This is a genomic window from Candidatus Thiodiazotropha sp. AKAK3 (assembly GCF_058244645.1).
Genome location: NZ_JBSYOQ010000020.1, coordinates 1 through 43,862, shown reverse-complemented (window position 1 = coordinate 43,862; position 43,862 = coordinate 1). Strand labels below are relative to the sequence as shown.

Here is a 43,862-nt window from a genome sequence, read left to right as displayed (position 1 = left end):
GGTTAAAAGAAGTACAATTCGGTGATTCTGTAGATCTCAATGCCAACTCCTAAACAATTAGTGTTTCACTGCAGTTTAATAAGACATGCGATGTAGGGTGCGGCCCTGCCGCACCATAAGGGTGTCGATTCCACATAAACCCTCTTTACACTGCTTGATCTCACATTAGTCTGAATAGAATGAACTCTGTTAACCCGATCGCCAGCTGTTTTCGTTAAAGTTTGGCATGGTGCGGCAGGGCCGCACCCTACAACAGATGAATTAGTTGCGGAGAGTAGTGGGCGTATGCCGCAACAGCCGGGCCATAATATTTCAGCCTGTCTGGTAGTTAAATAATTTAGTGTAGATAGAGCCTGTCTTTTAACGGGTATCGCTTATCAACTATATTGAATATCTATTTCTAAGGGGGCTCGGTATCTGTTGTTCAAAGATACCAAGAAATTATTCTTGCGAGCTTTTATTATAGTCGTGGTTGAGGCGCTCATTTAATGCAATGATCTCTTTTGCGAGCATTTTGTGTCCAGCGAATAGAAGGCCTCGGTGATTCATGAAAGTGCTGTCCACTCTGTTGAGATCCATAGGGTTGCCAAATATATCGCTGGCCACAGCGCCTGCTTCTTGGCAGATAGATGCAGTTGCAGCATAGTCCCATAAACTGCCACCACTTGCGTCGGGACGAGGGTATTTAAAGTAGCAGGTATTTGGCTCTTCAAGAACAGAGCAGGCGTTTGATACTGCGCCTATGTGAAACTCAATTTCAGCGCCTTCAACACCGATTCTATCAGCTATTGTCTCCAGCCCTGATTGGGTCTGCTGTAAGCGGGTGTCTGATTGAAAGCTATAGTCTGTGCGTAGTGTGAGTGGCCGGTTCGTGTCGAGTTGGGGAGGCGTGATGGGGTGATTGTTCTTGAAAGCGCCTTGGTTATGCAGAGCATGGTAGGTTGTTTTCTCTACAGGGTCATATACAACACCGATCAGTGGTGAGCCATTTCGAGCCACCAATGAGATCGAGACAGAAAAGCCTGGTTTGTTGTTGGCAAAAGCCAAAGTGCCATCCATCGGGTCAATGCACCAGAAAGCGGGCTTGTTATGCCTTCTTCCATCATCAGGAGCTTCCTCGGTAAGCAAGGCAAGATCATACTCTTTCAGGCTGGGGAGAAGGCGCTCAAGAATAACCGCTTGTGCTTTATGATCTACATCGGTGATGATCTGTGAAGCCTGACTGGTACCTATTGCTTTTTGGCCAATAGTTATAGCCTGATTGCGATGCTCTGCGATCAATTCACCTGCTGTTCGCGCTGCATCTATTGCCTGTTTGGTAAGATTTTGAAGTTGTTCTCTGCTGAAACTCATTGGCTGATTTGTAGTTGTTTGATCACTTCGTGGGCAAGGCGTTCGCTGTAGCTATGGATTTTCCAGTGTCCAGGACTCCAGCCCTTCAGGAAACGATAGAAATCAGTCCAGGCAACACTGTAGAGAGGACGCCAGGCCTCTTCAACCTCTGAGCCGTCGATTTCAGGCTGGTGAATTGCCAGGGCTTGTTTTAATGCGTTGAAGTAGCTGTCGAGCAGTGTTGATTCCAATTCTTCACATGTCGTTTCATCAAGGCAACTACTGATAAAGTAGGCGATATCTTTCATGCCGCAACCACCACCGACATATTGAAAGTCCACTGCAGCAATTTTGCTTCCTGTATCAGAAAAACAGAAGTTGGCTAACTTGGCATCGCCATGTACAAGGGTTTGGAATGGTGCCTTATTTAATGTTGCATCAAGCATTGAGGCGGCCAGTTTCAGTTCATTATCTTCCATCGCCGCCAACTCATCCGGTCGGGTATCTAAATGCCAATAGCTACCAATCTTCCACAGTCCTTGCGGTTTGCGCCCCATAAAAGTGGCATGGAAATGGGCCAGCCAGTTCAGACAAGTCAGCATCTCTTGTTTACTGACACTGTCTTTTCTCAATGGGAAACCGCTGCTGTCCAGATCCTCCAGTACCATCAGCACCTCATCATCATGGTGTTCTATAGCCAGGCAGTGGGGGATGCGGCAATGGTCGTCACACTCTGTTGCCCAATGTTCATACCAATTGGTCTCAACTTCATAGGAGTGTTGCTTACGTTTATGAGAAAGGTCAGTATTCCAACCGCGCGGATGGTTACTCTGATCAGGCATACGAACATGCTTCACTACTACGCTATTGAGTTCTGAGCCGATCAGTCCATAGCGATCAAGGCTGCCATATCCACTCCATAGAGATTGAATTGTTCCTCCAGGAAAAAGATCGCTGGCGCCAGTGGTACTAAGGATAATATCTCGTATATGTGAATCCATTGATTAGGTCAAACATCTTCGCTACTGGGGAGAGAGGGGTATGGTGTAATTACTCATAATCTAGCAGGATTTGTCTGTGGTAGGAAATTCTATTCGATTACAGCAACAGAAAACTGTCTATCAACATGAACCTGTTCAGTAGCAGGCCCTACTGGCTATAGGATAAAATTATTGCATGTGATGACTCTGAATTATATTTCCCGTAGGCTAATTGTCGTAATCTGTAAACTCTATGGAGAATCACTCTTTGTTTAAGCGAATTGACTATTCCTGCCATGTAAAGTCTTCACACCAGTTCTGTTTAGTGATTGCTCTGCTCTTTGCAGCGCTCTTTGACATGGTTTTACTCTCAGGCCTTCTTGATGCAGCGGGGATCAAAAACGATGACAGAGTGATTCATGTATGGGTGTTTCTGACGCTATTCATAATTACCTACGGTGTGATCTATCTGAGTTATGGTTATCGGATATGGATTGAAACAGATCGACATCATGCTACCAACGCTACGCTGTGGGTAAGGGGAACCCACGGAACAGCTGCTACAGCGATACCAACGGATAGTATCGATAAAGTGATTTCCTCAGCCTACCGGGATTTACCAGAAGATATGTATGCAATGCGCCAGTATGGCCATAGTGGTGAAGGTGTTGTTGTCTACTATACATTAACAGCGATACATGGTGATGGCAGTGGCCAGCAGCGTCGTATCTGGTTTCCTTTGAGCGATAAGGAAAAGCTCAAACATTGGTTCGATATTCTGTGATTGAGAGATTGATGGTGTACGATCTATTAGAGAGTTTTTTCTCAAAGTAACTTACAGCTATGCCATTAACTTAGATCACTATCTTGTTAACGAATTAATTTTGTTTAATTCTCAATATCGAGTGAGGTTTGAGATAAAAAGCATTAGCCGCACAGGATGAGGGGCTGCAACTACTTCCATAGAAAAAAGAGTTAATAGGTTCTCGCGCTTTTAAAGCGATGTTTATTTCCCTCGTATTAAGTATTGAAACGTAACAGGTAAAATCCATCAATCCTTATTGTTCCGATATTTGATGCGGATGATGGTGTTGATGAACGTCCCCCCCTTCCTCAAGCCATTCTCCCGCAACTAGGAGAGAGGAGTGTATCCTTCGCGCTCAACTTTACTTTTCTGTCAATACCTAACTGCAATAGATCTACTCCCTATGAGTGCAAGTCTCTTATGCTCCAGTCAGGTAGTTATATTACAAACAATATAACACTGATAAATAGGAAAAAAGTGATGGATAGTTGATCTTGGTCAGTCGGCTGTAACCTTAATTGGACATTGGTGTCATGAATATTAGCCATACTTAAAGTTACTAAAGTATCTGTTTAGTGATCAGCCGAAGAGAAGAATTGGAACAAGTATCAGAATATCTGATGATTGATATAGATTTTAGTAATAAAGCAATGGGGGTATGCGAAAGCCATTATTTATTTGCATAAGGTTTTATCGAAAATATCTATGAATAAAACAAAATCAATCCACTAGGGTCTAGATAGAATGACCATAACGATCGCCAGGAGCAAACAGTGGAACATCGCTACTATCCACGCATGAAAGTGTCCCTGGATGTTGATGTCTTCAAAAAAGACAATCATATTGGAAGAATGACAACTAAAGATATCAGTCTTGGAGGGATGAAGCTTCAAAGCGATAGCCTATCTTTGGGACTGAATGGAGTAGTTTTACTGAGAATACTGATTCAAGGTGAGAAATATCTAATAAGTGGTTTTGTAGTTCACAACTCCAAAGAAACAACTGGAATCATGTTTTATGGTATGAGCAGGGATACAACCCGAGCCTATTTCAAACTCCTCAGTGAGTTGGATATACCCCTGCAAAGGGCACTCGTAGAATCAGATATTAGATCTGATTAATTTGAGGTTTGTTCAAGCAAACACTGAGTATTCTGCTTCAAGCCTATTTCTGTGGAATGGACAGCATGGTTTTCAATAACATCACTGAAGTCTGGATAACCAAGCTTCCGCAGTAACCTTTGTTACTTCCAATACCTGCCCTGGAAATAATCCAAAGATCAACACCAGGAGTGAAAACACCATCATGGTAATAAGCTCACGGGGTCGCAGGTCTTGGGCTGTGCGAACCTGGTTGTCGGTGAGTGGCCCATAAAAACATTTTCGATAGCTGTTCAGCAGATAGCCTGCACCGATAATCATTCCGAAGAGTGCTGCCAGTCCGGCGCCTGTGTGGGTGTTCAGTGCGCTGATCAGTATCAGCAACTCTGCAGGGAATCCACTGGTGCCCGGTATGCCGAGTGAGGCGAGTCCAAGGAACATGAAGAAGGCGGCAAGCAGGGGCATGGATTGAGCTGCGCCCCCCAGGTGGATCAGATCGGTTGATCCTAATCGATGATGTAGATAGCCGGTCAACAGAAAGAGTCCGCCGGCGATAATTACAAAATTGTAGAGTTGGAAAACTGCCCCTTGCAGGCCTTGTTGATTAAAAGCGGCTAAGCCCAGTACCACTAAACCGACATGGCTCATGGAGGAGTAGGCGAGCATGCGTCGCAGGTTGGTTTGATTCAGTGCCGCCAAGGCACCATAAAGAATTCCGATTACACCGAGTCCGGCGAGTAACCAGTGGAGTTCCTGTGCCGCTGTCGGTGCCAGGGGGATTGCAAAGCGAATCAATCCGTAAGCGCCAAGTTTTAAACCCACCAGCAGTGCTGCGATAGGAACCGGCCCTTCGAGTGCAACAATCGGTAGCCAGGTGTGGAGTGGGAAGAGGGGTGTTTTGACTGCAAAACCGAACAATAGAAAGAGAAATACAACAGTTTCCAAACCCATGGGTAGTGGGGTGTCGATCAGGGTCAGGTAGTCAAATGAGAGCCCGGCGGGTGGTGTTGCCCCCATGATCTCTGCGTGATTGATCGCCAATACAGTGAATGCCAACAGCAGTGGTATGCCACCAGCCAACATGAACAGGGTGTATTTGGTAGCTGCATAGCGGCGATGGGGACCAATGCCCCACAAGCTGATAAGAAAGTAGAGCGGCGCGAGGGTGAGTTCCCAAAAGAGAAAAAAAGCCAGGGTGTCGATACTCATAAAGACACCGAGTGTGGCCGTGGCAAATAGCAGCAGCAGGCTGAAGTAGACCGGCGTCAGGTTTTGAATGCGATTCCAGGATGCCAGGGTTACAGCAATAAACAGAATAATCGTCAGTGGCAGAAAGGGTGCTGAGATGCCATCGATGCCAAATCTGAAATGGGCATCCACAGCTGGTATCCAGGGGTATTGCTCAACGAACTGAAAATTGCTGCTTTGTGTATCCAGAAGTAGTAGCGCCGAGAGTGCGGGTATCAGAGCCAGGCTCAAAGTTACCAGTGCCGTTACTCTTGGTTTTACCCAAGGCAATAACCATATGGCTATGACACCGACCAGGGGTAATAGCAGTAGCGTGGAGAGCAGCGGCAGGTTCATGAGTGTTTCAATTCGGCCCATAGTGGATGCATCTCAATGGGATGAGTAGAGGGCACTGAGTGCCGACAATGGTTGGTCAATGAGCTTCAGCCATGGCTCGATATAGAATCCTGCACTTAGCAGTACAAGCACCAATGCGCTGACCACAAAGACTTCAGACTTGGACACCGATATTATCTGAAAGGGGCGCACGCCACTGGGGCGTGGGGCAAGAAATGCCCTTTGAAAGGCCCACAACAAAAAGCCGGCAGCGACAACATTTCCCAGTGCTGAAGCGATTGTTACCAGGGCGCCAAATTCATGAATTGCAGATTCGAGAATCAGATGCACTGCATCGAAGCCGGGGGTGCCTGGCATGCCGATGATGGCCAGACCGCCAATGAGAAATGTGATACCTAAAAAGGGCAGGGTATCGAACAGACCGCCCAGGTTTTTCAGCAGTGTGGTTTGGGTTCGGCGATAGAGCAGTCCGGTGGTGAAGACCAGGGCCGCAAGAGCCAGTCCAAAGGTCACTGAGAGGATAACGCTCCCCATAAATGCAGCGTGCTCAAGACTGAACACCCCAAGGATCAGGATGCCGGTGTGTGAGATTACGGCATAGGCCAGCAGACGGCGCAGATTATCCTGCATCATGGCGAGAAAAGCCGCATAGAAAATACCGCAGAGGGCGAATGCAACCACATAGCTGTGCCATTCGATGACTGCTGTTGGCAGTAGTGGCAGCACAAACCGCAATAGTCCATAGATGCCGATTTTTAGACCAAGCAGCAGGGTTGGAGCTACTGCGACATTGCCATGCTCGGCCACCAGGGGTAGCCAGCCATGCAGAGGAAACAGGGGGGTGCGGATGGCAAGACCATAGAACAAAAGGAAAAAGGCGACTGATCTGAAGGTCTCTGAAACCGGTGCCTGGGCCAGTTGAATCAGATCGAAGGCCCAAACCCCCTGATGACTGTCTGCGTAGTTCCATCCCAACAGCAGGGTGCCCGTCACCAGAAGCAGGATACTGATCGACATGAATTGGAAAAAACGCCGCATCGCCATGTCTTTGTCCGGGGAGTTGCCCCAGCGCCAGAGCAGAAAACCGACGACACCGATCTGTATGGCAGAGAGCAGTACGAACATCAGCAGATTGAGGGTGACGAACATGCCCATCAGACAGGCCTGTACGGCAAAGATGCTCATGTAGAGATGGCTGAATGGTTTGAGTTCTCGAACTGTACCGTAGAGGATCACCAACAGGGTCAACAACCCGGTTAGAAGAATAAAGACGACGGATAGTCCATCCACTCCTGAGAGATAGGTCAGTGAGGAGAAGATCTGGGCTGTTTCACTGAACTGCATGCTGCTGATACTGCTGTCATAGTGGCGCCATAGGTCTATCCCCAACAGCAGTTCCAACGAGGCTGCCAGGAGTCCTATTGGGACCAGCAGATTATGCCGACGCAATCCCCACATCACTACAACCGCCACCAGTGGCAGCAATTGCAGCAGGGTAAGAATTGGATAGCCGATTTGGTTCGACCAGTGGATGGTATCTATAGTCACCCCAGGCCCCCTTAGAGTATTACCGCAAAGGTCGCCATGACCAGAAGAAACAGATAGCGAGGTTCAGCCAGCAGTTGCTCAACTCGTTCCAACTGGGTTCCTATGCGACGCAAGGTTCCCCATAGACTTGCCCCACCTTCACGCAGCACCAGATGAGACTCGAACCAATAGAGTATATCTGCCAACCAGGCCATGATACGCCCGGCAACACCCGTGGCTTGATTTACGCCCTCTGTACCGTTTGTCTCATCACGTTGCATCGCTTGCCATTGACTCAGCGAAGAGACGCTGCGGGAGTAGACAGGGAGTCCAACCAGTCGGGTTACCACCTGCTCATCGAAAAACTGAACATCCCGTGCCAGGGAGTTTGTTGGCCTGACCAGTAGTACATCTGCCAGGGGATCGAGCCAGAATCGCTGTAATGATGCTCGATGCAGCCAGCTGTGATGTGCCAGCCATGAAGGGACGGGCGGGGTTGCCTGATCTATCTGATTCACCAATCCAGGGGAGGCAAGAAACTGGAATGCGCGCCATATGGCATGCAGTGCCAGGTGCCAGGCAGCCAGGGTAAACCAACCCATGCCACACCAGAAGAACATCCAGCCGACCTGAGTGGTTGTGGCGAACATCAGAGAGCTTTTGATATCGGTCTGACTCAGCCCGGAGAGCCAGCCGTAGGCGACCGTAAGTAATCCAAGCAGAGCCAGCAGGATCATGATTACTGGCGCCTGTTCAAGTAGCGGTGCGAGACGAATCATCAGTATCACACCGGCGTGTACCATCAGTGAGCCGTAGAAAATAGCGGATGTTGGGGTTGGGCCTTCGAGGGCTCTGGAGATCCAGGGAGAGAAGGGCAACTGGGCCGACTTGGCCAGGGCTGCGATGCTGAAGCCTGCCACCACTGCACCGGCCGCCAGGGTATCCAGTTCACTGCCGTGGTGCGCAATCTCAGGCCATTCAACACTGCCAAGCCAGTAGAGGGAGAGGGCGATTCCGAGGATGAAACCTGCATCGCCAATGCGATTGGTGACAAATACGCGCACCGCATTCTTGGTGGCAGTGGTTCGGTCGATGGCATAGCCGATCAGCAGATATGAAGTGACTCCGGCAATCTCCCAGCCGACGAAAGCCAGTACTGCATTACCAGCAATAACAATTAGTGACATGGCACCGGAGAAGAGGCTGAGGAGTATAAACAGACGCTGGAAGCCCGGTTCACGGTGTAGATAGTTGACTGAAAATTTCAGCGTCAAGAGAGCAATCAGGGTTACAACAGGAAGCAGTGAAAGACCCAGTGTATCGAGGCTGAAACTGATCGACAGCTTGACTTCGCCACTCTGGAACCACTCTCCAAAGGTGATCTGTCCAGGCGCGCCTTGCCAGAGGGCGAAGGCGGCTAATAACAGGCTGGCCAGGAATGAGATTGTTGCCCCAGCCAAGGCAACATGAGCAGTCTGATGTTCTCCCTGTTCACCACGATTACTATTCAGGATATAACCCAGACTGATCAGGCCGGCGGCCAACCAGTAGGCGAGAGGTACTATCAAAACAGCTTGTTCAACCATGGGCGCCCCCCTCTGCATGGGGTTCAATCAGAGCGGGAGAGATGGCTCCTGAATGACCGAGATACCACGCATCGGACCGTGCTACTTTGGCAACAGCTCTCTCATCCTCTGGTTGCCAGGGCACCCATCCCTGCTGAGGATTAAAGATATTCATTTCACCGTTCTCTGGATGCAGAGATACCAACTGCACCCAGGCATTCCCCACCAACTCCTGCACTGGGGGTTGTCGTTTGTAGATCATTGTCAGAATATCTGTTGTGGCTTCGACCACGACCAACAATCGCATGGCTTCATGTATCTCGATCATTTGACGGGGAAGACCCGTTCTAAGATCAGAGCTGGCACCCTCCATAACACCCAGAAAACCGGTTACGTTGTGGGTTACCTTGGAGCCTGATCCATACAGCTCATTGTCAACGGTAGAGAAGTAGTATTCGAGGCTGATGCCGGCGCCAACGGCACCATTGATAAGTAGGTGGCGCTCCAGTATTTCACCCTCCGGATCCTGGGAGGCATCATAGGAGATGAGAAATGAGCGTCGGTCGAAAAATGCGCCACGACTGATACTGCGTCGACCGAAAAATGCACAGGCATTGGTTGCATGGCCCAACTCCGGACGAGCTTGGGAGAAGTCGTTTGCACGGGCGTTAACATGCTTCAAGGCCTGTTGTGGGCTTAGCTTATCTGAAGCAGAGGCAAAACGGCGGCAGCGCTCCTGGGCGTGTCGTTGGCAGGCCAGTTGTATTGCCTGGTCAAGCTTTTCGAGTTCCGGCTGCAGATTATCTGGAACCAGATCAAGGTCATACCAGAGGATGTGGTCACTGCAGGTATCGTGTTCGGCTCCGATGAACCAGCATCCCTCTGGAATATGAATGTCTCGCTCGGTGAGCAGCGTACGAACCTCGGGTCGGTTGGCCATGGCAGCGACCAGGCGGGCATTGGGACCGCTGAATCGACCAGAGCAGGCACCGCAGTTGTAGGCCGAAGTATGGGGGTTGTTCTGATTCAGAGAGCCATGTCCGAGGATGGTGACAATCGAGGAGAAGTCACCTGTAAGGCCTGTGGCGCGTAGTAGTGTTTCTACCCGATCAGCCTGTTCCACATCGGTAAAACCCTGGCGAGGGTTTTCGATGGTTGCTTCTGCGCTGTCATTAGGTGCGACAAAATCGATACGGGTGGTTGGCTCTTTTTCATACCCTTTTCTCAACCGTTGTTGCAACTCGCCGAACAGACCTGGGGCGACAATTTTACCAATTAATACAGGGATGGTTATTGGTGCTGCGAGGGCTGAGATTAAACCCGGCAGGAATAGACCCCGACGGGTCATCTGCAGTAACCGTTGATGACCCTGCTTGCGAAAGTTGTGACGCTGCCGATGTTCTGTTCCCAGGTCTGCCATCTCTTTTGCCGGCTCTTCACAAACCTGGTGAACAGGTATCACTGGTGCAGGAATGACTGGAGAGAGCGGGCTGCTCTTCTTATCATCCAGCCCTTTCCAGTTATGCGGGACATTGAAATGGGCCGCGGCCCCAAGGGTTTCTACTTCCGGATAGATCTCCTCTAGATGTCGGCGGATACCTTCCTCCCGGTCATCCATACAGAAGATCAGTTGCGCAGCAGGTATCTGTTTACGATCCGGCCAGGCGCCACGCCCATGATTTTGTGCCAGGGCTGTGAGTATTTTATCCCGATACTGTTTTTCATAGGCGCGTAACCATAGATAGCCCTGGCGATCCTCATCCAGGCGCTGCAGAGTGTCAAAAATTGTTTGCACCTGTTCGAATGAGAGTTGGCGCACTTCGGCACCACATAAACCCAGGTGCTGGGCAAGCTGAAATAGTGGCCAGGCACCATCACAGAGGGTTGGGTGATGGCTTGTCTCGGACTGTCCGCTACTCAAACGCCAGGTCCAGATCAGCTGGGCAAGGTGTTTCCAGCGGGTTGAGCTGGCCAATGCTTCTTCCTGTTCCGGAGCATGTAGAGCCCGTTGAGCGCGACTGGCAATATACTCTGGCAAGCGGCTGTTGAAGAGCGCATCCCTGACGGTGAATTCATCGGTTTGATGCCTGAAATACCAGCGCAGCATGTCGAGGCTGGATTCAATTTGGAAATGCTGGGCACAGAGGTTATGGGCAAAAACTCTCTCCAGTACCAGGCGAACCGCGAGGTAGTCGATGATATCGATTTTCGCAGTGAGGTCTTCATAATCCGGGTGGTTGTGTCGCCATAGCACCATTCCTGACCAGCCTGGCAGCTCCAGTGCCAGACTCTCCAGGTAGCCCACCCAATACTTTCGATCAAGACCCATGCGATAGAGTTCGCTGATGATAGTTTCCAGGGGATCACTATCAAGCAGTTCGAAATGTTGTTCCCAGGCTTCGATGCCCATGAGATGCCAGCTGGGATCAGTTGCAGCCTGTTTTAGCCAGAAGTGGTAGAAACCACCGGCCTCAAAATCGGGCTGCCAGCTGGATACGCCCTGATCGAGAAAATTGGACAATCCTCTGATCAGCTGAGGTCGGATCTGTTCCAGCAGATCCTGACCCGTCAGGGAGAGCAGCAGATCGCGCATTGTTTTACCCTGACCAAGTTGATCCATCTGCTCAGCCAATCTTTCATGGGCTACGTTTTGCATCAATTGAGAGACGCTATCGGGGGATTCCTGGCTACTGCTTGCACCCTCAAGCAGATCATTCAGCAGGCTCTCTGCCAGTTCAGGGGCCAAGTCGAATAGCTCTTCAGGATGAGTAGGATCATAAGTGATATTCAGCACAGAGAGACAGGCGGCCCATAGGTCTTCAACACTCGCTGATTCGTCCGTTAAGCCCTCAGTGGTTGCATCATTGAGAAGTTGCTTACGGGCAGTTTCAGGTAGCTCTGGGTTGAGCTTGTGTAGTGCATCTGTCTCTTCGATCTGCCAGTTGAGCTGACAGCTTGAAACACTCAGCGGAGGCATGGTCAATGCCGCGAGATAGAGATCACTGCATTTCAACTCATAGCGGCCGGTCTTTGCCAGAATCTGGTTTGGCTGTAACTCGGTCTCTTCTTCAATACACGCTTTCAAGTCATTGAGATTTATTCGCCCCTGACGGAGTAGCTTCTGATACTGCTGCAGTGGGAGGTAGCCCCTTGCGCCGGTGAGTCGACGGGCTGTCGCTAAGGCTTCCGGAAAGGGGAGGTGTTGATATCCGTGTAGTGTATTGTGGTGGACGAAATCCCGTATTGGCGCCTGACTTGGCAGGCTGTGATCCAGATGCTCAACGGCTTCTCTGATTTGCTGACGGATATCTTGGCTTTGTGCTTGTTGCATACCGTCCCTCACAATTTGAATAATTCAGAGAGCTGGGTTGCTGAGGCATTAACCAGATTCAACACAGGAGTCGGCAGGAAACCGAACAGCAGGGTAAAGGCTGCCAGGGTACCTGCTGCGAGCAGTTCGGATGGTCTTAGATCCTGGACATCCTGCATGTCTGGACGTACTGGACCGGTAAACAGGTAACTGATAGTGCGTACAGCGTAGGCTGCACTAAGCAGTACCCCAAGGGTCAGTAGTGCTGCCCCCCAGCCCCAACGGGAAAAAGCGCCTATTAAGGTATTCAATTCTGCTACAAACCCCGCTGTTCCCGGTAGGGAGACTGCGGCGATGAATGCGAGTGTGGTAAAAAAGGCAAACCTGGGCATTACCCTGACCAGAGAGCTGTAGTCCATGACATTTCTGGTATGGGTTCTTTCGTAGAGCAGTCCGATTAACAGAAACAGTGATCCTGCGACGAGGCCGTGGGCCACCATCTGCATCAATGCACCATGCAGTCCGGCAAGATTCAGGGCTGCAATGCCAAGAAGAACAACCCCCATGTGACTGATTGATGAGTAAGCGATCATAGCTTTGAGGTCACTGTGTCGCCAGGCGAGCAGGCCACCATAAATCAGACTGATAAATGCGAGCATGGCGAGAACTTCCTGAAGTGCCATCACCGCTTCAGGCAGCATACCTGCTGCACGGATCAACCCATAGGAACCCATCTTGAGTAAGATGCCTGAAAGTAGAATCGATACCGGGCTGGGGGCCTCCACATGAGCCAGCGGTAACCAGCCGTGGAGTGGGAAGATCGGCATTTTGACGCCAAAACCGATTAACAACCCCAGAAAAATCAGTATCTGGGTTTGTTGGGGAAGCAGGCGGCTGCTTTCGCTCATGTCTGCCATGGCAAAACTGTGGCCAGGTGCAGAATCGAACAAAACCAGCAGACTGATCAGCATGAACACCGATCCACCCATCGTATAGAGCACGAAGTTCAAGGCGGCACCATGACGGTTCTGACCACCCCATCGGTCGATCAGGAAAAACAGCGGAATCAGGGTCAGTTCCCAGAAGACATAGAACAGTGACCAGTCCTGAGCCAGAAATACACCGAGCATTGCTGATTCCAGAAGCAGGATCAGAATATAGTAGCCTTTGACACTCTGGCGGATAGAGCTGGAAGCGAGCAGAGCAACAAAACTCAGTAGCGTGGCGAGCAGCACCATGGGGTATGAAAAACCGTCCAGCCCCAGGGTGAAGGTCGTACCAAGCCTGGTATTCCACTCAGTTTGATGGATAAATTGAATACCGGCCTGGTTGTGGTCGAAGGCAGATAAGTAGGACCAGGCCAGCGCCATCGTGGCACCTGAGGCTATCAATGCTGTTATGCGAATCAGTCGCGATTGCTCTCGCGGCATTACCAGCAGGGTAACCACACCAATAAATGGTATCAGCATCAGATAGATGAGGTTAGGCATGAGCACCTGCCAGCTGACTCAGCGTCAGATATCTGCGCCAGTCATGGGACGAACTCAAGCTCATCAACTTCTATCAGCAGCGACCGGAGACCTCAGTGGACAGGTGGTGCGGTCGTAACTGTCACCCAGTTCATCCCAGACATGGTTGAGCGCCAGGCCAATACGGGAGTGGAAAGTGGTGTCGCCCATTTTGTCTTTCAGGCCGGTACGGCGGATAGTGTCCATGAACTGCTTCTTCATCCTGGCCACAATCAGGGTGATACCCTGAGCCTGCAGTCGCTCCCAAAGATGGTGCAGCACTTCCTCGCCGGTGGCATCGATCTGGTTGATGCCTTCTCCATCGAGAATAATGTATTTGAGCTTTGGATTTTCAGCCACTACGCCGAGAATTTTGGTTTCAAAATAGCCGGCACTGGCAAAGTAGAGGGAGCCATCGAATCTCACAATGGAAATCAGCGGACTGGTTTGAAGCTTGCGTACTCGGATATCCCGCATGGTGCCATCTTTGTAACGGGATAACTGAGCAAAACGGGGACGCATGGTACGCCACAAAAAGAGTCCAAGTGAGAGTAACACTCCGACCATGATGCCTTTGTCGAGATGGGGGGCAAACAGCAGTGTCAGAACAAAGGTCACCACCGCCACGACAGCGTCGTGGGGTTGGGCTTTCCAGGCATGGATGATCGGGCCGACTTTGATCAGGTTAACAACCGCCATGATGATCACCGCCGCCAGAGTGGCCTGTGGCAGATGAAACAGCAGCGGGGTCAAAAAGATCAAGGTGATTGCTACCACCGCCCCGGTGACAATTGAGGAAAACCCGGTGATTGCACCGGCGTTGATATTAACCGCTGAGCGTGAAAAGGAACCTGATACCGGGTATCCCGAGAACATACCGGAGAAGACATTGGAAAGACCCTGGCCAATCAGTTCCTGATTGGCATTGAGACGCTGCCGGGTTTGTGCGGCCATCGCCTTGGCAATAGAGATCGCTTCCATGAAACCGATCAGCGAAATGGTGATGGCTGTCGGGATCAGGGTCCAGATGGTGGTCAGTTCCATGGTTGGAATGGCCAGGCTTGGGAGGCCATCGGGGATGGTTCCTACCACCTTGCCACTCGATTCAGAGAAGTTGGTCAACCAGGCTAATACGGTGGTGACGACCACCGCGATCAACACCCCGGGCAGTGTAGGATAGAAGCGCTTTATGCCCCACATGATGCCAAATGCAATCAACGCGATCAGCAGGGTAGGGTAGTGAGTGCCTTCAAAGGCAGCTAGCATGGTATTCCAGACAGTTTCATAGTGGTGTTCAGATCGATCAGCATGAACCCCAAAAACTTTGCCCAGTTGTGAGGTGGCGATGATCAATGCACCGGCATTGGTAAATCCAACCACTACTGGATGGGAGAGAAAATCGACCAGAACCCCGAGTTTAAACAGGCCCAGAAACATCTGAAATATGCCAACCATCAGCGCCAGGAGCATGGCGTAAGCCAGATAGGTATCAGCTGAAGTGGCGAGGGGTTCGAGTGCAGCAGCGGTCATCAGTGACACTACCGCCACAGGGCCGGTAGCCAGCTGTCTTGAGGAACCGAACAGAGCCGCAACCATTGGTGGTAGAAACGAGGCGTAGAGCCCATAGTAGACAGGTAGTCCGGCCAGTTGGGCATAGGCCATGGATTGAGGCACCAGCACCAGGGCGACAGTGATACCTGCAATAATATCGGCTCGTACCGTGTCTTTGTTTCTAAGTTCGCCGATCCATTGCAGATAAGGTACAAACGCGTGCTTCCAGCCCGCCATCAGACTCAGTACATGATCCCACATTGTTGTTTTCACCCACCTAAATTGCCGCTTACATCTTCATCTGGCGTGATGAGCAGCACCGCGGGTCAATCGATCAAGCCAAGTCGTACCTGGCTTCACTAAATTGCCTTGCTTTTTAGTTATTCACGGATGCGCGATCGTACTGCATTGTAAGCTGTTGTTATACCTTTTCAGTCTAGAAATACTACTACTAGAGCTGATCAAGGTTAATGGAATCACGCTAAAAATGAAAGTGATATTACGATTATCGGTCTCTGCTATTTTAATGAATAGAGGGTATTTTGGTCGGTTATTCCAGGTTTCTTTTTCTTCTCGACAAGGTTGTCTGCTCAATTGGTGACATGAAGGAATGAGTGCTGATGGCCGTGGTGTGAAACCCATTTATATTGAATTCGAGGCGACAACAGGGTTTTTTTGCACCTCCCTGATTGTAAATTTTCTCTCAATTCAGCTCAGAGTTGTAACGTTTTGATGATCTTAATCTTTTCTTAAGAAAACTACCCCATTGCCGTTAAATCGCATACAACATAACAATGATAAATGATTATTAAAGAACTCGGAGAAGTAATGCGATGATCGGCGCTGATTTTTCTATACGTGCGAAGTTGATGACAGTTACGGCTATCGCCTCGGCACTTTTTATTTTCGCGCTCTACTATACCCTTGTTGGCACTGATCGGGTCAGCCAGCATTTCACCAATTTTATCGAGCAGGATCAGAAACGGATTGAGTTACTGAGAACCATGCAGGCTGAGGGTTCACAGGTGGTTATTGCGGCAGCAAAAAAACTTATGGTGCCGGAGCTGGCTCCCCCTGCCAAGGTCGCCGCCAAGGCAGCAGAGCAGTTTAATCGGGCTTTGAAAGGGGCGGAAGTGCTCTATGCCGGAGATTCTGCAGGTCTTGAAAAAGTACGCATGATATCTGAACTCTGGGCCCAATGTGTGCCGAGTGCACTGGCTGTTATCAAACAGGTAGAGGCGGGCAATCTGCAAGATGCCAAGACTCAATTTACCAGCAAGGTACAGAAGAGCTGGGGGAGTATCCGCAAGCAGTTACAACCTCTGATTATTGCAGAGACTGAACGTGTCATTGAGACTCAGCAGGCGGTTAAAGAGGAGGTAGACAATACTTTTATGACCGGTACTGGTCTGGGTATTGTGGCACTCATCTGTGGTCTGTTACTCAATTTTCTGAACAGTCGCAATATTGTACTCAGTATTCACCGAGTTGCAGACAGATTGGAAGAGATTGGCGCAGGAGATGGGGATCTGACAAAACGTCTACCTTTGGAAGGTGGTGTCGAGTTGGAAAGACTTTCAGCTGGCTTTAATCAATTTGCATCGGAGACACAAAGTCTGGTGCGGAAAGTTGCCGAATCCTCCCATCAGATGAATAGTTTTTCATCAGAACTGGCAACTGTTGCGAAAACTTCCAAAGCTACCGCTGACTATCAGGATGATGCGATGAGGCAGGTGGCAACAGCAATGACTGAGATGACGGCCACTGTAAAAAATGTAGCAGAGAGTGCTGCCAGTGCGGCAGCTGCAGCTGAAAATGCTGATCGGCAAGCGGCGGATGGCAGTCATGTGGTTGAGAAGACGCTGCAATCGATTGAAGGTCTCTCCCAAGGGGTTGACCGGGCGAGTGCCGAAATGAAGGCCCTTGAAGAAGAGACAGCCCAGGTCGGTGTTGTGGTGTCGGTGATTAAAGGCATTGCAGAACAGACCAATCTGTTAGCCTTGAACGCAGCTATCGAGGCTGCCAGAGCTGGAGAAATGGGACGCGGTTTTGCAGTGGTTGCAGATGAGGTGAGAACGTTAGCCAGTCGTACCCAGACCTCCACTCGTGAGATCAATGAGATCATCGAGCGATTGCAAGAGGGGGCACGTAAAACTGCCTCAAAGATGGAGGAGCGACGCGATGATGCAATGGAAACACTCAATCAGGCATCTCAGGCAGGCATTGCTTTGAAAGAGATAACAGAGGTTGTGCACAATATCAGGGATATGAATGTTGAGATTGCCAGCGCTGCGGAAGAGCAAGAGGCGGTCTCTTTAGAGATAGAAAAAAATACAGCCAGTGTTGGTGAGTTATCCCAACAGAACAAAACTTCAACTGCACAGACGGAAGCAACAGGATTGGAACTTCATGGGATTTCCACACAGATATCTCAGTTGGTTGGGCGGTTTAAAGTGGACTGATATCAGTTTTGAATCACTGTTGTCCCACAAAATTGATTTGGCCTGTTCAATTCAGATAGTGGTGGTTGGTAATTATCCGAAACTAGTGAATTTCTAATGCCTTATGGTTGGGCCGGGCCCCACTCTGCACAGGGTTAATAGTATTGCGCTCTGATCATCAGAGCAGACTCTACCTCTAACCATCTGCAGGCATATTACGGCTAATCTGCATAGCTGGTGAAGTTCAGTAGTCAATTTTAAAGAGATGAGTGTGCTGTTAGAAGAATTAAAAAGTGTGCCCTCAACTTTTTATGAAGCAATTAACACTCTGAGGGCGTAATAGATCTGTAATTATCACTAAACAATGTTAAGTTTCTGTTAGTTGTAACGCTATATGTTTTGAACTTTTCTGGACGAATATGTTTAGGGGTATTCAGTGAATCTTACATCCTGGGATAAAATTATATCCAATTTCACCATGGTCTTGTTACTTCTTGTTTCCAGCTATGCACATGCTGGCAAGCCCCTTCTGGAGGGTGGCAGGACAGTTGGTGTTGCTGTACTTGCATCAGATGGTACCGTCTGGAGTTGGGGTGAGAATAGTCGTGGGGAGTTGGGTAACAATTTAGCCACTGACAGTGTTATACCAGTTCAGGCTCTCGATATTGCAAATATTGTCGATCTGTCTGTTGGTGATTTCTACTCCTGGACAGCTGCGGCATTAGCGGATGGTACTGTGTGGATTTGGGGTAACGTACTCGGACGAATGACTCAGTATATGCCCTATCAGGTTAGTGGTTTCACTGACATTGTGGATGTGGCTGCCGGGCCATGGCCTATGGCCGCGGTACGTTCTGATGGTACCCTGTGGGAATATGCGCTAAACAGTATATACAATGATGATGAGCCGAGACAGATCGAGGGTGTTACCAATGCGGTTGCTGTCGCTGCATCTCTAAACAATCCTTATGTGTTGTTGAATGATGGTACGGTCTGGACCTGGGAAGAGGTTTCGGTATTTGATGATAGTTTGGGACGTTCTGTAATGGTCGATGAACTGACTCAAATTGAAGGCCTGGTCGACATCGTGCAGATTGATGGTGGATACAATCATGCACTAGCTCTGCGCGCTGACGGCACTTTGTGGGCCTGGGGTGACAACGATTATGGTCAACTGGGTGACGGCACCTTTGAAGATAGTGTAAGTGCCAGACAGGTATTGGAGCTGACCGGCGTATACGATATTTCAGCCGGTAACCGACAGAGTGCAGCGGTGCTTTCTGATGGCACTGTGTGGACATGGGGCCGCTGGAAAGACTATTTGAAAGATTATGCATCCACTCCTGAGCAGGTTTTAGGGTTCACCACTGCTGTACAGGTCTCGACAGGCGATGAATTAGGTGGCCTGGTGATGGATAGTGATGGTGATGTGTTGCAGTATGATGGCTCAACAGTATCAGCAATTCCGGATTCTGATGATATCGGTCTGCTGAATGTTGGGCCTGTAATGGAGTCACAAATTCCCAGCGCATGCAGACCCACTTATTTCATGAATGGAAAATTACGCCTGCCATGCGTTTCACTTGGTGGGGAAAATATCCTCGATGTGGAACTCTCCCTGCAACCGAATAGTGGCCTTCAGTTCTCAGTAGATTCAGTCATTACGAATCCTGTGGCAACACAATCGATGCGGGATTGTACGGTTAACTATGCCAATGGCGATGCAGACATATCTTGCCTGGTTGCCATTGATGTCACGTTAGGGTTGGACAGTCTACTGAATGTTATTTTGACTGTAGTGCCTGATTCAAATCTATTGTTGGATGTTACTCATTTAACTTCCTACTGATCGTTAACTCCGCAGCTATGCTGCGGAGTTAACTCATCTCTTTCTAGCTTATTCCATCGATCATGATGTAAGAGAAAAGATCAACTTCTGTATCAAACCGTGAGGATGGTCGAACCGGTTGTCTCTCTCGCTTCCAATGCCCGATGTGCCTGGGCCGCTTCTGCCAGCGGGTAGCGCTGATTGACTTCAATACGGATTGCTCCGGACTGCACTAATCCAAACAGGGCCGATGCGCTGTCGCGTAAATCCTGGGTATCGGCAGTATAATTCATCAGCGTTGGGCGGGTCAGATAGAGCGAGCCATGTGCAGTGAGTGAACCAAGCTCCACAGGCGGAACCTTACCCGAGGCGTTACCAAAGCTGACCATCATGCCTCTCATGGAGAGGGAGTTCAGGGAGGTCTCCCAGGTATCTTTACCGATGCCATCGTATACCACCGGCACACCACGACCGTCTGTAATCTCCTTGACCCTTGAAGCTACATCTTCATGACGATAGAGGATTGTGTGATCACAGCCATGAGCACGTGCGAGTTCGGCTTTCTCCTCGTTACCCACAGTGCCAATGACTGTTGCCCCCAGGTGTTTCGCCCACTGACAAAAGATCAGGCCAACGCCACCTGCAGCAGCATGAAAGAGTAGAGTTTCACCGGCCTGAACTGGATAGGTACGCTGCAACAGGTATTCGGCAGTCATGCCTTGCAGCATCATCGCAGCTGCCTGTTCAAAGTCTATCTCATCAGGCAACCTGACTAATCGTCCGGCTGGGATGTTACGCACTTCGGCATAAGCACCGAGGGGTGGTGAGGCGTAAGCTACTCGATCACCAGGTTTAAGGTCACTGACATCCTCAGCGACGGCCTCGACAACCCCTGCACCCTCCATTCCCAGGGTGCAGGGTAGTTCAGGCGTGGGATAGATCCCGGTGCGGTGATAGACATCGATGTAGTTCAGGCCCACCGAATGTTGACAAATTTGAACTTCACCCGGCCCAGGAAGGGCAAGTTCAATCTGTTCCCAGCGCATCTGCTCCGGGCCACCATATTTATGGATGCGTATTGCTTTGTGCTTCATCTGCTATCTCGTGCAATTTCAGGTTAAGAAATGGCCAGAAAGGGTCTGACTGAAGGAGAGTGAATCCCAGTACCGATGTTAGTGAGTCTGGATGAAATCGATGACTTGTTGAGAGACTCCCTAGGATAATTGCTCAGGCTTATGAAGGGCAAATCCTTGGGCGTAGTCTACGCCAACTTCCTCAAGGATTTCTGAGATCGCCATGTTATGAACAAACTCTGCGATGGTCTGCATGCCATGCACCTTTGCAACTTCCATGATTGATCTCACCACAGCAAGGTCGCGTTCATCGCTGTCCAGGTTACGCACGAACAGGGCATCAATTTTGAGGAAATCCACTTCCAGTTCACGTAGATAGGCAAAGGAGGATAGACCGGTACCAAAATCATCCAGTGCCACTTTTACACCTAAGTTACGCATCATGCGAATGAAGTACTTAGCTTTGTCAAGACGGTCCATTGTCGCTGTTTCAGTGATTTCGAAGCTAATGCATTTTGGATCAATCTGATATTTATCGAATTGACTGATGACAAATTCGGCCAGATCATCGCTTGAGAGACTCAAGCCTGAGAGATTGATGGCGAAACAGGTATCCTGGAATTGCCCACCCTTAATTTCCTTGAGGTGCCGGCAGGTGTTGCTAATCACCCATCGGTCGATTTCAGGCATCAGATTGAAGCGCTCTGCTGCTGGAATAAACCGATCAGGGGTTAGTATTTGCCCTTGATTATCTCGCATACGCAGCAGAATCTCAGCATGTTCAGGTAACCCTTTTTGCAACGGAACAATACGTTGGTAATAGAGCACAAATCGCTGCTCTCTTAAGGCGTTATTGATCTCTTCGACAGATAGGAATTGTGCACGTTGGGCGCGAAAATATTCGTCGTTGTCCCGATAAATTTCAATGCGGTTTCGGCCGCGATCCTTGGCCGCGTAGCAGGCTTGATCCGCTGCTATCAGTAATTCATCTATGTTCCGCTGGGCATCAGTAATATTGACCATGCCCACAGAAGCGCCAAGCTGAAAGTGATGTCCCTCGTAGCTGTATTGGTGGGCATGAATCGCATCGATCAGTTTGGTTGCCTGGCGATAGGCCTGCTCCTCATCACCCTCCAATATCAGTCCAAACTCATCGCCACCCAGTCGTGCCAGAAAGCCGTTGCTCATGGATTGCCGCATAATTGCGGTGATCTCCTGCAGCAGTTTATCCCCGGCACTATGACCACAGGTGTCATTGACCAGTTTGAATTGATCAAGATCGATGTAGAGAAGGCATTTTGCCTGACCTCCGGTACGCAAGTCGTCGAGGATCTTTTGCAAGCCCACCTCGAAGGCGCGGCGATTGAACAGTCCGGTCAAGTCATCGTGATTGGCCTGATACTCCAAGGCTTCGCGGGCATGATGTTCAAGTGAGATATCCCGAATACTGGAGCGATACCCCAGCGAGTTGCCTTTTTTATCAGCAATCGGTTGCCAGGACATTGCCACCCAAACGACTCGCCCATCCTTTCGCTTGATACGAAACTCCTGATCTTGCCCGGTCTTGCCTTGCATACCCAACCGATGACAACGTTCCACCAGACTGAGATCATCACTAAATATGATTGGTAATGGAAAGTCGGGCATAGTGTAGCACTCCAGCTGGGTATAGCCGGTGACCCGATTTACTGCCGGGTTGACCCATCGCAGATGACCGTCTGCAGCCAACCAATTCTCCCAGCCATAGGTGTAGTCGGCGATGGTGCGGGAACGAAGGTCGCTCTCACGCAGTGCTAGAATTCGGTTCTGAATGGCGTCAGCCATGAGATTAAAGCTCTTACCAAGCTGGGCGATCTCATCCTTTCCCTCTAACTTCAGGCGTATTTCGTAATCCCCGTTAGCGACGCGACCACTCGCATCCATCAACGCAGCCATATGACGGGTGAGCCAATAACCTATAATAGAGAGCAAAATGACTGTGAGAGTTATTCCCGCTAGTGCGATAAGCATTCCCTGAGTGAATAAGGCTTGTTTTGCCTGATGGATATATTCTATTGAGAGTCCGTACTGAACTTGGCCATAATTCTGATCAAATAAATCTACATTAAATCGAACATGGGTGATTTTTCTGCCTTGCGGGTCACGACCGGGTGGAGGTAGTGATATTTCCTGATCCCAGCCACTGGTGGCAAGAAAGCGTCCATTGATATCGGTCACCACCAGATAGAGGACATCATCAGCCTTTCGCCATCCATCCAGAATATCGCGCAGTGTGGCGTAATCCCTTGATGCCAGTGGTACAGCGACCGAGGTCTTATAGGCCAATTCAATCGCCTTGATGCGCGACTCTGTAAGCCGCTCCATCGATGTCTCAATCAAGCGTACGCTGTTGCCCACTAACAGGGCCAGCATAATGATCTCCACCAGAATACTGGTCAGCAGCATCTTGCTTCGAAGAGATAGTCGCCATTGCAAAAACGACTTCATGCTAACAGAGAGCTTTCCGGAAAGAGGGTCGAACCTCTATTGCGCATGTTGAAGAGATTGTTTCTGTAGCCTGTAAATATTTGGTGCCCTTTAGTCATTTTTGCATCAACTCTTTCACGATTGGCACATAGGGGTATAGTTTCTCGATGCCCTCATTGTCTACAGCAATATATCCATGATATCCAGTATTTTTGAAGAAAGCCTCACCCTCTGGTGTGGCGGGAAAGCTGTTTAACGCCTCTAAGATCTGTTGAATCTTCCCCTTGCCCAGACGCTCATGGGTCAGGGTCATCAGATGCGGCATCATTACCTCTGTTGGCATAAACTCGATATGGTCACGAATATCGTTCGGAATCTGCTTTAAAGGCGTGTAGGTGGTTAGCGCTGCATCAAGATCACCTACTGTCACTGCGGCGATTGCTGCACCATGGGTTGGCTTCTCAACCACCGTGAAATCCCTGCCTGCGAGCAGTCCTTGTTCGCGTAACCAGCTCAGTCCACCAATCGCTGAGACCGATAGCTGGTTTGGTAAGCCGATATGTTTACCTTTGAAATCTTCTACTGTTCGAATCTTCGAGCTTTTACGCACCACAAAGATGGGTTGCAGTGTAGTGTTATAGCGCACCAGGGGTATGTATCCAGCTTCAAGACTCATTACCCCGAAGTGGGGGCCTGTGATCAGGAGATCGAACGCCCCGGCCATTGAATCCTGTTGGAAGGCAACATAGTTGGCTGAAGTATAGATATCGATTGACTGGCCCAACTCCTTTTGCAAATGCTGACGCAAAGGCTGATGGGTCTTGATTAAAGCCAAGGTACTGTTAAAAGGCATGATTCCCAAGCGTAGCGGTTGCGACGTTTCTGCAGCCAGATGGGTGCTCCAAGTCGACAATATGAGCAGTAGCAGAGAAAAACGATAAGCCAGGTCAAGCATGGGTGATCTCTGTGACTGATATAAAGAAGAGTTCAACATGGCAGTGTTATCGGCAAGGTTTTGCATTAATTGAGCGGTGTATCTCTCGAATGAGAGCTTACATTAGGCCTGTAACAGGGTTTTTTGCTTCTCTCATAATCTATCTCTATGCAGTCGCTGATCACTTCCTGCGATCTTTTGGCTTAAGCACTATGCTGTAATTGACTGAGTATTCTACGCTTCCACGCAGAACGTGCTCATACTATTAGCACTTGGTGTCGTGCTCGTGTTGTCGCTTAGCTTGAGAGGTTCTCTGTAGCCTCAGGTTTATCCAAACCAATCAGCTCTTCATCTGTCTCATTATGGAGTTTTCCAAGTAGATCGAAATCATCAAGGATACAATAGACTGCGGGAACCAGAAACAGTGCCACCAGGGTCGCTGCAGTCAGTCCAAAGGCTATGCTGGCTGCAAGAGGAATCAGGATCTGAGCCTGTAGACTCTTTTCCAGAAGCAGAGGTGTCAATCCTGCAATGGTACTGATCGAGGTTAATAGAATAGGGCGGAATCGGGCGCGGGCTGCACGCTTTGCTGCTTCGATAACAACAACCCCTCTGGCTGATTGATCACGGATAAATACAACCAATAGAATCGAATCATTGACCACAACACCAAACAGAGATGCCATGCCGACCATGCTGGGCATGGTCAGATCCAAGCCTAAAGCCATGTGTCCGAACATTACCCCGATCAGGGCTGCCGGGATCACAAGCATTACAGTCAGTGGTGCCACATAACCCTTGAACTGTAACGCCAGAAGCATATAGACACCAATCAGACCCAGCAGTACATTGCGCCCAATGGATTGTCCTGTTTTTGCAGACTCTTTGCTCTCTCCCTGAATGTCGAAATGAATGTCAGGGTAACGTTCGAGGAGTCCGGGAATGAATTCTGCCTGGGCTACAGCAAGCAGTTCTTGAGCATTGGCCTGGGTTCGGTCTACGTCACCCTGGATAGTTACGGTACGTTGTCGGTCTACCCGATTGATTCTTGCCCAGCCTCGAACCTCTTCAATGTCGACAACAGTGGAAAGAGGGATCAGACGCCCCCCACTACCAGCTATGCTTAAGTTATACAGATCTTCAGCGTCTACCCGATCACTTGCTATTAATCTCAGATTAACTTCGTAGGTTTCCGCTCCAACCTGAAACTCATCAATCTTCATGCCTTGGTAAGCGGTTCTTACCTGTTCTGAAACCAATTGGGCATCAAGTCCTAATACCCCGGCGCTTGGTTTGAGATGTAGCCGAAATTCCCGTTTGCCTGGGCGAAGGTCATCACTCAGGTCATTCACACCCTGAAAATTATTGAGCCATGCCTGTAGTTCATTTGAGGCTTGTTTCAATCGCTCCAGGTCATAACCCAAAAGGCGCAGGTCGATGGGGCGACCCCCTGGGCCAAATGTGGGTTCGGTGTATTTGACAGAAATGACATCACTGAGTTGGCCTGTCTCCTGCCGCCAAAGGTTAACAACATCATCCAGTCGAGCATCACGGATCTCAGCGCTGAGTAGATCTACAACCACGCGGGCCACATGGGGGCCTGTTTCATAAGCGTCTGGATTCTGGCCGTAGATGACTGTGATATTTTCAACCAGGGATTGACCCTCTGGTTGATTGGGTGTGAAGGCTTGATTGGTTCGTTCCAAGGCTTGAGTGATATGTTCTATGACCCCCTCAGTGCGCGATAGCGGCGTCCCTTGAGGCAGCAGTACCCTGGCTTCCAGCACATCACCATCCAGATCAGGAAAGCCGACAAACTTCAAATGGCCACTTGCTGGCATCGCTATGGATAGAATCAACATCATGAAAACAATGCCGAGCGTCAAATAGCGGTAATTCACTGCCCGATCTACCAGTGGACCAAACCAGTTATCGCGGAATCCGGCAAAGCGCTTTTCGAACCCTTGACGGAAACGTGATGCCGGTTTGTTGCTCATATGTGCCAGTGAGTGACTCAAGTGGTGGGGTAGAATCAGAAATGCCTCCAACAGGCTGACACTGATCACAATAATCAAAACGATGGGCATTATTCTGAGAATCTGTCCGATATCTCCCGAGATAAAAGCCAGGGAGCCAAATACCATCAGCGTGGTAGCAAAAGAGGAGGCAATGCCTGGTAGTACCTGCTGTACTCCGACTATGGCAGCATGTAGTGGTTTATCTCCTTTACTCATGCGTGAAGCGATGTTTTCTGCGATCACAATGGCATCATCCATTAGCAATCCTATGCCAATTAGCAGGCCTACCATGGAGATCATGTTTATGGTGACATCGAACAATGGTAGAACAAATAGAGCACCTAAAAATGAGACAGGCAGTCCCATAGTGACCCAGAAGCTATAGCGCAAACTAAAGAAGAGCCAGAGAACCAGGAATACGGCAATCAGTCCCTGGATTCCATTAACAATCAGCATATCGAGACGGTCTTGTACCACCGATGCTCGGTCTTGGGTGAGGCTCAGCTGAATGCCTTGAGGGGCTTGCTGGTTCTCTTGTTCCACAAAGTGCTCAACAGTGGCAAGCACTTCAAGAATATCCTGGGAACGGGTTTTTGCAATATCCAAAACCGCTGCTCGTTTACCGTTAAACAGAATTTTCTCTTCATTCCGGTCAAATCGGTCGGTTATCTTTGCAATATCACCTAGACGAATCGTCGCACCAGTGCTGCTTGAGATAACAGGAAGATCATAAAACTCATCAGCCTGTTTTCGCTGGTCATCAAAACGCAGCAGAATATCCTCCTGATCACCCTCAAGACGACCAGCTGGTGTGCTGATGCTGTAGCGACTGACGGCATTGGCTATATCCTTCGCGGATAGACCGAACTGACGTAAACGCAAATCGGAAATCTCGATACGTATATGGTGATCAGAGAATCCATTGATTGTGACTTCAGCCAAATCGGCTTGGGTTAACAGTGTTGCCTTGAGATGCTCTGCGTAGGCTTTCAGTGCTACAGGGTCTTTAGGGCCTGTTACTGCAATTGAGATAACCGGTTCAGTACGCCCAAGCTCTTTGATTACTGGTAGTTCTGTCTGTTCCGGCAGATCATCGAGTGCGTCGATCTCAGCTTTTACATCATCAAGAAAACGGCTCATTTCGGCGCCTTCGTTCATCGATGCGGTCGCAACACCAACGCCCTCACTTGCTTCACAGCGCATCTCGTTAAGGTCGCTGATTCCTTCAAGAGCATCTTCCAGGCGACGGCAGACTGCATCTTCAACATCCTCAGCAGTTGCGCCTTTATAGATTACCCGGATCTCCACTTCGTCATTCTCTATCTCCGGGAGTGTCTCTTTTTGCAGGCCGGGCAGGGCAGACAAACCCAGTAGCATAATTGCCACCATAAGTAGATTGGCGGCATTGGGGTGACGGGCGAACCAGTTGATCATAACTGGCCTCGTGCACTTTTCTGTAGTCTATCGGATATCTCTTGATCCGGTATGGTTTGTAGCAGCATACCGGTGACTGCAGGCACCAGATCTGAAACCACAACCTTTTGACCCGGTTTGATACCATTGGCAATCACACTGATATCGCCCTGGTTGAATAGAACCTCCACTGGTTGCCGCTGCAGCCGGCTCTCTTCATCTACCGTGTAGACAACACCATTCTTGATTGCTGAACGGGGGAGTACGATTCGGTCAGCTTGTGACTTGCCTTGTAGAAGTACCTGCACGAACATACCCTTTGATAGCGGAGGACGGAGGCCTGGTATGACTTTGTCGAATGGTCTGTCTACTGCGACTACGACACCCATGGTGCGGGTCTCAGGATCAACACTGTCGCTAAAGCGCACAAACTCCGCTTCCCATTCAGCAATAGCGGTTCCCATATCAAGTTTTAGAAGTGGCTTCAAGGCAACTGCTTGAGCAAGGTTTTCACCGAGCATTTCAAATTCTGAAAGCTCGCGACCAATGAAAAGACGGCGAATTGAAGAGAGAGGAAAGCGAGCAATAACTTCAACACGATCTACTTCATCCCCTACCAGTAGAGTTCCACCTTTACTGACATATTGATCTATTTCAATCGCCATATCAGCAACACGCATATTGAAAGGCGCGACTATGCTGGTATTTCCCAAATCTCTTTCAGCCTGAATCTTTTTCGCTTCAAGCACTTTGCGTTTGGTGGGTAACAGGGCCAGATTGTTTTTTACATTTTGTACTGCGTTTCGGCTATTCAGCAGATTTCTTTCTGCGTTATCCAGGTCACTTTTGGAAGCGGTGCCTTTTGCTGTAAGCTTGGTTACTCTCTCCAATTCACGTTGCGCTATTTTCAGGCCGCGTTCTTCAATGGAGAGAGAGGCCTTGGTATTATTCTGCTCTACCTGAAGCTCGGCAAGTTCAGCTGTTACCTGCGCCAGATTGAGTTCGTAATCGACAGGATCTATTTTCAACAATAGTGTGTCTTTGGTAATTATCTCCCCATTACGCAGTCGGGGATGAAGTTCAACGATACGCCCGGATACCTGGGCAACACCTGACCAGATGCGGGCCGGCTGTATGGTGCCGTAGCCTTCTGCGACAGGGGTTAATTCCAATTGAGGTGTTTCAATCACCCGTACCAGCTTGGTGGGCTCGCCAACTTCTTTGGTCTCTGGGGGCTGTTTTTGGCCGACCATCAATACCAGTATCCCGACCCCAATAACAATCGGGGGTATGAAGAGCAGTTTTCGCCAATTAGAATTTTTGTCGGACATATTATTTCCGTATTCAGGGTTTATATGGTCACAAATTGTTATAGATTGCTCTACTCTCAAGCAACACTCTGTAGTTGTTTGTTAAATGATTTTTTATCGCTTCGATTATGGCTCTGCTGTAGTTTTTCTTTTTCAATAGTCTAAGCAGTGTTGTCTTGCCAATATGGAACATAACTGTCTGTCCAATCAGGGCATGTACCAGAAATAGCACTTCCGCTTCCCTCGGTTGAGAACCAAGGTACTTCGCCACCAGCTTTGCAAGGGTGTGATTCATCGGTTGCAGAAAGTTGTCAAAGAGGATTTGGTAGGCTTCCGAGGGTTGGCTTTGCTCACGAAAAATGATTCCTGGTGCGTGTTTGCCAATCTCACCCAGGAGAGTATGTTCGAAGAAGTTGAGGAGCAATTGACAAGTCTGATCTGCACAATCTTCTGCTGAGTAGTGCTCAAGGTTCTGGTTGATGGACTCAAGCTGTTCAGATATACCGGCATGAAGTGTTTCTGACAGATAGCTGACAGTTGCGTTATAGAGTCCTCTCTTGTTCTCAAAATGGTAGGAGATAGCAGAGATATTTGCTTCCGCCATTTCAACTATTTCTCTCGTGCTCACACCTTCATAATCTTTGCTACCAAAGCTTTTTAAGGCTGCATTCAATAGACGTTTTCTGGTGTCAATCTGGTTTGGACTCAACTGAGTGGGCATAGGACTATAGCAATTAGATATCAGATCGATATATTAGCTTTGATAAAAATTTAAATCAAACGATTGATTTATATTTTAAAGGTTAAGAGAGATCTGATACGGCTGGTTTGTCATTATCTGGTGGGGAAGGTGCCCATATGTCAGAACCATGACTAATCCATTGTGTGGCCTGCCAGTTGCATTACATCTGGTATATGTGAGATCAAAACGCCGATGACCACCAGCACTACTAGCAAGGTTATTCCCCCGACGAAATTTACCAGCATATTTTTACCGGAGCTATGATCTGCAAGGGCATGGGCGACATCAGAAATGTTGACCAAACCCTGAAGCTTGTCATTTTTATAGATTAGAAGACGACGGCACTTATTGGTTCTCATGAGTTTGATGGCATTGGCACATGAGCTGTCATAATGGACAGATATAAGGTTTTTTGTACAAACATCGCTCAAGTTTAGTGCGTTTGGGTCTTGGCCTGCACCAATCACGCGCACCAGCAGGTCTCTCTCAGTAAACAGACCAGAGACCTGGTCATTGTCCATAACCACTAATGAGCCAATATTTTTTGCCGCCATGAAGCTTGTTGCGGCCTGAACATCTGTATTGCTGTCCAGAGAGGAGACAGGTTCTGATATGAGCTTACCAACGCAACATGCCATGTGATTGTCCTTTTATTTGGTATATAAAATATGATCTTAATTTTTTTATGCTTATTTTTTGATTTGGCAGCAATACCCATGCCAAAGTTTATGTCGCGAACAACATGAGAATTTGGATTTCGCTGGGCTAGCTCTGTAATGGTGGGGGCTCCATGATTTGTTCTGAGGTTCCCTGGTTATCGTGATCCTGCCTCAGGCTTAACCATAGACGGCAATTCCAGTCCTGGCTATACGGGTTGAATCAGAAACTATCACAGACACATTTCCCTCATCTTGTGCTATGTAATGCTTTTTCTTGTCTAAATCCTCACTCAACATCAGGGATCAGGCAAGACTAATCGTTTAACACGATAATGAGCGAATTTCATGGCATCCAGTGGTCTCTCTCTGTGCAACAGGGCCGATTCGATTAGTGTTAACAGGCCCTAGTGTTGCTGGGTTAATAAAACAAATATACTGTCTGATCAAGATGCCTCTGATCAATTAATGTGTCGGTGTTTGTCTGTCGAGACTTTCCGGCTTAACGCTGTAATAGAGAATAATTCATAGAACCTATAGTGAGACAAATCATGAAGGCTTCCGATCTAATCGTAAAATGCCTGGAAGAAGAGGGGGTAGAGTATATTTTCGGTGTTCCCGGTGAGGAAAATGCCGATTTCATGCTCTCTCTTGAGCAATCAACCAAGATTAAATTTATCCTTACCCGACATGAGCAGGGCGCAGCTTTTATGGCTGAGATCTATGGTCGACTCACAGGTAATCCCGCTGTATGTCTGGGTACATTGGGGCCTGGGGCAACCAATCTGATCACAGGCGTTGCTGATGCGAATATGGATCGTGCCCCAATGCTGGTATTAACCGGTCAAGGTTCAACAGAAAGATTGCATAAAGAGTCGCACCAGATCATGGATGTTGTGGATATGTTCACACCTGTTACCAAATGGGCAACCAGTATCTACAATGCCGTTACGATTCCCGAAGTTATTCGTAAAGCAGTGCGTATCGCACGTACCGAAAAGCCTGGTGCTGTATTAATCGAGTTGCCAGAAGATATCGCCAAACATCAAGTTGATTCAGAACCTCTTGAGCCTCGCCGCTTTCGACGCTCGGTGGCTGACGATAAAATCGTTGATCAGGCTTTTGAACTGCTCAAAAAAGCCAAAAGGCCGGTGATTATTGCAGGTAACGGTGCAATTCGACGTCGAGCTGCAAAGCAGTTACGTCTCTTGTGCGAAAAAACGGGCATAGGCGTACTCACTACCTTTATGGCAAAAGGCGCTGTGGACTGTGCCGCAGACTACTGTCTGTACACCATTGGGCTTGGCAGCAAGGACTATCCAACATTAGCGATTGATGAAGCTGATCTGGTGATAACCCTGGGATTCGATATGGTCGAATATCATCCAAGGTTGTGGAATCCGCATAAGAACAAAACTATTATCCATGCTGATTTTCTGCCATCGGAGGTAGATGAATACTACCACCCTCAGGTCGAACTGGTCGGAGATCTGGCCCACACACTATGGATGATCAATGAGCGCATAGAGCAGCGGGGTGTTGCCGATTTTGATCTGCAGCGACAGACAGAGCTTCGCTATCTGATGCAGAAAGAACTGGCGGTACACTCTGATGATGATACAGAGGGTTTGCTACGCCCTCAAAAGATGTTGTGGGATCTTCGTCAGCTTCTTGGGCCAGATGATATCCTGCTGTCCGATGTTGGCGCGCATAAAATGTGGATTGCACGCCACTATCATTGCCATCAACCAAACACCTGCTTGATTCCCAATGGCTTCTGCTCGATGGGATCTGCCTTGCCAGGTGCGATTGCAGCCAGTCTTGTAGCACCAGATAAGCGCATTATCGGAATTGCCGGTGACGGAGGATTCCTGATGAATGTTCAGGAGATGGAGACAGCGAAACGTTTGAACTGCAATCTGGTTATGCTTATTTGGGAAGATTGCGCGTACGGCCTGATTGCGTGGAAGCAGGAGAGTCAGTTTGGTCGGCATACAGAGTTGGCATTTGGCAACCCAGACTGGCTTCAGTTAGCCGACTCTTTCGGTTGGAGTGGGTATCAGGTTGAAAACAGCAGCTCCTTCGCTGGCATACTTGAAGCTGCTTTTACTCAGCCAGGTCCAAGCTTGGTTGTTGCGCCGGTTGACTACCGTGAAAATATGAAGCTCACGCAAAGGTTGGGTGAAATTACCCAGCCTTGCCCTTTATCAAGTTGAGGAAGTTGAATATGACCACCTGTCTGAAGGTTACTTCACCCTATGATGGAGAAGTTCTGCAGGAGTTGCCCTGTGATGACAGTGCTGCCATTGAAACAGCATTAGATCGAGCCTACTCCTGTTATCGAAACCGTAAGGGATGGATTCCTCTGCATGAGCGTGTAAGGATTCTTGAAGCTGTTGCAGAATTGATGTCAGATCGTTGTGATGAATTGGCACTTCAGGCGGCTCGAGAGGGTGGAAAGCCGCTGATGGATTCTCAGGTGGAGGCGAAACGCGCCATCGATGGTATTAAGCTGGCCATTGAAACCATTCGTACAGAGTCTGGAGAGGTTGTGCCTGTGAATGCAACCCAAGCGGGTAGCCAGCGGCTTGCTTTTACCCAAAAAGAGCCGATTGGAGTAGTGGTTGCTGTCAGTGCCTTTAACCATCCGTTGAACCTGATCGTACACCAGGTGGCTGCGGCAGTTGCAGCAGGGTGTCCAGTGATCGTCAAGCCAGCTGAAGATACCCCGGTTTCATGCAAGACATTTGTGGATTTACTACACGAAGCAGGACTTCCAAAGGCGTGGTGCCAGTTTGTATTACCTGAAAATCTTGAATTGGCTGAACGCTTGGTTACAGATCCACGAGTGGGCTTTTTCAGTTTTATTGGCAGTGCAAAGGTAGGCTGGATGCTACGCTCCAAACTCGCCCCAGGGACACGATGTGCGTTGGAGCATGGTGGTGCTGCTCCGTTGATACTGGCGTCAGATGCTGATCTGGATAAAGCTTTGTCTGCGGTTCTCAAAGCGGGCTTCTATCATGCAGGGCAGGTCTGTGTCTCAGTACAACGGGTATTTGCAGAAGCAGAAGTTGCTGAAGTGTTCAGCGAAAGATTGGCCGAGCTTGCAAGAGCTTTAAAAGTTGGTGACCCAGCTTTGATAGAGACAGAAGTCGGGCCACTGATTCGTCCCAGTGAGGTCAGCCGGGTTGCCAAGTGGGTTGAGGAGGCTAAATCAGAAGGCGGAAAGTTGTTAAACAGTGGTGGTATATTGGATAACAACTGCTACAGCCCGACAGTAATATACAATCCTTCCTATGAGTCCAAGGTATCTCAGCAGGAGATATTTGGCCCAGTTGTTTGTGTCTACAAGAGTGATTCAATAGAGGCATCACTACAACATGCCAACGCACTTCCTTACGCCTTTCAGGCAGCAGTGTTTACCAGCAATATTGATACAGCCATGCTGGTCTACCGTAATATCGATGCCTCTGCTGTGATGGTTAATGAGCACACCGCATTTCGTGTGGACGGTATGCCATTTGCGGGATTACGCCAATCTGGACTTGGTGTTGGGGGTATCCCGCATACGATCCGAGATATGCAGGTTGAAAAAATGATGGTGTTGAATTCTGTAAACCTTTAAACCAAAAAGCACTAAATATTCCCTTCCTTGCCAGGGGCGACCCACACTAGTGTGGTATTTTATAAATCAAGAAGGTAAAAGTCATGACAATCCACGACTATTTTTCCAAGCGGCCTATATTGACTCTGCTGCTATTGATGATATCTGCATTGGCGTTCGGTTTAATGACGGTAAATATCTTTCGATTGTTCGCGGCGAATTGGAACTTCATTACTACCTACGGGGTGGTTGCATTGAGTGAAGGCGCTTTATGGCAGACGATGGAACTACTTTTGACTGGGTTCCTGTCGATCATATTCTTCCTCTTGTTCCGGTTTTCTGAGGAGATTCTGATTGGTTGGGTTAGTACTCGAAAGATGCCAGGCCATATTAAGTCTTAGTGTCATCGAGCATGCAGAGCAGTTAAACAGAGACGATAGCGGGATCAAGGGGAGTAAACAGGACTTCTGAGAAATTCATACCATATGGTGCGGCAAGGCCGCACCATACATTACACTTCTATTAACCCTGTAATCCAATACTGATCATTCAGGAACTGGTACTGGAAATCTACAGGGTTTACTCACCTTAGAGATTCTCTTCGATGATCATAGGTTGAAACTTAAATACATTTTTAGATTTTGGGTTAACAGTGATTTTGACCCAATGTACACGGCTGGATCCAAAGTTTTCAACTCGAGTGAAGTTACCAATAAAACCATTTTCAACCAGACCAGGTTTGTCGACTCGGAAATAGTGAGAATCACCGTGAGCAAGAACAACAGGTTTGCCATATTCTAGGGTACGTTGCTCAAGTGTAGTCAGTATTTCTGTGAAACCAAGTCTGGCAGCTGTCAGTGCATCACCTGAAGGTAAGGCGTAGCTGACTTCCAGGATCGGGTTGGCCTGCATCATAAACAGTACACCTGGTGCCTTCTCCTCAATTGCTTTATCGAATGTACTGTTGATCCACTCGACAGCCGCATCGATACGACGAATTGCTTCAGCATCGTCCTCATCTGTTCTTGTAGCAGAGGAGGCTGGGTCAAAGGCTTTCAAGCCATTATTACTGCCAACAACATGCAGGGCAGCAAACATCACGCCATTCTTACTCCAGCGAACATTCTCAGGAAACTCTTCATAGCCATCAGTCCAGGCCTGAGTTTCTACAGACATGGTTTTTCCACCGATGGTTTTACCTGGGTTGAAAAAGAAAACCTCTCTAAGCATAGCCAGGCGTTCTAAAGGTTGATATTCGCCAGCATTGACACGATGACAGTCAGTCCACTCATTGTCACCAGGTGTGTAGATAAAGGGCTTATTGAATGCGTTGTAACGCTCCAGACGATCATAGAAGAGGTCATTCGAGCATTCAGTGCCACCACTCTTAATGTCACCGGTATGAATGACCCATTTTAGTTTCTTTTGACGGTTGATTTTTTTTACAAGATTGTCGAAGGGTGGATATTCAGTGTATGGCGCTACACCATAGGGGACATCACCAATCATGGCGAATGAGAATGCATTTGAGTCCTCTCTGTCCCTATCGTCTTCATATTCTCCACCAGCTACAACAGAGAAGGATATCAGTGCTGCTGCAAGGCTAGAGGTTATTTTAGTAAATGATGATTTCACGTTAATATCTCCAAGAAAAATTTATTCCAATTGATTACTATATTATCGGATCTAGTGTCAGCTATTTGTCACCAGAAACTCAGGTATCGCTATATCAACTGGTGGTAGGGTGCTCTTGATCAACTTTTAAACATGGAGGGGAGAGTGTAGATAGGAACCCTTTCAGGAAGATTTCATTTGTGCATTCGATATATGACAATTCTATTTCACAAAATGTCAATAAATCCCACAAAAAACTATGTTCTTGGATCCACACATATTTTGTATTTAAATTATCAAGCTAAATTCATAATTTATTCATGTTGCGCAAATATAATTATCATATAAATTTCATAAATGTATTGCCCAAAGTGACATAAATTATCTTCAGAATGCGCTTACTTACGGAGGAGCAGGTCGTGAGTCATGGAGTGGCATAGTTATTTACTCGGCACCTTAATGTGCCGGGTTAATAAGAGTTTTAAAAAAATACTAATCCGAGGATGATTGTCCATGTTCAAACATAAATTACTCTCTATCGCCATTGCTGCCACAATTGCAATCAGCGGTTCAGTGGTTGCCGGTGGTATTAAAAGCCACAATTTCAAGCCACTGGATGAGTCAGCAAACTCAGCTGACTGGGATCCAGCCTCACCATGGAAGCTGCCAAAGGGGTTCAATCAATGGGTTGTGTCTGATGAGACCAACCTGAATATCTACGACAATGGTCGTGATGACTGGCATGACATGAACACTGTCAATGAAACAGGCCCTGAAAAAGGTCGTTTCATGTACCGTACTCATGAGCTGCGTCTCCCAGACAGCCTGCCAGAGGGTGGTACAGTAAGTGTTGTAGACCTGAAGACTGGCGAAACAAAGATTCTTGCGCAAGACCCCAGCTACAATGCTCTCGACGGTATCCGTTGGACCCCTTGGGGAACCATCCTCTTTGCAGAAGAGGTTGAAGGTGGACGTCTGCTAGAGATTTTCCTCGAAGATGACTTGATGACAGCTAAATCTGTAGTTGATCGTCCAGCTGTTGGTCGTCTTGCACACGAAGGTATTGATCTCGATAAAGAGGGTAACTTGTATATAGTCGATGAGCATCGTGGACGCACATCAGGCTGCAACGGCGTTGTACCTTGTGGCGGCGGCGTATACAAGTTCGTACCTGATCAGGCTGGTGATCTCTCTACTGGCTCACTCTACGTTCTTAAAGTCAATGGTGCTGATGGCGTTGGTATGGGTGAATGGGCTGGTCCTATCGATCCATTAACTGCACGTCAATCCGGTACTGATGCTGGTGGTCAAAGCTATCAGCGTCCTGAGGATGTGGAAGTGATCGGTGAGACGCTTTATGTGGCTATTACTGAAGGACCACGAGATACCGAAACTGATGATGCTGGGCAACTGGTATTTAATAGTGAGCTGTATGAAGGCCGTGTCATTGCAGTTGACCTCAATACCATGAAAGTTACCAATTTTGTAAAGCCTGGTATGAATGTACCTGTTGAAATTGGTAAGCCTGGTGAAGAAGGGCATCAATCAGGTTTTGACAGTGTTGACAACCTGGCTGAAGCACCAAATGGTGACCTGGTAATGATTGAGGATAACAAGCCTTCTGATATATGGTTTGCCAGTCAAGTTACCAATAAGTATGGAGCATCACGTTATGTTTCTCTGTTTGCTTCGTTGACTGATCCTGGTGCTGAGGGAACCGGTATATATTTCAGCCCAGAAGATAATAAAACCCTTTACGTTAATGTTCAGCACTCAGCTGCTGATGATGGTGATGCAACATGGGCGATCAGTCGTAAAGGACCAAAGTCAGAAAAAGACGATGATGATCGTGAGGATGACGATAACAGAAAATAAAAAGTAGTGACTGGCAGGGAAGCCGGTTCAAAAGAGAAGGGAGTTTACAACTCAGGTGGCCTATGGCCACCTTTTTTTATCTTTTCAAAAAATGTTGTTCCTCAAACCTGGCAAAAATCTTCCTGATTACCCTCCATATTCAGCAAAAGAGTATCAACCTGTATATAGGTAATTTGCAGGTAGTGCCTGGTAGAGAACCACTTAAATTTATTTGAAGCATCACTTTTCTTTTCGAGTGCAGTTGGTGGGGCATGGCCCCACCCTACCTGTCTATATTAAAGTGTAGGGCGGGGCCATGCCCCACCAAGTCGCGCTGGAAATTCACAAAAACCATCTGGAACCTTCCGCAGATCCTTAACTATCACCGTAACTCTGAGTGATACCGAATTTACAGCATGGCCCACTAGTATGACGTACCACACTAGAGTACGGAATAATGAAGTTTGCCTGTAAGTAATCTGATAAATCCAAAAAGTATAAACAAAACGTCATCAAAACCACAAATTTTCGAAATCTAATCTGTATAGGGTTTTGTTCTTCTGCATAAGATGCAATTGATCAACCTAAGGATGACACAGATGTCTATACAAAAGCGCCTTCTGGCTGCCCTTATCGCGGCGTCATGCCAATCGGTCTATGCCGATACAACGGTTTTTATTAATGAAATACACTACGATAACGCAGGAGCTGATAGTGGTGAATTTGTAGAGATTACCGGTCCAACAGGTACAGATCTCTCCGGTTGGCAATTGGTGCTATATAATGGCTCCTCCTCAGTCCTTAGTCCATATGCCATCTATGATCTCTCCGGAGTTCTGAGTGATGATACAGGCAGTGGGTATGGCTTTAGCAGCATAAGTCACAGTGGCATACAGAATGGTGCTCCTGATGGTATGGCCTTGGTGGACAATACAGGGTTGGTTGTACAGTTTATCAGTTATGAAGGAAGTTTTGTTGCCAACTCCGGTGTAGCTGCTGGAATGACCAGTATCGATATCGGTGTATCCGAATCCTCTTCTACCCAAATCGGGCAGTCTCTTCAGCTGCAAGGCAGTGGTACCCTTGATACTGACTTTGTCTGGGTCTCAGGCCTTACTCAAACCGTCAGCACACTGAATGTAGGCCAGAGTCTGAATGGTTCCGATATCGGTGATGGTAGTGGTGCAGGGGATACAGGTGGCAATAACAATGAGGTCCTGGCTATATACGATATCCAGGGATCAAGTCATACCTCAGCCTACGATGGACAACAGGTTACAACGACAGGTGTTGTCACAGCAACCGATTCCAATGCAGTATTTGTGCAGGATGTATTGGGTGACGGTAATGATGCGACATCTGATGCGATCTACATCTATACCGGTACTGGGCACGGTCTGCAGGTTGGTGATGCGGTACGTGTATCAGGTGTTGTCAGTGAATATGTTCCTGGTGGCAGCTCTTCCGGCAATCTATCTCTGACTGAATTCTATCGTCCTGACATCACTGTTGAATCCAATGATAATATGCTGCCAGAGCCGGTCATGCTCGGTAGAAGTGGACGGGTTCCACCAAATCAGATTATCGACAACGACTTACTCACGATTTTTGATCCACTGCAGGATGGCATAGATTTCTACGAGAGCCTTGAAGGGATGCGCGTCAAAGTAGAGGATGCGGTTGCCGTATCACCTACCAATGGATATGGCGAGATCTTTACCCTGGCCAACAATGGTGTTGATGCAACGGGTTTAAATGATCGTGGTGGCATCACTATTCAGCCTGATGACTTTAATCCTGAACGTATTCAGATCGATTTCGACAGCGGTATCTACGATCTGTTTGTTAATGTGAATAGTAGCGATCGACTCGGTGATGTAACCGGCGTTGTTGGATATTCATACGGTAATTTTGAAGTCTATCCCACAGAGGAATTCACCCGTAGTGATGAAAACCTTCAAGCCGAAGAGACAAATCTGGTACGTGAACGCGAACGTCAGTTGACTGTAGCGAGTTACAATGTGCTGAATCTTGATCCAAATGATGAAGATGGTGACCAGGATGTGGCTGATGGCCGTTTTACTCAGCTCGCTCAACAGATTGTCAGTTCACTTAAAGCGCCAGATATTATTGGTCTGCAGGAGATACAAGATAGCACTGGTTCAACTGACGATGGTGTTGTTGATGCAGAAGTGACTTTGGAAATGCTGGTTGCTGCGATTCGTGAAGCGGGTGGCCCAAATTACGAATATATCGATAACCCCCCTGTGAATAACCAGGATGGTGGTCAGCCAGGTGCCAATATCCGGGTTGCTTATCTCTATAATCCTGAGTACGTCGAACCAGATATGGAGTCGGTCACCAAGCTAACAGATTCAGATTTAGCTGATGGCGATGCTTTTGAAGGAAGTCGTAAGCCTCTCTATGTGCGCTTCCAGGCAGCCGATGCAGAGATTCATCTGATCAATAATCACTTCTCATCCAAAGGTGGTAGCACACCATTGTTCGGTACAGTTCAACCTTCGGTGAATGGCAGTGAGGATCAACGTCTTGCACAAGCGCAAGTAGTCAATGAATTCGTTGCCACACTGCAAGAGGATGATCCTGACGCTAATGTGGTCGTGCTGGGTGATTTGAATGAATTCAATTTTATGTCACCGATCCTCGCACTCAAGGGAGAGAGCACACCACAACTGGTCAACTTGACTGAGAGCCTGCCGGTTGAGGAGAGATATACCTATAATTACCAAGGCAATGCTCAGGCACTTGACCACATCCTGGTGTCCCATGGTTTGGCAGAGCATGCAGAGTATGACGTCGTGCATCTGAATACAGAGTTTTTCGATGCTGCCAGTGACCATGATCCGGTTGTTCTGCGACTTGAACTGTCAGATGAGAAGCGTGTGAGATTTGCAACCTTCAACGTGTCGTTGAATCGCTCTAATCAGGGTGATCTGATTACTGATCTTTCAACACCTGATAACCCTCAAGCAAAAGCCATTGCTGAGATTATTCAGCGAGTGCGTCCGGATATACTACTGCTGAATGAATTCGACTATGACGATGCACGTGAGGCCATCGACCTGTTCCGCCAGAACTATCTGCGGGTAAGGCAAAACGGTGCGAAGAGAATCCGTTACAAACATATGTATGTAGCTGAGTCGAACACTGGAGAGCCTACAGGTTTTGATTTGGACAATGATGGCTCAACCGATGGTCCAGGTGATGCGCAAGGTTTTGGCAACTTCCCTGGTCAATATGGCATGGTGGTGTTGTCGCGCTATCCCATCAAATACAACAAAGTTCGCCTTTTCCAGAAGTTTTTGTGGAAGGATATGCCAGACTCCATGATGCCTGAGGCGTGGTATAGCGAAGATGAAAGGTCGGTACTCAGACTCTCTTCCAAGAGTCATTGGGATATTCCTGTCAAAGTGAAAGGTAAGCTGATCCATGTGCTTGCAAGCCACCCAACACCGCCTGTGTTTGATGGTCCTGAAGACAGAAATGGACGTCGTAACCACGATGAAATCCGCTTCTGGATGGACTACATCACCGATGCTGACTACATCTATGATGATGATGGTGTTACAGGTGGTCTCTCTGCAAATGATCGATTCGTAATTATGGGAGACCTGAATGCCGATCCACATGATGGTGACAGTACAGGCGACCCAACCAGCAAGCTCCTGGCTCACCCATTGGTTAACACAGCCATTACCCCGGTAAGCATCGGTGGAGCAGATGCTATGCTAAGACAGGCTAGCGCCAATATCACCCATATTGGTGGTGCCGATTTTGATACCGCTGACTTTGCAGATGGATCTCCTGGCAATCTCCGTGCAGACTACGTATTACCTTCTAAAAACCTCAGGATGCTGGGTGCCGGTGTATTCTGGCCCGCAGCTACCGATCCATTCTTTGATCTTGTTGGGGATTGGCCATTCCCAAGTTCAGATCATCGCCTGGTTTGGGTTGATCTGGAGAAGAAGCAAAAATAAGGAGACGTTGATTTCCCCACAGCCCGGATAATGTTTTAAAGAGACTAACGGGCTCTTTACAGGCAGCGGGTGGATTATTTCGTGCTGCTGGGGGACAGGGTGACAGGGAAGTCATCCTGACAACGACTCTATGCCGGTTAATTCGACTTAAGCCACTGAAAAAGAAGCCACATTTACCTTTGCTACACGCCAGATAACGCTTTCCCCAAGCGGATGGCCTCTGTCAATAGTTCCTGCTCTCATCCCTTCAGTCTAATTTGATGCATGGTGTTACACACCGTGACTCTCCATTGGATACTCTGCGTTGGAATAGGTGATTGAATATGCTTAAGAAGGGGTGGTATGTTGGTTGAACCTAAAAATCAGTTGACCGCTCCATTCTAATAACATGTTCATGATTTTGATGAAATTAGCTTCGATGGTCATGGTCACCTGTTGGGTGAAATACGCTACAACGTGAATTGCACACTTGTGGCGGCGCATGGCGGCGTTGCAACTCCTTGGAATAGCAGGCTATTCCGCGTCGTTGCGTCTTGCCCTGCACCACCACAAACGCACACTTCACGCTGTCCAACTGATCTTTTTAGGTTGAAACTACCTGAGCCAGACTCTATTAAGGAACAGCATGATCCGTATCTATGGAATTAAAGATAATCTTAACCCCATAAAGAGAAAACTCTCTGATGTTATTAATCAATGTATGGTCGAAGCACTCTCATTTCCCGACAATAAACGAGCGCACAGGTTTTTCCCCATGGAAAAAGAGGACTACTTCTATCCTCAGGGGAGAACTGATGCCTATACAGTTATTGAAATTTCAATGTTGGAGGGGCGTACTGTCGAGGCAAAGAAAAGTTTAATTCATCTGCTATTTCAGCGAATTGAGTCAGAATTGGGGGTGTCACCAGTGGATGTGGAGATTACAATTTTCGAAGCACCAGCCAGTAACTGGGGTTTTAGGGGGGTTACTGGTGATGAAGCTAAATTGAGCTACAATGTGAAAGTTTGAAAGGCCTTTGGGCTGTTGCGGTTAATGTGGATTCAGCGCTACTGAAATATTGAAGATGTAATCAGGTATCACTAAATAATGAGTCAAGATGCTAATAATATTAAATGCCCTAATTGTGGCGTAGAAATTGATGTTAATGAAATACTCTACCATCAGCTAGATGAAGAGCTAAAGAAAAAATATAACGACCAGATTTCTAAAGAGCGGAAAGAACTAGTCGCCAATGAAGAAAAACTCAAGGCAGAGAGAGAGGCCATTGAGCATGAAAAAGAGAGTTATAAAGATAAGTTGGCAAGCGCAATCCAGGATGGTTTAAAGGCTGAAAGTGGGAAGCTGAAAATCGAATTAAAAAAACAGGCTGAAGAAGAACAGGAAGAGAGATTGGCAGCCCTTCAAAAGGAGCTGGTGAGTAAATCGGAGCAGGTAAAGGAGCTTAATAAATTTAAAGCGGATATAGAGCGCCTGAAGCGTGAAAAAGATGAGCTAAAAGATAAAATAGAACTGGAAGCACAGCAGCAAATAAACAAAACTCTGAGTGAAGAGAAAGAGAAGATAAGAAAATCTGAAGCACAAAAGGCTCAGCTCAACATATCAGAAAAAGAGCAGATTATTAATCAGCTGAAAGAGCAACTGCAAGAGGCCCAGCGCAAAGCGGATCAGGGTTCCATGCAGCTACAGGGGGAGGTTCAGGAGTTAGCGATTGAGGAGTGGCTGGCTGTTCAATTTCCTCTCGACTCTATAGATGAAATAAAAAAGGGTGAGCGTGGCGCTGACTGCATGCAGACCATTAATACACACAGTCGAACAAACTGTGGAACCATCTATTATGAAAGTAAGAGGACTAAAAACTTTCAGCCCACCTGGATAGAAAAATTCAAATCAGATATCCGCGACAGGAATGCAGATATCGGTGTTTTGGTTACAGAAGCCATGCCGGCAGGTATGGAGCGCCTGGGTCTGAAAGATGGTATATGGATATGCTCCTTCGATGAGTTCAAGGGACTATGTACCGTATTGAGGGAATCAGTGATTCAATTAAGTATGGCGATCACCACCCAGGAGAATAAGGGTGAGAAGATGGGCATGCTCTATGATTTCCTCACCAGTAACGAATTCCGCTTGCAGATTGAAGCCATCGTTGAAGGCTTTACCCAAATGAAAACAGACCTGGAGTCTGAGAAACGCTCGATGCAGGGGATTTGGAAAAAGAGAGAGAAGCAGATCGATAAAGTGCTGCTCAATACCAACCACATGTACAGCTCGATTAAGGGTATTGCCGGCAGTGCAGTTCAATCGGTAGCACTGTTAGAGTTGCCTTCAGGTGATGATGATGCTGAATAACAAGGATGTATAAAAGCAGAATATACTTTTCTGCCCAAAGAAGTAGCATAGTGTCAGGTAGGGTGGGGCCATGCCCCACCAAAAACCATGATGCATCGTAGGGTGCGGCCCTGCCGCACCTTTTTCTGTTACCTATCAGAATCCATTTTCCATATTCCCACGCTCCAGCGTAGCAACGATATAAAATGTAGTGGCATTAAAGCATATACCCTGTCTTTGTTGTCACCATGCCAGCAAGCTGCTGTTTCGCCCTCCTAGGCGAGTCACTTTTCTTTTTCGCCAAAAGAAAAGTAACCAAA

The 43,862-nt window shown here is 48.0% G+C and carries 27 protein-coding genes; 11 read left to right on the top strand and 16 right to left on the bottom strand.

Annotation, left to right across the window (positions count from 1 at the left end):
- Positions 1 to 441 precede the first annotated feature (441 nt).
- Entirely contained in the window at positions 442 to 1,353 is a 912-nt protein-coding gene (locus AC4IE7_RS03095) for a 3'(2'),5'-bisphosphate nucleotidase CysQ family protein (RefSeq protein ID WP_490775340.1), read from the bottom strand.
- A complete protein-coding gene (locus AC4IE7_RS03090) occupies positions 1,350 to 2,333 on the bottom strand; it encodes a phosphotransferase (protein WP_490775339.1) in 984 nt (327 codons plus the stop codon). The genes AC4IE7_RS03095 and AC4IE7_RS03090 overlap by 4 nt, the downstream gene beginning before the upstream one ends.
- Before the next feature lie 247 nt (positions 2,334 to 2,580).
- Here AC4IE7_RS03090 and AC4IE7_RS03085 point away from each other — a divergent pair, with 247 nt between their 5' ends.
- Together AC4IE7_RS03085 and AC4IE7_RS03080 are read left to right on the top strand one after the other, a co-directional pair.
- Positions 2,581 to 3,096: a hypothetical protein gene (locus AC4IE7_RS03085; RefSeq protein WP_490775338.1), complete on the top strand. Its 516-nt coding sequence runs from the start codon at positions 2,581 to 2,583 to the stop codon at positions 3,094 to 3,096.
- 794 nt (positions 3,097 to 3,890) lie between these two features.
- Positions 3,891 to 4,238 carry a PilZ domain-containing protein gene (locus AC4IE7_RS03080; protein WP_490775337.1) on the top strand — a complete coding sequence of 116 codons (348 nt, stop codon included), beginning with the start codon at positions 3,891 to 3,893 and terminating at the stop codon, positions 4,236 to 4,238.
- 81 nt (positions 4,239 to 4,319) lie between these two features.
- Here the strand turns inward: AC4IE7_RS03080 and AC4IE7_RS03075 are convergent, their stop codons facing one another.
- The 6 genes from AC4IE7_RS03075 to AC4IE7_RS03050 form a co-directional block, all read right to left on the bottom strand.
- Positions 4,320 to 5,822, bottom strand: a complete 1,503-nt coding sequence (locus tag AC4IE7_RS03075; protein WP_490775336.1) for a complex I subunit 4 family protein — start codon at positions 5,820 to 5,822, stop codon at positions 4,320 to 4,322.
- Between the two features lie 12 nt (positions 5,823 to 5,834).
- Positions 5,835 to 7,349, bottom strand: a complete 1,515-nt coding sequence (locus AC4IE7_RS03070; RefSeq protein ID WP_490775335.1) for a complex I subunit 4 family protein — start codon at positions 7,347 to 7,349, stop codon at positions 5,835 to 5,837.
- Positions 7,350 to 7,360: 11 nt separating this feature from the next.
- Positions 7,361 to 8,914, bottom strand: coding sequence for a proton-conducting transporter transmembrane domain-containing protein (locus AC4IE7_RS03065; RefSeq protein ID WP_490775334.1), 1,554 nt, complete (start codon positions 8,912 to 8,914; stop codon positions 7,361 to 7,363).
- On the bottom strand, positions 8,907 to 12,224 hold the full coding sequence (locus AC4IE7_RS03060; RefSeq protein ID WP_490775333.1) for a DUF2309 domain-containing protein: 3,318 nt from the start codon (positions 12,222 to 12,224) through the stop codon (positions 8,907 to 8,909). The genes AC4IE7_RS03065 and AC4IE7_RS03060 overlap by 8 nt, the downstream gene beginning before the upstream one ends.
- 8 nt (positions 12,225 to 12,232) lie before the next feature.
- Complete coding sequence (locus tag AC4IE7_RS03055) at positions 12,233 to 13,693, bottom strand: complex I subunit 4 family protein (RefSeq protein WP_490775332.1); 1,461 nt, start codon at positions 13,691 to 13,693, stop codon at positions 12,233 to 12,235.
- Positions 13,694 to 13,756: 63 nt separating this feature from the next.
- Entirely contained in the window at positions 13,757 to 15,523 is a 1,767-nt protein-coding gene (locus AC4IE7_RS03050) for a SulP family inorganic anion transporter (protein WP_490775331.1), read from the bottom strand.
- 572 nt (positions 15,524 to 16,095) lie between these two features.
- On the opposite strand from AC4IE7_RS03050, the gene AC4IE7_RS03045 reads away from it, so the two are divergent.
- Together AC4IE7_RS03045 and AC4IE7_RS03040 are read left to right on the top strand one after the other, a co-directional pair.
- Entirely contained in the window at positions 16,096 to 17,724 is a 1,629-nt protein-coding gene (locus tag AC4IE7_RS03045) for a methyl-accepting chemotaxis protein (protein ID WP_490775330.1), read from the top strand.
- Between the two features lie 415 nt (positions 17,725 to 18,139).
- On the top strand, positions 18,140 to 19,552 hold the full coding sequence (locus AC4IE7_RS03040) for an RCC1 domain-containing protein (protein WP_490775329.1): 1,413 nt from the start codon (positions 18,140 to 18,142) through the stop codon (positions 19,550 to 19,552).
- Positions 19,553 to 19,644: 92 nt separating this feature from the next.
- On the opposite strand, the gene AC4IE7_RS03035 is transcribed toward AC4IE7_RS03040, so the two are convergent.
- The 7 genes from AC4IE7_RS03035 to AC4IE7_RS03005 form a co-directional block, all read right to left on the bottom strand.
- The gene (locus AC4IE7_RS03035; RefSeq protein ID WP_490775328.1) at positions 19,645 to 20,625 is read right to left on the bottom strand and encodes a quinone oxidoreductase family protein; all 981 of its coding nucleotides are present in this window, start codon (positions 20,623 to 20,625) and stop codon (positions 19,645 to 19,647) included.
- 120 nt (positions 20,626 to 20,745) lie between these two features.
- The gene (locus AC4IE7_RS03030) at positions 20,746 to 23,091 is read right to left on the bottom strand and encodes an EAL domain-containing protein (RefSeq protein ID WP_490775327.1); all 2,346 of its coding nucleotides are present in this window, start codon (positions 23,089 to 23,091) and stop codon (positions 20,746 to 20,748) included.
- A gap of 94 nt (positions 23,092 to 23,185) precedes the next feature.
- Positions 23,186 to 24,025, bottom strand: coding sequence for a phosphate/phosphite/phosphonate ABC transporter substrate-binding protein (locus tag AC4IE7_RS03025; RefSeq protein ID WP_490775326.1), 840 nt, complete (start codon positions 24,023 to 24,025; stop codon positions 23,186 to 23,188).
- Between the two features lie 275 nt (positions 24,026 to 24,300).
- A complete protein-coding gene (locus AC4IE7_RS03020) occupies positions 24,301 to 27,456 on the bottom strand; it encodes an efflux RND transporter permease subunit (RefSeq protein WP_490775325.1) in 3,156 nt (1,051 codons plus the stop codon).
- Positions 27,453 to 28,766, bottom strand: coding sequence for an efflux RND transporter periplasmic adaptor subunit (locus AC4IE7_RS03015; protein WP_490775324.1), 1,314 nt, complete (start codon positions 28,764 to 28,766; stop codon positions 27,453 to 27,455). The genes AC4IE7_RS03020 and AC4IE7_RS03015 overlap by 4 nt, the downstream gene beginning before the upstream one ends.
- Before the next feature lie 28 nt (positions 28,767 to 28,794).
- Positions 28,795 to 29,466 (bottom strand): CerR family C-terminal domain-containing protein, encoded by a 672-nt coding sequence (locus AC4IE7_RS03010; protein WP_490775323.1) that lies wholly within the window; start codon positions 29,464 to 29,466, stop codon positions 28,795 to 28,797.
- Between the two features lie 152 nt (positions 29,467 to 29,618).
- Positions 29,619 to 30,125: a CBS domain-containing protein gene (locus AC4IE7_RS03005; RefSeq protein ID WP_490775322.1), complete on the bottom strand. Its 507-nt coding sequence runs from the start codon at positions 30,123 to 30,125 to the stop codon at positions 29,619 to 29,621.
- Positions 30,126 to 30,694: 569 nt separating this feature from the next.
- Between AC4IE7_RS03005 and AC4IE7_RS03000 the strand changes: the two genes are divergently transcribed.
- The 3 genes from AC4IE7_RS03000 to AC4IE7_RS02990 all read left to right on the top strand — a co-directional run bounded on the left by AC4IE7_RS03000 (position 30,695) and on the right by AC4IE7_RS02990 (position 34,148).
- On the top strand, positions 30,695 to 32,359 hold the full coding sequence (locus AC4IE7_RS03000) for an acetolactate synthase large subunit (RefSeq protein WP_490775321.1): 1,665 nt from the start codon (positions 30,695 to 30,697) through the stop codon (positions 32,357 to 32,359).
- Between the two features lie 11 nt (positions 32,360 to 32,370).
- On the top strand, positions 32,371 to 33,768 hold the full coding sequence (locus AC4IE7_RS02995; protein ID WP_490775320.1) for an aldehyde dehydrogenase family protein: 1,398 nt from the start codon (positions 32,371 to 32,373) through the stop codon (positions 33,766 to 33,768).
- Positions 33,769 to 33,851: 83 nt separating this feature from the next.
- A complete protein-coding gene (locus AC4IE7_RS02990) occupies positions 33,852 to 34,148 on the top strand; it encodes a hypothetical protein (RefSeq protein WP_490775319.1) in 297 nt (98 codons plus the stop codon).
- 187 nt (positions 34,149 to 34,335) lie between these two features.
- Here the strand turns inward: AC4IE7_RS02990 and AC4IE7_RS02985 are convergent, their stop codons facing one another.
- Positions 34,336 to 35,382 (bottom strand): metallophosphoesterase, encoded by a 1,047-nt coding sequence (locus AC4IE7_RS02985; RefSeq protein WP_490775318.1) that lies wholly within the window; start codon positions 35,380 to 35,382, stop codon positions 34,336 to 34,338.
- Between the two features lie 492 nt (positions 35,383 to 35,874).
- Between AC4IE7_RS02985 and AC4IE7_RS02980 the strand changes: the two genes are divergently transcribed.
- The 4 genes from AC4IE7_RS02980 to AC4IE7_RS02965 all read left to right on the top strand — a co-directional run bounded on the left by AC4IE7_RS02980 (position 35,875) and on the right by AC4IE7_RS02965 (position 43,563).
- Positions 35,875 to 37,236: an alkaline phosphatase PhoX gene (locus AC4IE7_RS02980; protein ID WP_490775317.1), complete on the top strand. Its 1,362-nt coding sequence runs from the start codon at positions 35,875 to 35,877 to the stop codon at positions 37,234 to 37,236.
- Positions 37,237 to 37,814: 578 nt separating this feature from the next.
- On the top strand, positions 37,815 to 41,213 hold the full coding sequence (locus tag AC4IE7_RS02975; RefSeq protein WP_490775316.1) for an endonuclease/exonuclease/phosphatase family protein: 3,399 nt from the start codon (positions 37,815 to 37,817) through the stop codon (positions 41,211 to 41,213).
- Positions 41,214 to 41,838: 625 nt separating this feature from the next.
- Positions 41,839 to 42,222 carry a tautomerase family protein gene (locus tag AC4IE7_RS02970; protein WP_490775315.1) on the top strand — a complete coding sequence of 128 codons (384 nt, stop codon included), beginning with the start codon at positions 41,839 to 41,841 and terminating at the stop codon, positions 42,220 to 42,222.
- A gap of 78 nt (positions 42,223 to 42,300) precedes the next feature.
- Positions 42,301 to 43,563 carry a DUF2130 domain-containing protein gene (locus AC4IE7_RS02965; protein ID WP_490775314.1) on the top strand — a complete coding sequence of 421 codons (1,263 nt, stop codon included), beginning with the start codon at positions 42,301 to 42,303 and terminating at the stop codon, positions 43,561 to 43,563.
- The last annotated feature ends 299 nt before the right edge of the window (positions 43,564 to 43,862 follow it).

Excerpts from the sequence above, each read along its gene's own strand:
- AC4IE7_RS03095 (WP_490775340.1), bottom strand. The coding sequence starts at position 1,353 with ATGAGTTTCAGCAGAGAACAACTTCAAAATCTTACCAAACAGGCAATA.
- AC4IE7_RS03090 (WP_490775339.1), bottom strand. The coding sequence starts at position 2,333 with ATGGATTCACATATACGAGATATTATCCTTAGTACCACTGGCGCCAGC.
- AC4IE7_RS03075 (WP_490775336.1), bottom strand. The coding sequence starts at position 5,822 with ATGGGCCGAATTGAAACACTCATGAACCTGCCGCTGCTCTCCACGCTA.
- AC4IE7_RS03065 (WP_490775334.1), bottom strand. The coding sequence starts at position 8,914 with ATGGTTGAACAAGCTGTTTTGATAGTACCTCTCGCCTACTGGTTGGCC.
- AC4IE7_RS03060 (WP_490775333.1), bottom strand. The coding sequence starts at position 12,224 with ATGCAACAAGCACAAAGCCAAGATATCCGTCAGCAAATCAGAGAAGCC.
- AC4IE7_RS03055 (WP_490775332.1), bottom strand. The coding sequence starts at position 13,693 with ATGCCTAACCTCATCTATCTGATGCTGATACCATTTATTGGTGTGGTT.
- AC4IE7_RS03050 (WP_490775331.1), bottom strand. The coding sequence starts at position 15,523 with ATGTGGGATCATGTACTGAGTCTGATGGCGGGCTGGAAGCACGCGTTT.
- AC4IE7_RS03045 (WP_490775330.1), top strand. The coding sequence starts at position 16,096 with ATGATCGGCGCTGATTTTTCTATACGTGCGAAGTTGATGACAGTTACG.
- AC4IE7_RS03035 (WP_490775328.1), bottom strand. The coding sequence starts at position 20,625 with ATGAAGCACAAAGCAATACGCATCCATAAATATGGTGGCCCGGAGCAG.
- AC4IE7_RS03030 (WP_490775327.1), bottom strand. The coding sequence starts at position 23,091 with ATGAAGTCGTTTTTGCAATGGCGACTATCTCTTCGAAGCAAGATGCTG.
- AC4IE7_RS03025 (WP_490775326.1), bottom strand. The coding sequence starts at position 24,025 with ATGCTTGACCTGGCTTATCGTTTTTCTCTGCTACTGCTCATATTGTCG.
- AC4IE7_RS03020 (WP_490775325.1), bottom strand. The coding sequence starts at position 27,456 with ATGATCAACTGGTTCGCCCGTCACCCCAATGCCGCCAATCTACTTATG.
- AC4IE7_RS03015 (WP_490775324.1), bottom strand. The coding sequence starts at position 28,766 with ATGTCCGACAAAAATTCTAATTGGCGAAAACTGCTCTTCATACCCCCG.
- AC4IE7_RS03010 (WP_490775323.1), bottom strand. The coding sequence starts at position 29,466 with ATGCCCACTCAGTTGAGTCCAAACCAGATTGACACCAGAAAACGTCTA.
- AC4IE7_RS03005 (WP_490775322.1), bottom strand. The coding sequence starts at position 30,125 with ATGGCATGTTGCGTTGGTAAGCTCATATCAGAACCTGTCTCCTCTCTG.
- AC4IE7_RS03000 (WP_490775321.1), top strand. The coding sequence starts at position 30,695 with ATGAAGGCTTCCGATCTAATCGTAAAATGCCTGGAAGAAGAGGGGGTA.
- AC4IE7_RS02995 (WP_490775320.1), top strand. The coding sequence starts at position 32,371 with ATGACCACCTGTCTGAAGGTTACTTCACCCTATGATGGAGAAGTTCTG.
- AC4IE7_RS02990 (WP_490775319.1), top strand. The coding sequence starts at position 33,852 with ATGACAATCCACGACTATTTTTCCAAGCGGCCTATATTGACTCTGCTG.
- AC4IE7_RS02980 (WP_490775317.1), top strand. The coding sequence starts at position 35,875 with ATGTTCAAACATAAATTACTCTCTATCGCCATTGCTGCCACAATTGCA.
- AC4IE7_RS02975 (WP_490775316.1), top strand. The coding sequence starts at position 37,815 with ATGTCTATACAAAAGCGCCTTCTGGCTGCCCTTATCGCGGCGTCATGC.
- AC4IE7_RS02970 (WP_490775315.1), top strand. The coding sequence starts at position 41,839 with ATGATCCGTATCTATGGAATTAAAGATAATCTTAACCCCATAAAGAGA.
- AC4IE7_RS02965 (WP_490775314.1), top strand. The coding sequence starts at position 42,301 with ATGAGTCAAGATGCTAATAATATTAAATGCCCTAATTGTGGCGTAGAA.